This window comes from Streptomyces sp. NPDC053665, from assembly GCF_055585285.1.
This window is the reverse complement of the sequence record NZ_JBVJKK010000012.1, coordinates 1-57,671: the sequence shown is the minus strand read 5'-3', so window position 1 is coordinate 57,671 and position 57,671 is coordinate 1. Positions and strand designations below refer to the sequence as shown.

Genomic DNA, 57,671 nt, shown 5'->3' with positions numbered 1-57,671 from the left:
ACCTGCCGGGCCAGCTTGTCGTTCAGGTCGCCCTTGGCGACGAGCTCGGTGACCCGGGCCACCTGCTCCGGCGTGATCGCCAGCTCGTCGAGCGCCCTGCCCGACTCGTTGGCGCTGCGGGCCAGCTCGCCCATCCACCACTTGCGGGCGGACGCCGCGTCGGCACCGGCCTCGATGGTGGCGACGATCGGCTCCAGCGCACCGGCGTTGAGGATGGCCTGCATGTCGGTGCCGGAGACGCCCCACTCCTCGCGGAGCCGGTTGCGGCGGACCAGCGGCAGCTCGGGCAGCGCGGCCCGGATCTCCTCGACCCACTCACGGGACGGGGCCACCGGGACGAGGTCGGGCTCCGGGAAGTACCGGTAGTCCTCGGCCTCCTCCTTCACGCGGCCCGAGGTCGTCGACCCCGTGTCCTCGTGGAAGTGGCGGGTCTCCTGGATGATCGTGCCGCCCGAGGACAGCACGGCCGCGTGCCGCTGGATCTCGAAGCGGGCCGCGCGCTCCACGGACCGCAGCGAGTTGACGTTCTTGGTCTCCGAGCGCGTGCCGAACTTCTCGGTGCCGTGCGGGCGCAGCGACAGGTTCACGTCGCAGCGCATCTGGCCCATCTCCATGCGGGCCTCGGAGACGCCGAGCGCCTTGATGACCTCGCGCAGCTCACGGACGTACGCCCGCGCGACCTCGGGGGCCCGCTCGCCGGCGCCCTCGATCGGCTTGGTGACGATCTCGATGAGGGGGATGCCGGCGCGGTTGTAGTCCAGCAGGGAGTGGGACGCGCCGTGGATGCGGCCGGTGGCACCGCCGACGTGCGTCGACTTGCCGGTGTCCTCCTCCATGTGGGCGCGCTCGATCTCCACGCGGAAGGTCTCGCCGTCCTCCAGCTGCACGTCGAGGTAGCCGTCGAACGCGATCGGCTCGTCGTACTGGGAGGTCTGGAAGTTCTTCGGCATGTCCGGATAGAAGTAGTTCTTCCGGGCGAAGCGGCACCACTCGGCGATCTCGCAGTTCAGCGCGAGGCCGATCTTGATGGCGGACTCGACGCCGGTCGCGTTGACGACCGGGAGCGCGCCGGGCATGCCGAGGCAGACCGGGCAGGTCTGCGTGTTGGCGTCCTGGCCGAGGGCGGTCGAGCAACCGCAGAACATCTTGGTCTTGGTGCCGAGTTCGACATGGACCTCGAGGCCCATGACGGGGTCGTACGACGCGAGTGCGTCCTCGTACGACACCAGGTCGGTCGTGGTGGTCACGGTGGAAGTTCCCTCTCAGCCCAGCAGGACGTCGTCGTCGCCCAGCCGCTTCAGCTCGCGGTAGAGAATGGCCAGGTTGGTGACGACGGCCGCGCCGGTGACGACGGCGTCGAGCAGCCGCAGCGTGTCGTTGTCTCCGCGGGCCTTCTTGATCTGCTTGTAGACACCGACGGCGCCGAACGCCGACGTGGCCATCGAGACGTACAGACCGGACTTGGACTTCTTGAAGCCCTTGGCCTTGGACAGTGCGCTCACAGCGACGGAGCCTCCTCGATCAGCGGGTGGCCCCACTTTTCCACGAAGGCGGCCTCGACGGCGGCGCCCACCTTGTACAGGCGGTCGTCCTTCATGACGGGGGCGATGATCTGCAGACCGACCGGGAGGTTGTCCTCCGGGGCGAGGCCGCACGGCAGCGACATGGCCGCGTTGCCCGCCAGGTTGGTCGGGATGGTGCACAGGTCGGCGAGGTACATCGCCATCGGGTCGTCGGCGCGCTCGCCGATCGCGAAGGCGGTGGTCGGGGTCGTCGGGGAGACGATCACGTCGACCTGCTCGAACGCCGCGTCGAAGTCCTGCTTGATCAGCGTGCGGACCTTCTGGGCGCTGCCGTAGTAGGCGTCGTAGTAGCCGCTCGACAGGGCGTAGGTGCCGAGCATGATGCGGCGCTTGACCTCGGCGCCGAAGCCCGCCTCGCGGGTCAGCGAGGTGACCTCCTCGGCGGAGTGCGTGCCGTCGTCGCCGACGCGCCGGCCGTAGCGCAGGCCGTCGAAGCGGGCGAGGTTGGAGGAGCACTCGGAAGGCGCGATCAGGTAGTACGCCGACAGCGCCAGGTCGAAGGACGGGCAGTCCAGCTCGACGATCTCGGCGCCCAGTTCCTTGAGCAGCTCGACGGACTCGTCGAAGCGCTGGATGACGCCGGCCTGGTAGCCCTCGCCGCGGAACTGCTTGACGACGCCGACCCGCATGCCCCGCACGCTGCCGTTGCGCGCGGCCTCGACGACCGGCGGGACCGGCTCGTCGATGGACGTCGAGTCCATCGGGTCGTGCCCGGCGATGACCTCGTGCAGCAGGGCCGCGTCGAGGACGGTGCGGGCGCAGGGTCCGCCCTGGTCCAGGGAGGACGAGAAGGCGACCATGCCGTACCGCGACACCGCGCCGTAGGTCGGCTTGACGCCGACCGTGCCGGTGACGGCGGCGGGCTGGCGGATGGAGCCGCCGGTGTCGGTGCCGATGGCGAGGGGCGCCATGTGCGCGGCGAGCGCGGCGGAGGAGCCGCCGCCGGAGCCGCCGGGGATCTTCGTCAGGTCCCAGGGGTTGCCGGTCGGGCCGTAGGCGCTGTTCTCGGTGGAGGACCCCATGGCGAACTCGTCCATGTTGGTCTTGCCGAGGATGACGACGTCGGCGGCCTTCAGCCGCTTGGTGAGCGTCGCGTCGTACGGCGGGATCCAGCCTTCCAGGATCTTGGAGCCGACGGTGGTCGGGATGCCCTCGGTGGTGAAGATGTCCTTCAGCGCGAGGGGGACGCCGGCCAGCGGGCCGAGCTTCTCGCCGCGCTGCCGCTTCTCGTCGACGGCGCGGGCCTGGGCGAGGGCGCCTTCGCGGTCGACGTGCAGGAAGGCGTGCACCTTCTCGTCGACGGCCTCGATGCGCGCGAGGTGGGCCTCGGTGACCTCGACGGCCGTGAGCTCCCCGGAGGCGATCCTCGCGGCGGTCTCGGCGGCGGTGAGCTTGATGATGTCCGTCATGACTTCCTAGTCCTCCCCCAGGATCTGCGGCACCTTGAAACGCTGCTGCTCCTGGGCCGGGGCGCCGGAGAGCGCCTGCTCGGGGGTGAGCGACGGACGGACCTCGTCCGCCCGCATGACGTTCGTCAGCGGGAGCGGGTGCGAGGTCGGCGGTACGTCTTGGTCGGCGACCTCGCTGACGCGGGCGACCGCGCCGATGATGTCGTCGAGCTGGCCTGCGAAGTGGTCGAGCTCTTCGGGCTTCAGCTCCAGACGCGCCAGCCGGGCGAGGTGGGCGACCTCCTCGCGCGTGATGCCAGGCATGCAGCGATCCTCTGGGGTGAGTGAACGGGTTTGGCCCAATCCTATGGGTCCGGGGCCGGTGACCGTGAAACGGTTTGCCGTGCCCGGCACCGACGCGGGGGGCCGGGCCGCCCCTACTCGTCGGCCGTGGCCGCCGGCAGCGCGGCGCGCGGCCGCTGCCACCCCCGCGGTCCGCGCGCCCGCAGCCACGCCGTGGTCTCCTCGGGCGGCATCGCGGCCGCGACCAGCCACCCCTGCACGGCGTCGCAGCCGAGGTCGCGCAGGCGCTCCCAGGTCTCGTCGTCCTCGACGCCCTCGGCGACGACCAGCAGCCCGAGGGAGTGGGCCAGGTCGACCGTGCAGCGCACGATCTCGGCGTCCTCGGTGTCGATCGCGAGCCGGGCCACGAACGAGCGGTCGATCTTCAGTTCGCTGACCGGCAGCCGGCGCAGGTGCACCAGCGAGGAGTAGCCCGTGCCGAAGTCGTCCAGGGACATCTTCACGCCGTGCCCGGTCAGCGCGTTGAGGGTGTCGGCGGCGCGCTGCGGGTCCTCCAGCAGGACGTGCTCGGTGATCTCCAGTTGGAGCGCTCCCGCCGGGACGCCGTGCCGGGCCAGCCGGGCGGCGACGGAGCCGGCGAAACCGGGGGTGTGCACGTCGCGCGGGGAGACGTTCACCGCGACCGGCACGAACAGGCCCTGCTCGCGCCAGCGGGCGACCTGGCCGAGCGCGGTCTCCAGGACGTACTCGGTGAGGTGCGGCATGAGTCCGGAGGACTCGGCGATGGCTATGAACTCGTCCGGCGGGACCTTGCCCCGCTCCGGGTGCACCCAGCGGACCAGGGCCTCCAGGCCCGCCACCTGGCCGTCGAACCGGACCTTGGGCTGGTAGTGCAGGTGCACCTCGTGCGCGTCGAGCGCACGGCGCAGATCGCCCAGCAGACCGAGCCGGTCGGGGGTGTTGGAGTCGCGCTTGGACTCGTAGACCTCCACTCCCGTGCGGTCCCGCTTGGCCTGGTACATCGCCACGTCCGCGCGGCGCAGCAGTCCTTCGGCGTCCAGGGCGTGGTCGGGGAAGACGGCGACCCCGGCGCTGGCCTCCAGCACGAGGGTGAGGCCGTCGAGGTCGAGCGGGGAGCTGAGCGCGGCGACGAGGGTGCGGGCCACGCGCGTCGCGGAGGTGGTGGAGTCGGCGACCGGCAGTAACACGGCGAACTCGTCCCCGCCGAGCCGGGCGGCCTCGGCGCCGCGCGGCAGGGCCACCCGCAGCCGGTCGGCGATCTGGAGCAGCAGCCGGTCCCCCGCCAGATGACCGAGGGTGTCGTTGACCGACCGGAAACGGTCGAGGTCGATCAGCATCAGGGCGGCCCGGGCGTCGATCCGCTCCGCGTCGTCCAGCGCGGTCCAGATCCGTTCGAGCAGCCACTGCCGGTTGGGGAGCCCGGTCAGCGGGTCGCGCAACTGCTCCTCCGCCCGGGCCCGGGCTATCCACAGGGTGGAGTCCAGGGCGACGAGGGGGATGGCGAACAGCGGCAGCAGGATCGGTTTGGCCACGGCGACCACGCACACCAGCGGTGCGATGCCCAGCAGCGCGACGGCGACCAGGCCCTGCCTGACCAGGGCGGTGCGGGCGACGGTGGGCAGGCCGGGGCGCGGGGCGTGCAGGTACCACAGCAGGACACGGGTGACGGCCAGGTAGGCGACGGCGACCAGGGCGACCTGCGGCCCGGTGGCCGGCGTCCAGGAGGCGGGATCCGCCGGGGACTCGACGGAGGGCACCGTGCCGAAGGCGGCCAGCACCAGGGCCCCGGCGCCGATGCCGAGCAGGTCGACGGCGCCGTGCAGCACCCCCTGGCGCCAGCGGTTGCGCCGGGCGACCCCGACCAGGACGACGACGGTGAGGCTGACCATCCCGGCCGGGACCCAGCCGTACAGCAGCAGCACGGCGAGGGTGAGGGCGGCGCCCGAGCCGGTGCCGCCCCACCAGCGGGAGCGGCCGAGCATGACGAGATGGCCGACGACGATGCCGGTCAGCACGGCCAGCGACCAGCCGGCCGTGCCCGACGGGAAGAGGGCGTGGCCGCCGGTGAAGGCGCGCTGGAAGCCGGCGCCGAGGACGAGGCCGGCCGCCGCGACGACCGTGGTGGGCAGGGCGGGCCAGGAGGGGTGCCGGTCGGTGTCCGCCGCGCCGAGGGCGGGCCGGTCCTCGGCGCCCGGTCCCGGGGTCCCGCGGCCGTCCGGCCCGGCGGCTCGCTCCCCCGTGGTGTGCCCGTCCGCGGAGTACTGTCCGGCGGCGCGCATTCCCGCGCCCGGACATCCCGCCGGCCGGCCCGCTCCACGGACTGCACGCCACGCGACCGCCATGCGGCGCATGCGCAGCCGTGAGCCCGGCACGGCGCTCTCGGTCGGTTCCATTCCCGTCCCTCTCACAGCCGGCGGTGCCCACGCCACGCGGGCCGGTGCCCGACAACCTCAACGGCCCGCGCTGGAAAACCCTTCCCCGCGCCCCTGCCCGAGCACGAGGATGCCCCGACCGCAGCTGGGCACGGCAGGCGCACATCTCAACAGTAGGCCGCGGAAGGCTTCCTCGGGCGGCGGTCGCCGACGGTTGCCCGAATGCGCCCCGGCCACCCGTATGCATCTGGTATGCGCCGAACGGGTGGCCTTCAACCGCTACTCCTCGGACGAAAGCGCGACTTCGGCCGCCGCTTCGGGCCCTTGTTCCAGCAGGACGCCGAAGCCCTCCTCGTTCAGAACCGGAACCTTCAGCTGCATCGCCTTGTCGTACTTGGACCCGGGACTGTCACCCACGACCACGAACGACGTCTTCTTCGAGACAGAGCCGGTGACCTTCGCCCCGCGGCTCTGCAGCGCCTCCTTGGCGCCGTCCCGCGTGAACTTCTCCAGGGTGCCGGTTACGACCACGGTGAGTCCTTCGAGGGGGCGCGGGCCTTCGTCCTCGCCGCTGCCCTCCTCCTCCATGCGGACGCCGGCGGCCTTCCACTTGCGGATGATCTCCCGGTGCCAGTCCTCGGCGAACCACTGCTTCAGGGAGGCCGCGATGGTCGGGCCGACCCCGTCGGTGACGGCCAGCTCCTCCTCGCCTGCCTGGTCGATCCGCTCGATCGAGCGGAACTCGCGGGCCAGCGCCTCGGCCGCGACCGGCCCGACGTGACGGATCGACAGGCTGGTGAGGACGCGGGCCAGGGGGCGCTCCTTGGCCGCGGCGATGTTCTCCAGCATCGCGACCGCGTTCTTGCGGGGTTCGCCGTGCTGGTTGGCGAAGATCGTGGCGACCTTCTCCTCGCCGGTCTTCGGGTCGCGCTTGGGCAGACCGCTGTCCGGGTCGAGGACGTAGGCCTTGATGGGCAGCAGTTGCTCGATGGTGAGGTCGAACAGGTCGCCCTCGTCGACCAGCGGCGGCGTCCCGGGCTCCAGCGGGGCGGTCAGGGCGGCGGCGGCGACATAGCCGAAGTGCTCGATGTCCAGCGCCTTGCGTCCCGCGAGGTAGAACAGGCGCTCGCGCAACTGGGCGGGGCAGCTGCGCGCGTTGGGGCAGCGCAGGTCGACGTCGCCCTCCTTCATGGGCCGCAGCGGCGTGCCGCACTCGGGGCACTCGCTCGGCATGACGAACTCGCGCTCGCTGCCGTCGCGCAGGTCGGCGACGGGCCCGAGGATCTCCGGGATCACGTCACCGGCCTTGCGCAGCACCACCGTGTCGCCGATGAGGACGCCCTTGGCCTTGACCACGTCCTGGTTGTGCAGCGTGGCGAACTCGACCTCGGAGCCGGCGACCGTGACCGGCTCGACCTGGGCGTACGGGGTGACCCGGCCCGTACGGCCCACGCCCACACGGATGTTGACCAGCTTGGTGTTGACCTCCTCCGGGGCGTACTTGTACGCGATGGCCCAGCGCGGGGCGCGCGAGGTGGAGCCGAGACGGCCTTGGAGGGGGATCTCGTCGAGCTTGACGACCACGCCGTCGATCTCGTGCTCCACGGAGTGCCGGTTCTCGCCGTAGTGGGCGATGAACTCCCGTACGCCGTCGAGCCCGTCGACCACCCGGTTGTGCCGGGAAGTGGGCAGGCCCCAGGTCTTGAGCAGGTCGTAGGCCTGGGAGAGGCGGGTCAGTCCGGTGAAGCCCTCCAGGGCGCCGATGCCGTGGACGACCATGTGCAGGGGGCGGGTGGCGGTGACGCGCGGGTCCTTCTGGCGCAGCGAACCGGCCGCCGCGTTGCGCGGGTTGGCGAAGGGCTTGTCGCCTGCCTCGACGAGACGGGCGTTCAGCTCCTGGAACTTCTCCATCGGGAAGTAGACCTCGCCGCGGATCTCCACCAGGTCGGGGAGGTCGTCGCCGGCGAGGCGGTCCGGGATCTCGGCGATCGTGCGGACGTTGGGCGTGATGTCCTCGCCGGTGCGGCCGTCGCCGCGGGTCGCCGCGCGGGTCAGGCGGCCGTGCTCGTAGGTGAGGTTCACGGCGAGGCCGTCGACCTTCAGCTCGCACAGGAAGTGGTAGGTCTGCTCGCCCAGTTCGCGGGCGATCCGGTCGAACCAGGCGGCCAGGTCGTCGTCGTTGAACGTGTTGTCCAGGGAGAGCATCCGCTCACGGTGCGCGACCGCCGTGAACTCCGTCTCGTAGGACCCGGAGACCTTCTGGGTCGGCGAGTCCGCGGTGCGCAGCTCGGGATACTCCTCCTCCAGACCCTCCAAGGTCCGCAGGAGCTCGTCGAACTCCGCGTCGCTGACGACGGGAGCGTCCTTCACGTAGTAGCGGAAGCGGTGCTCCTCGATCTGCTCCGCGAGGCGCGCGTGCTTCTCCCGTGCCTCGGCGGGCACCGTCGTCGTCTCCGCTTGCTTGTCGCCGGCCACCGTGTCGTCCTCCCGTTACTCTGGGTTGTCCGCGAGGGATCTCGCCGCCCTGGCGCAGTGGGCGAGAGCCGTGCGCGCGTACCCCGGGGAGGCCCCCGCGAGCCCGCACGCCGGGGTGACCGTGACCGCCTCCGCGAGAAGCCCCGGAGACAGCCCCAGCCTGCGCCACAGCGTCCTGACACCCATGACGCTACCGGCAGGGTCTGACAATGGTCCCTCCGCGGACGGGACGACACCGGCGAAGAGCCGGGTGCCGCCCTCCACCGCCTCCCCGATCGCCTCGTCGTCACGCTCGGTGAGCAAGGAGAAGTCGAAGGAGACGGCCGCCGCGCCCGCCCGGCGGAGCAGGGCGAAGGGGACGTCCGGGGCGCAGGAGTGGACGGCGACCGGGCCGTCCGGATGCACCGCGACCAGGTCGCGCAGCGTCTGCTCGGCGACCTGCCGGTCCACGGCCCGGTGCGTGCGGTAACCGCTGGCGGTCTTCACCTGCCCGCGCAGCACGGCGGTGAGGGACGGCTCGTCGAGCTGGAGCACGAGCCGGGCGCCCGGCACGCGCCGCCGCACCTCGGCCAGGTGCTCCCGCAGCCCTTCGGCGAGCGAGGCGGCCAGGTCGCGGCAGGCGCCGGCGTCGGAGAGGGCGGCCTCGCCGCCGCGCAGCTCCAGGTTGGCCGCGAGGGTCCACGGCCCGACGGCCTGGACCTTCAGCGGCCCTCGGTAGTCCTGGGTGAACTCCTCCAGCGCGTCGAGGTCCTCGCCGAGCCAGGAGCGGGCCCGCCTGGTGTCCCGGCCCGGCCGGTCCCCCAGCCGCCAGCCGCTGGGCTCCACGCGCGCGTAGAGCTCGACGAGCATGCCGGCGGTCCGCCCGATCATGTCCGCGCCGGGGCCCCGGGCGGGCAGTTCGGGCAGGAAGGGGAAGTCCTCGAAGGTCCCGGTGACCGTCTTGGCGGCCTCGCGGGCGTCGCCGCCGGGCATGGAGCCCACGCCGGTGGCGGCACCGAACCTGAACTGGCTGTTTTCGCTCACCGCGACAGCCTAGTGAACGGGCCGCCGCGGTCAGGCGCCCGGCCGCACCGTCAGGTCGTTGACCTCGGCGTCCCGCGGCAGGTCCAGGGCCATCACGAGGGTGGTGGCGACCGACTCCGGGTCGATCCAGCGCGCGGCGTCGTACTCCTTGCCCTCCTGCTGGTGGACCTTGGCCTGCATGGGGCTGGCCGTGCGGCCCGGGTAGACGGAGGTGACCCGCACGCCGTTGCCGTGCTCCTCCTGGCGCAGGGAGTCGGCGAGGGCCTTCAGCCCGTGCTTGGAGGCGGCGTAGGCGGACCAGCCGGCGTGCGCGCTGAGGCCGGCGCCGGAGTTGACGAACAGCACGTGGCCGCGGGCGGCGCGCAGCTGCGGCAGGAAGTGGCGGGTCAGCTCGGCGGGGGCGACGAGGTTGACGTTGAGCTGGTGGCGCCAGGTCTTCGGGGTGAGCTCGCCGACCGGGCCGAGGTCGACGACCCCGGCGATGTGCAGCAGGGAGTCCACCCGGTCCGGCAGCGACTGGTGGGAGAAGGCCCAGGACAGCTTGTCGGGGTCGGCGAGGTCGCCGACCAGGGTCCTCGCCCCGGGGAACGCGGCGGCCAGTTCCTTGGCGCGGCCCGCGTCGCGCGCGTGCAGCACGAGTTCGTCCCCGCGCGCGTGCAGCCGGCGGGCCACGGCCGCGCCGATGCCGGAGCCGGCTCCGGTGATCACATGAGTAGCCATGGGCGCCATGCTCGCATCACCCGGGGCCGGCGCCGGGCAGCGGGCCGCGCCCCCTGCCCCGCGGGGCCCGGGTCAGTCGATGCCCTGGCTCTCCTCCAGGTAGGCCAGGGCGCCGACCGGTTCCTCCGCGAAGAACACCAGCTCGGTGAGCGGGCGGGGCAGGAAGCCCTCCGCCTCCATGCGGCGGAACTGCTCCTTCAGGCCGTCGTAGAAGCCGGCCGTGTTGAGCAGGACCACCGGCTTGTCGGTGTGCCCGTGCTTCTTCAGCTCCAGGATCTCGGTGGCCTCGTCGAGCGTGCCCGTGCCGCCGACCATGACGACCACGGCGTCGGCCTTCTCCAGCAGCAGCTTCTTGCGCTCGGCCAGGTCCTCGGCGATCACCATCTCGTCGACGCCCGGGCGGACCTTGGCCGCGAGGAAGCGCACGGAGACGCCGGCGAGCCGGCCGCCGGCCTCCTGCACCCCGTCGGCGACGACCTTCATCAGGCCGACGTCCGAGCCGCCCCACACGAGCGTGTGACCGCCCTTGCCCAGCAGTTCGGCGAACTCGCGGGCGGGCCGGGTGTAGCGCTCGTCGAGGTCGGCGGCGGAGAGGAAGACGCAGATGTTCATGCGCCCACGGTACGGGCCCGCCCGGACGCGACCGTCAGGCGCATCTTGGACTGCCGGTGCGGCAGCCGCTCCCAGTCGTCCATGAACCGGGCGTCGAGGCCGTGCCGCGCGGCGAGTTCGGTCAGGGTGCGGGTGCGGTAGTAGAAGTCCTCGTGCAGCACCTGGTGCTCCTCGCCCTCCGTGCGGTCGAAGGTGAAGTCGAAGAAGCCGCCGGGGGCCAGGACGCGGCCGACGTGGGTGAGGCACTCCTCGATGACGTCCGGCGGGGAGTGGGAGAAGACGCTGTGCGCGTGCACCACGTCGAAGTGGCCCTCGGGCAGGAACGCGAAGGTGAGGTCGGCGGCGAGGGTCAGGTGCGGCAGCTTGGCCTGGAGCCGGTCGGCCACCAGGGTGTCCTGGGCGGCGAGCAGGATGTGCGGCGAGATGTCGATGCCGTAGTAGTTGCCGGTGTCGAGGTGCTCGATGAACAGCCGCCCGGCGCGCAGGTTCCCGCAGCCGATGTCGAGCATCCGGTGGTGGGGCCGCAGGCCGTGGCCGACGAGGTAGTCGAACTGGAGGCGCCCGATGCGCTCCCACTGCTCGCGCGACGGGTTGTGCCCCACGGCGGCCTCGACGCTGCGGGCCGCGTCGGAGGCCATCACGGCCCGGTAGTAGGCGACGTGGTCGCGGTGGCGCAGCCGCAGCAGGGCGTCCCGCGCCGCGCGCCGGGCGTGGGCGGGGACGCGCTCGGGGTGGCGCAGGGCGTAGCGGACCTGGTGCAGCAGGCTGGAGCGGTTGCCGGACGGGTCGGTGGCACGCATGGGGCCTCCAGCGGAGGGGGAAGAACTCCGCTTCAGCGTGCGCTGTACACGGGGAGTCGGCTACCCGAGGAGGAGCGATCGTGACGACAGGACACCGCATCACCGTCGAGCGGAGCGACCGGCACGTGCGCGTGGTGCAGGGCGGGGACGTCCTCGCGGACAGCGACCGGGCGCTGGTGCTGCGCGAGACGGGCTGCCCGGAGCGCTACTACATCCCCCCGGAGGACGTGCGCCTGGATCTGCTGACGCCGTCGGACACGCAGACGTACTGCCCGTTCAAGGGCACCGCCGCCTACTGGTCGCGGCCGGGCGCGGACGACCTCGTCTGGGCGTATCCCGACCCGAAGCCGGATGTCGCCGGGATCAGGGATCACCTGTGCTTCTACGAGGTCGAAGTGGTGTGATCGGCTGACGCGCGGCTCGCCTCACCGATGAAGTCCGCGCGGTGCGGCAGTCTGCATGGGCATGGACAAGAAGACCCTTTCGCGCGACGGCACCCGCATCGCCTACGAGAGCACCGGGCAGGGCCCCGCGGTCGTGCTGGTGAGCGGCGCGATGTCGACGGGCGGCACCCTCGCGCCGCTGGCCGTGTCGCTCTCGGAGCGTTTCCAGGCCGTCGTGTACGACCGCCGGGGCCGCGGCGCCAGCGGTGACACCGCGCCCTACGCGGTGGAACGCGAGGTCGAGGACCTGGCGGCGGTGATCGAGGCGGTGGGCGGCGAGGCGTTCCTGTACGGCATCTCCTCGGGCGGGGCGCTGGCCCTGGAGGCGGCGGCCGCCGGGCTGCCGGTGCGCCGCGTCGCGGTGTACGAGACACCGTTCGCGATGTCCGAGGAGGGCGCCGGGGAACGCGCGGAGTACACCCGGCGGCTGACGGAGGCGCTCGGCGAGGGGCGGCGCGGGGACGCGGTGGAGCTGTTCCTGCGGCTGACCGGCCTGGCGGAGAACGTCATCCAGGGCGCCCGCCAGTCCCCCATGTGGGCCGGCATGGAGGCGATCGCCCCGAGCCTGGCCTACGACGACGCCGTGATGCGCGACGGCCGGGTCCCGCGCGACCGCCTGGGCAAGGTCGGGGTGCCGGTCCTGGCGGTCGCCGGCGAGGCAAGTCCGGGGTGGCTGCGCGAGGCGGCCCGGGCGATCGCGGACTGCGTGCCGCAGGGCGCCTACCGGGCCTTGCAGGGCCAGACGCACATGGTGGAGCCGAACGTGCTGGCACCGGCGCTGACGGAGTTCTTCGGACGGGACTGACCGGGCGCCACGCGTGCGTGGGCCCGGCCGGTCGCCGTCGGCGGGTCAGGCCACCCCGGCCGTGGCCCTCGTGGTCGACGCGATCGTCGCCGAGCCCACCACGCGCGTGCCGTCGTACAGCACGATCGCCTGGCCGGGGGCCACCCCGCGGACCGGCTCGGTGAAGGCGACCTCCAGGGTGCCGTCGACCAGTTCGGCGGTGACCTCGCTCTCGCCGCCGTGGGCGCGCAGCTGGGCCGTGTAGGTGCCGGGGCCGGTGGGGGCGGCGCCGCACCAGCGCGGCTTGATCGCCCGCAGCCCGGTGACGTCGAGGGCGCCGGCCGGGCCGACCGTCACCGTGTTGTCCACCGGGGAGATGTCGAGGACGTAGCGGGGCTTGCCGTCGGCGGCGGGCGTGCCGATGCGCAGTCCCTTGCGCTGGCCGATCGTGAATCCGTACGCGCCCTCGTGGGTGCCCAGCTTGTTGCCGGCCTCGTCGACGATGTCGCCCTCCGCCTTGCCCAGCCGCCGCGCCAGGAAGCCCTGGGTGTCGCCGTCGGCGATGAAGCAGATGTCGTGCGAGTCGGGCTTCTTGGCCACCGCCAGGCCGCGGCGCTCGGCCTCGGCGCGGATCTCGTCCTTGGTGGTGACGGTGTCGCCCAGCGGGAACAGGGCGTGGGCGAGCTGCCGGTCGTCGAGCACGCCGAGGACGTAGGACTGGTCCTTGGCCATGTCGGATGCGCGGTGCAGCTCCCGGGTGCCGTCCTCGCGGACGATCACCTTGGCGTAGTGGCCGGTGCAGACCGCGTCGAAGCCGAGGGCGAGCGCCTTGTCGAGAAGGGCGGCGAACTTGATCTTCTCGTTGCAGCGCAGGCAGGGGTTGGGCGTGCGGCCGGCCTCGTACTCGGCGACGAAGTCCTCGACGACGTCCTCGCGGAAGCGGTCGGCGAGGTCCCACACGTAGAAGGGGATGCCGATGACGTCGGCGGCGCGGCGGGCGTCGCGGGAGTCCTCGATGGTGCAGCAGCCCCGCGCGCCGGTCCGGAAGGACTGGGGGTTGGCGGAGAGCGCGAGGTGCACACCGGTCACGTCGTGGCCCGCTTCGGCCGCGCGGGCGGCGGCGACGGCGGAGTCGACGCCGCCGGACATGGCGGCCAGGACGCGGAGGGGGCGGGAGCGCTGCGGGGTCTCAGTCATAACCCCTCCAGGGTACGGGGGCGCGGGAACCGGGACCGCCGGGTATCCGTTGACGATCACATGGGACAGCGGAAGGCTTCGAAGGACGGCGACCGCAGGGTGGGCCGTCGCGCGCTGCTGATCGGCGGCACGGTGGCCGCGGCGGGCTCGGCCGTGCTGGCCCGTGACGAGCTGGCGCGGCTGTGGTGGCGCACCCCCGGGGTGGAGAAGCCCCGCAAGGAGGGCGAGGTCGACTTCGCGGGCGCGCGCTGGGTGGCCGCGTCGGAGGCGAACTGGCGCCGGGCGGACCGGCCCGACGACTACGGCATAGACATGGTGATCGTCCATGTGACGCAGGGCAGTTTCGACAGTGCCGTGAAGGCCTTCCAGGACCCGGGCCACAAGGCGGCCACGCACTACATCGTCCGCCAGGACGGGCACGTCACGCAGATGATCCGCGAGCTGGACGTGGCCTACCACGCGGGCAACCGCTCCTACAACGAGCGCAGTGTCGGCATCGAGCACGAGGGCTTCGTGGACCGCCCTCAGGACCTCACGGACGAGATGTACGCGGCCTCGGCCCGCCTCACCGCCCGGATATGCGCCCGCTACGGCATCCCCGTCGACCGCGAGCACATCATCGGCCATGTGGAGGTCCCGGGCACGGACCACACCGACCCGGGGCGGCACTGGGACTGGGACCGGTACATGCGGCTGGTGCGGCGGGCGCGCACGGCACCGGCGTGACCGGGCGGCCCGGCGCCGGACCTACGTGAGCCCCGCCGCCCGGGCCCGTTCCACGGCCGGGCCGATGGCCTTGGCCAGGGCCTCGACGTCGGCCTCGGTGGAGGTGTGGCCGAGGGAGAAGCGCAGGGTGCCGCGGGCCAGGTCCGGGTCGGTGCCGGTGGCCAGCAGGACGTGACTGGGCTGGGCGACGCCGGCGGTGCAGGCGGAGCCGGTGGAGCACTCGATGCCCTGGGCGTCGAGGAGCAGCAGCAGGGAGTCGCCCTCGCAGCCGGGGAAGGTGAAGTGCGCGTTGGCGGGCAGGCGTCCGGCCGGGTCCGGGTCGCCGCCGAGGACGGCGTCCGGGACGGCTCGGCGCACCGCGGTCACGAGGGCGTCGCGCAGGGCGCCGATCTCGCGGGCGAACCACGCGCGCTGCTCGGCGGCGAGCCGTCCGGCGACCGCGAAGGACGCGATGGCGGGCACGTCGAGGGTGCCGGAGCGCACGTGCCGCTCCTGGCCGCCGCCGTGCAGGACGGGCACGGGGGTGTGCTCGCGGCCGAGGAGGAGCGCGCCGATGCCGTACGGGCCGCCGATCTTGTGGCCGGACACGGTCATCGCGGCGAGGCCGGACGCGGCGAAGTCCACCGGGATCTGGCCGAAGGCCTGGACGGCGTCCGAGTGCAGCGGGACACCGAACTCGGCGGCGACATCGGCCAGTTCGCGGATCGGCAGGATCGTCCCGATCTCGTTGTTGGCCCACATCACGGTGGCGAGGGCCACGTCATCGGGGTTGCGGGCGATGGCCTCGCGCAGGGCGCCGGGGTGGACGCGGCCGTGCGCGTCGACGGGCAGGTACTCGACGGTGGCGCCCTCGTGTTCGCCGAGCCAGTGCACGGCGTCGAGGACCGCGTGGTGCTCGACGGGGCTGGCGAGGACGCGGGTGCGGGCCGGGTCGGCGTCCCGGCGTGACCAGTACAGGCCCTTCACGGCGAGGTTGTCGGCCTCCGTGCCGCCCGAGGTGAAGACGACCTCGCTGGGGCGGGCGCCGAGGGCCTCGGCGAGGGACTCGCGGGCCTCCTCGACGGTGCGGCGGGCCTGCCTGCCCGATGCGTGGAGGGACGACGCGTTGCCGGTGGCACCCAGCTGGGCGCTGAACGCCTCAACCGCCTCCGGGAGCATCGGGGTGGTCGCGGCGTGGTCGAGGTAAGCCATGGTGAGCCCGATTCTACGGCTCGCCCCGGCCGCCCCGGGGCGCGGAGGGCCCGCCGGCGGGGCTACAGGCTCCAGGAGATGGAGCTGTCGAACTGCATGAAGGTCGCGAGGACCACCAGGTCGGCGATGCCGAGACCCAGGCCGAGCAGCGCGCGGCCGCGGCGCTCGGTGCCGCGCCACAGGGCGACGCTCGCCAGCACGATGGCGATGGGGCCGAGCAGGAGGTTCAGCACGAGCAGGCCCAGCAGGCCGAGGACGAAGGACGCGACGGCCATGCCGTCGGTGTCGCGGAGACCGGTGCGGCGCGAGGCCGGAGCGGTGAGCTGCATGGTGATCGACTCCCGAGGTGCGTGCGGTCGTGCGGCGGTCGGCGGTCAGTGGGCCTGCGTGTGGCGGCGGCGGCCGCGCTCGCGCAGGGCGAAGACGGCGAGCCAGACGGCGATGACGATGCTCGCGCCGACGGAGAAGGTGAGCGGCGCGTGGGCGACGGTGCCCAGCAGGACACCCAGCAGCAGCAGCGCGGCGACGATGAACAGCACGGGAAACAGCTCCCTGAGTTTCGGTGAACGGTTGTAGTTACAGTTGTTCACTGACTTCCCAGTCTAGCGCCTCTCATGACTTTTCAATTCCAGAGAACAGTTGTTAACTGCATGGTATGAGTCACACCCTCGGGATCCGGCAGGCCCAGAAGCAGAAGACCCGGCAGGCGCTCCTGGACGCGGCCCTGGCGCTGCTGGAGGAGCAGAGCCTGAGCAGCCTCGGGCTGCGCGAGGTCACCCGCGCCGTCGGAGTGGCCCCGACCGCCTTCTACCGCCACTTCCGATCCACGGCGGATCTGGGCGTGGCCTTGGTCGAGGAGGCGCTGGGCAGCCTGCACCCGATGATCCGGACAACGGTGTCCACGACGGGTGACCACGAGGAACGCGTCACGCGCACCATCGAACTGATCGCCCGTCACGTCGACGGGTACCCCGCGCACGTCCGGTTCATCGCCCGGGAACGGCACGGCGGGGTCCAGCCGGTGCGCGAGGCCATACGCGAGCAACTGGACCGGTTCGCCCGGGAGGTGGGGGACGAGCTGGCCAAGGACCCGGTGTCGCAGGGCTGGAGCGGGGACGACCTGCTGATGCTGGCCCATCTCTACGTGGACCAGATGCTCAGCACGGCGTCGCTGTTCCTGGAGGTGCTGGAGAGTCCCGGCGAGGAGCGCGAGGAGCGCGAGCGGCAGGTCGCCCGGGTGGCGGCCCGGCAGATGCGGCTGATCGGCCTGGGCCGCCGGCATTGGCTGGATTGATGCGCCGCAGACGGCACGGGGGCGGCGCGCCCGTTCACGAGCGCGCCGCCCCTGTGGCGTGAAAGGCCGCCGGGTTTCAGCCCAACCGCACCCGCGCCAGCTGCCGGGACTGGGCCACCAGCCGGTCCGCGCTGTCCCAGACCTCGGCGTCCTCCTCCAGGAAGCCGCCGGCGAGGTTGCGCGTGGTGATCGACACCCGCAGCGGGCCGGGGGCCGGGCGGCACCGGACGTGCACGGTCAGCTCGACGGTCGGCACCCAGCCCTTCAGCCCCATCTCGAACGCGGTCGGCGGCAGGGCGTCCACCGCGAGCAGCAGCGAGAGCGGGTCGGGGTCGCGCCCGTCCTTCAGGCCGAACCAGGCCCGCATCTCGCCCTTGCCGGACGGCTGCCCGAGGGCCCAGCCCAGGGTGGAGGGGTCGAGCTTGAGCATCAGGCGCTCGGTGATCGCCGAACTGCCGTCCACGGGGGCCGGCCCGTCCTCGGGGCCGAAGCAGTGCTCCGGCGGCGGGATGGCGGGCGGCCGGGCCGTGGTGCGCACGTCGTCGGGCAGGGCGTCCAGGTCGCCGTAGGAGGCGAGGACGCGGATGCGCTCGACCTCGCGGCCCTCGTCGTCGTACTGGAAGAGCGAGGCCTGGCCCGTCGACAGCGTGCGGCCGGTGCGGACGACGTCCGTGCGGACGACGGCGGGGCCGGGCTGGGACGCGGTCAGGTAGTGCGCCGAGACGGTGAAGGGGTCGGCGTGCGGGAGGGCGTCCGCGAGGGCGCGGCCGAGGACGGCGAGCAGGTAGCCGCCGTTGACGGCGCTGATGATCGTCCAGCCGGCGGAGAGGTCGATGTCGTACACGCCGGGCGCGCGGCGGGTCAGCGCGGTGTCGCGGTCGAACTCGCTGTCGCCGATCGAGGCCCGGACGGCCGGGGCGGAGGCTGCTTCTGGCATGGCTGAACAGTACAAGAATCAGCTACTAAGCGGTAGCTTTTGTGCCGCGCTCCGCGCGAGGGGCGCTCCGGCCGTCACGGCAGCACGGGCTGCTCCTCCTCGCTCACCGTCGACCTGCGGTGCCAGGCCCGCGGGGCGCGCCAGTGGTAGCGCATCGCCAGCAGGCGCAGCACGAAGGCGGTGATCACCGCGAGGGAGCTGGTGAACGGGTTCAGGGCGTCGTAGCGGATGCACAGGGCGACCAGGGCGGCGCCGACGATCGCCGGGACCGCGTAGAGGTCGCGGTCCCAGCGCAGCAGGGAGGGCACCTCGTTGGCGAGGACGTCCCGCAGCACGCCCCCGCCCACCGCGGTGGTGAGCCCCAGGCCGGCGGAGGCGGTCAGGCCGAGCCCGTACTCGTACGCCTTGGTGGTGCCGGCGACGCAGAACAGGCCGAGGCCCGCCGCGTCGAAGACGTTCACGGCGACCTGGATGCGCTCCACCTGGGGGTGCAGGAAGAACACCAGGAGCGTGGCGAGCAGCGGGGTGAGGAAGTACCCCAGGTCCGTGAAGGCGGCGGGCGGGACGGCCCCGATGACCAGGTCGCGGAAGAGCCCGCCGCCCAGCGCGGTGACCTCGGCGAGGACGGCCATGCCGAAGACGTCGAAGTTCTTGCGCACGGCCAGCAGCGCGCCGGAGATCGCGAAGACGAAGATGCCGATCAGGTCGAGCGTGTGCTGGACGGACGGACTGAAGAGTTGCTGGAGCACCCGTGCATTTTCCCCCACGGGTGAGCCCCCGCCCCGGGGTACGGGTGCGGGGGCTCGGGCGGAGTCACTTCTGCACGGCGGTGGCGGTGCTCTCCGCGGTCACTTCCTTGGCCGAGGACAGCAGCTCGGTGTCCTGCGGCTGCTGGTCCTCGAAGTTCTCCGGGTGGTGGCAGGCCACGCGCTGACCGGCCCGCAGCTCCACCAGCGGCGGCTCGGTCGTCTTGCAGATCTGCGTCGCCTTCCAGCACCGGGTGTGGAAGCGGCAGCCACTCGGCGGTGCGATCGGCGAGGGCACGTCGCCCTTGAGCAGGATGCGCTCGCTCTTGACGCCCCGGCGCTTGGGATCCGGTATCGGCACGGCCGACAGCAGGGCCTTGGAGTACGGGTGCATCGGCGACTTGTAGAGCTTGTCGCGGTCGGCCAGCTCGACGATCTTGCCGAGGTACATCACCGCGATCCGGTCCGAGACGTGCCGGACGACCGACAGGTCGTGCGCGATGATCACGTACGTCAGGCCGAGTTCCTCCTGGAGGTCGTCCAGCAGGTTCACCACCTGCGCCTGGATCGACACGTCCAGCGCGGAGACCGGCTCGTCGGCCACCACCAGCTTGGGGTTGAGCGCGAGGGCCCGGGCGATGCCGATGCGCTGGCGCTGGCCGCCGGAGAACTCGTGCGGGTAGCGGTTGTAGTGCTCGGGGTTGAGGCCGACCACCGACAGCAGCCGCTGGACCTCCTTCTTGACCCCGCCCTCGGGCTCGACGCCCTGCAGCCGGAAGGGGGCGCCGACGATCGTGCCGATCGTGTGCCGCGGGTTCAGCGAGGAGTACGGGTCCTGGAAGATCATCTGCACGTCGCGGCGCATGGGGCGCAGCTCGCCGGTCTTCAGGTGCGTGATGTCCTTGCCCTCGAACTCGACCGAGCCGCCGGTCGGTTCGAGCAGCCGGGTGATCAGCCGGCCCATGGTGGACTTGCCGCAGCCCGACTCGCCGACGACGCCGAGCGTCTCGCCCTTGCGGACCTCGAAGTCGATGCCGTCGACGGCGCGGACCGCGCCGGTCTGCCGCTGGAGCAGGCCCTTGCGGATCGGGAAGTGCTTCTCCAGACCGCTCACCTTCAGCAGGATCTCGCCGTCGGCGGTGTCCTTGGTGAGGGTGGGTGCGCTGGTGTCCGGTGCGCTCACCGTCTTGTCGTCGCTCACAGCTTCGGCGCAATCTCTTCGGTCCAGATACGCTCCCGCTGCTCCTGGGTCATGTGGCAGGCGGCCCAGTGCGAGCCGCCGACCTCGGTCAGCTCGGGACGGACCGTGCGGGTGACGTTGTCCTTCGGGATGTCCGCGTACGGGCAGCGCGGGTGGAAGGCGCAGCCGGACGGGAGGTTGATGAGGGAGGGCGGCGAGCCCTTGATCGGGATGAGCCGGTCGGTCTCGTCCCGGTCCAGACGCGGCATCGAGCCGAGCAGGCCCCAGGTGTAGGGGTGCCGGGGCGCGGAGAACACGTCCTCGGCGGGGCCGCGCTCCACGCACCGGCCGCCGTACATGACCAGCAGGTCGTCGGCCATCTCGGCGACGACGCCCAGGTCGTGGGTGATCATGATGACCGCGGAGCCGAACTCCTTCTGCAGGTCCCGGATCAGGTCCAGGATCTGCGCCTGGACGGTGACGTCCAGGGCGGTGGTCGGCTCGTCGGCGATCAGCAGCTCGGGGTTGTTCACCAGGGCCATGGCGATCATGGCGCGCTGGCGCATACCGCCGGAGAACTCGTGCGGGTAGCTGTCGACGCGCTTGCCGGGCTCGGGGATGCCGACCCGGTCGAGCATGTCCACCGCCCGCTGCTTGGCGGCCTTCTTGCTGACGTCGTGGTGGACGCGGTACGCCTCCACGATCTGGTGCCCGACGGTGTAGTACGGGTGCATCGCGGACAGCGGGTCCTGGAAGATCATGGCCATCTTCCGCCCGCGCAGCCGCCGTACGGCGTCGGGGTCGGCCGCGATCAGCTCCTGGCCGTCCAGCCAGACCTCGCCGGTGACCTTGGCGCGCGCCGAGCGGTGCAGGCCCATCACGCCGAGCGAGGTGACGGACTTGCCGGAGCCGGACTCGCCCACGATGCCCAGGGTCTGACCCTTGCGCACGTCGAAGCTGACGCCGTCGACGGACTTGACCAGGCCGTCGTCGGTGTCGAAGTGGATGCGCAGGTCGCGGACGGACAGGAACGCGTCGTCCGGGGCGGACGGGGCGGTGGTGTCGTCCGGTTCGCCGAGCGCGGCTTTGTCGAGCTTGCTCACGAGTACCTCACCCGGGGGTCGATGGCGGCGTACACCAGGTCGACGATCAAGTTGCAGAAGACGATGAAGAACGCGGCGACCAGGGTCACGCCCATCACGATGGGCAGGTCGTTGTCCTTGATGGCCTGGACCGAGTATGCGCCGATGCCCTGGAGGGAGAACACCGTCTCGGTGAGCACCGCGGTGCCGACCAGGGTGCCGAAGTCCATGCCGAAGATGGTGACGATCGGGGTGAGCGCGGAGCGCAGGCCGTGCTTGGCGACGACCGTGGACTCCGTCAGGCCCTTGGCCCGCGCGGTGCGGATGTAGTCCTCGCTCATCGTCTCCAGCATGCCCGCCCGGGTGAGCCGGGCGTACAGCGCGGAGAACAGGAAGGCGAGGCTGACCCAGGGGAGCACCAGGTGCCAGGCCCACTCGGCCGGGTTCTCGGTGAACGGCACGTAGTCGATGCTGTCCCAGATGGGGATCTCGTAGACGAAGAGGGCCAGCAGGATCTGGCCGGTGAAGAAGATCGGCAGGGAGACGCCGGCCAGGGCGATGAACATCGAGATGCGGTCGATCGGCTTGCCCTTGCGCAGGGCGGAGATGACACCGGTCGTCACACCCGAGACCAGCCAGATCACCGCGGCACCGATGGCCAGCGAGAAGGACACCGGGATCCGCTGCTCCAACTGGGGCCACACTTCGATGTGGCTCTTGAAGGAGTAGCCGAAGCAGGGTGCGCTGCAGTGCGTCGCGTCAGGGCCGAACTTGTAGTCGGCGCCCACCACGAGGCCCTTGATGAAGTCCCAGTACTGGACGTAGACCGGCTGGTCCAGTCCCAGGTTCTGCTTGATCGCGGCGACGGAGGCGGGGTTCGCGTCCTTGCCGACGTACTGGGTGGCCAACTGGTCGGCCGTCTGCCCCCCGAGGCGGGGAACGAGGAAGAAGATGGCGAAGGTGACTGCGCTGACCACCAGCAGCAACAGCACCGCGCCCATGACGCGTCGGAGGATGTACGCAGCCACAGCTGTACGGCCCCGGGTGGCCGCGGCGGGATCGTCCGCCGCGGCCACCCGTTGCCTTCACCTGCCTTTCGAAAGGATCCGGCCTGCTGAGTTACTTCGAGGAGCTCATCAGCAGGTAGTCGTACATGCCCAGGTAGGCCTGCGTGACCGTGACGTTGCTGGCGGACACCGGCCGGAGCAGCAGGTTCTTGCGGTAGACCAGCGGGACGACCGAGGCGTTGTCGAGCACCATCTTGTCGATGTCACCCCAGGCCTTGGTGCGGGCCGCGTCGTCGGTGTTGGCGATCGCGTCCGTCAGGGCCTTGTTGATCTTCGGGTCGTCCAGCTCCATCAGGTTGTTGCCGCCGGAGGGCTTGATGGCGGCACCGTTGATGATCTGGTCGAGGAAGCCGTAGCCGGTCGGCCAGTCGGCACCCCAGGCCATCGAGAGCATGCCGAGCTTGTTGTCGTGCACGTAGCTCGGGACACCGGCGAAGTTCGAGAAGTACTTGCCGGAGGGGAACTGCTTGATCTCGATGTTGACGCCGATGTTCTTCAGCGACGCCTGGATGGCGGTCGCGGCCGCGACCTCCGCCGGACGGTCCGAACGAGCGGTCAGGATCGTGTTGAAGCCGTTCGGCTTGCCGCACTCCTTCAGCTCGGCCTTGGCCTTGGCCACGTCACCCTTGTGACCCTCGGTCGCGTAGGTGTCGAACTTGGTGTAGCCGTTGACCGACGGCGGCAGCAGCGTGGTCGCCACGTCGCCCTTCGGGGAGCCGCCCATCGCGTCCAGGACGGACTGCTTGTTCAGGCCCCACTGGACGGCCTTGCGGCAGTGCTCGTTGTCGAACGGCTTCACGTTGACGTTGAGCGCGATGTACTGCGTGGCACCCGCGTAGGAGCTGTCGGTCTGGTTGGCGTACTTGCCGCGCAGCACCTTCGGCTGGGTCTGCGGCTGCACACCGGTGCCGGCCGCGTCAGCCGTGATCTTGTCGGACAGCAGGTTGTTGTCGACCGTGACCGGGTTGACCTTGAACTTGATCGTGATCTTGTCCGGCAGGGCCTTGCGGATCGGGTCCGTCTTGGCGTCCCACTGCTTGTTCCGCACGAGGGTGGCGCCGCGGCCCTCCTCGTAGGACTGGAACTGGTACGGGCCGGAGGACTGGATGGCCTGGACGTACTTCGCGCCGGTGTCCTTCGCCTGCGGCACGGGGGCCGTCTGGGAGAAGGTCGCCAGGTAGTCGAAGTCCGCGAACGGCTGCTTCAGCTTGAAGACGATCGTCCGGTCGTCCGGCGTCTCGATGGACTTGATGCCGTCGGCGGACTTGTCCTTGTAGGGACCCTTGTACTTGTCGCCGCCCTCGAGGTAGGCCTTGAAGTACGTCGGGCCGTTCGACAGGGCCTCGGGCGCGAAGTTGGAGCGCTCGATGGCGTACTTGACGTCCTTGGACGTCACCGGGGTGCCGTCCTGGAACTTCACACCCGCACGCAGCTTGTACGTCCAGGTCTTGGCGTCCGGGCTGGACTTGCCGAGGGACTCGGCGAGGTCCGGCACGACCTCCAGGCCTTCCTTGCCCGCGGCCGGCTTGAACGTGGTGAGCGTCCTGCCGTAGAGCCGCGAGAAGTTCTGGACCCAGCCGTAGTACGTGTTGCCCGGGTCGAGGGAGTCCGGCACGTCCGAGTGCTCGTACGCGACCGTCCCTCCCTTCTTGTCGGACGCGTTGACGATCGAGTTCAGCGCGGCGTCCTTCTTGCCGCTGCCTCCCCCGTCGTTGTCGTCGCCTCCGCCGCCGCACGCGGCAGCACCGAGCGACAGTGCCAGGACCGACGCAACGCCGGCGGTCACCCTTCTCGTCTTCACCTGAGGAAGCCCCCTCATTCGATGGATCACTTGCTGCGAGGGTCGAGGGCGTCACGCAGCCCGTCACCCAGCAGGTTGAAGGCCAGGACGGTGATGAAGATCGCCAGTCCGGGCACGAACATGTACTGCGGATCAGCCGTGTAGAGATCCACAGCGTTGCTGAGCATGCCGCCCCAGGAGGCCTGCGGCGGAGCGATACCGACGCCGAGGAAGCTCAGCGCGGCCTCGAACAGGATGTTCGTCGGGATGATCAGCGTCGCGTAGACGAGGATCGGCGCGACGAGGTTCGGGAGCAGCTCGCGGAACAGGATGTACGGGCCGCGCGCCCCGAGGCTCGTGGAGGCCTCGATGAACTCCCGCTTGCGCAGGGTCATGGTCTGGGCCCGCACGATGCGGCCGATGTACGGCCAGCTGAAGAAGCCGATGACGAAGATCAGCACGCTGATGCGCAGGGACAGGCCGTCGAGACCGAAGAACCCGTCCTGCACGGAGGCGGAGATCGAGATGGCGAACAGCAGCAGCGGGAAGGCCAGGAAGGTGTCCATCAGCCTGCTGATGACGCTGTCGATCCAGCCGCCGTAGTACCCGGCGACGACACCGAGCACGGTGCCGATGCAGACGGACAGCAGCGTGGCGCCGCCCGCGACCAGCAGGGAGACCCAGGAGCCGTCGATGATGCGCGCGAGCATGTCACGGCCGTACTGGGGGTCCACGCCCAGCGGGTGGTCCCAACTCATGCCGCCCCAGCCGCCCTTGGGCGCGAGCAGCGCCGGGTCGATGAGGTCCTGGTTGAACTTGTTGGGATCGAGGCCGAAGACCCACTGGATCGGCTTCGAGAGGATCGCCATCAGCACGAGCAGGATGACGACGACGCCTCCCGCCATCGCCACCTTGTCCCGCTTGAAGCGCATCCAGGCGATCTGGGTGAGCGAACGCCCCTCGATCTGGCTCTTCTTGACCCCGGAGAGCACGGCCTCGGGCTGTGCTCCGGCTTCCGCCCCGGTGGTCTCGATCGGTGCGGTCACGGTGCGATTGACCCCTCTCGGGCCGGCGATCGCCGACCCCCTGGCTGCCGCTGTAGCGGTGTTGTTTGTCTCGTACACGCGACCGACCGGTCCGTGTCTTGCCGGGAGTCTTCAACGCTTTGGCGATCTGTTGCCAGACTTGGCGGTGAATGGATGCGTAAACGTGATGCTGTCTGGGGGGTTCCGTTATCCGGACAGCGGGTAGCGGGGGTCGGACGCGGCGTAGTAGGGGGATTTTAGGGCGAACCCACCCGTACTGCTCTCATCTACGCGCGGAGAGGTGAGCTTCCTTCACCTTCTGAACGGGGTCGGCGGCAGGCCCGCCGGGGCCTCAGAACCTGCCCTGCGCGGGAGGGTAGCCGTAGCCGGACGCGGGGGCCTGGACGGGGGCGGTGGCGTGCGCCTCGCGGTCGTAGAAGGGGCGCGCCTTGGCCCGCAGCCACATGGCGACCGGGTCGTGCTCGTCCGACATGGCGACCGTCGAGACGGGCAGCCCGTCCGGCACGGCGCCGAGGGACTGCTGCATCATCGCGCGTACGGCGTCCACGGCCGGCGGCGAGGTGTCGTACACGTCCAGCCCGATGGCGAGGTACGGCGCGCCGAGCGCGGGCTGCACCCAGGCGCGGCGCAGGGAGCGGACGGCCGGGGTGCGGTGGGCGTTCTGCGCGAGCAGGGCGTAGAACTGGGGGATCTCGATGGCCGGTTCCGACAGCCGCAGCGGACCGGCCGGCTGGCGGTCCAGGCCCGTGGCGATCCGGCGCAGGTCGAGCCAGGGGATGCCGAGGCCGCCGCCGGGGGCGTGCGGGTTGAGCCAGAGGCCGTAGTGGTCGGGGTAGAGGGCACGGGCCACGTCGAGCCCGTCGATCACCTCGTAGGAGCGGTTCCAGCCGCTGGCGGACAGCTCCTGGGCGGAGGTGACGCACGGCGCGTAGCCGTGGCCGTCGACCTCCATCTTCCCGTACTGGGCGTCCGGGGAGCCGGCCTGGCCGTGCCACAGGAGCATCCAGATCTGGCCGGTGTGCGGGGTCGCGAGCGCGCGCAGGAGTGCCTCGTAGGCGTCGTAGCGCCCGGGCGTGACCTGGCGCAGCATGTGCTCGACCTGTCCGGCCGCGGCCGTGCCGCTCGCGCTCACCTTTACCGCCCCTTCGTACAACGCCTCGACCGTGACCTAGCTTAAGCCCGCCCACCGGCTCGGGACTTGCCCGCGCGCGGCGGTACGGGCGCGGGCGGTGGTCCGCCGGGCCGCCGTGCCGGCCGCTACCGCTGGTAGAAGGGCCGGACCCGCTCCCTCATCCAGGTGCCCACCGGGTCCTCCGTGACGTCCAGGAGCACCAGGTTGACCGGCCAGGGGGTGGGGACGGCGGTGACGGCCCGGGTGAGCGCCTCCAGGGGCAGGGCGCGCAGGTCGCCCTCCCACGAGGAGAGTTCGACGCCCACGAACATCACGGGGTCGGCGGTCTCGATCGCGGCGAGGCAGCGGCGGGCGGTGACGACGACACCGACGGCCTCGAACTCGGCCGAGGCGGCGGCGAGGAAGTCCACCGGGTCGTCCTGCCAGTCGGGTTCGAAGAGGCGGACGCGGCCGCCGCCCGCGGGCCCGTCGAGCGGGGTGCGCCCGGCCCGGCACAGCTCGGCGACGGCGGGGGGCGGCAGGGGTATGCCGACCACGCCGCCGGGGTTGATCACGAGGCCGGCGTGCGGGGGCAGTCCGCGGGCGAACTCCACGGCGGGGGCGATCGTGTACGACATGTGCGCGCCGGCGGCGAGGCGGAACTGCTCCTCCGAGCTGAACACGGGCACGTACGCCTGGCCGTCGATCTCGACGGCCGGCAGGTCGAGGGGGCCGCTGTGCGGGCCGCCGCCGTTGGGCAGCGGGACCCAGACGAAGCTCCGCCCGAGCACCTCGACGATCCGGCCGCCGGCCGCGGGTCCGGCGCCCAGGGAGGCCGAGAGGACCTCCTCCAGCTCGTTGCCGGGCCATCCTCCGGTCGGATGGGTCTGCGTGTGCGCCGGGAAGCCGGCTGGGAACTCCGCCGGAACGTCCATGTCCTACCGCCTGCCTCGAGCCACTGCCAGTGCCGTCAGCAGGCTAACGGTTTGGGGGATCTCCGTGCGGGGCCCTCCGGGGGTGGGGCGGTTGGGGGTGGGTGTGTGCCCCGGGGGGGGCAAGAGCGCGGGGGTGACCGGGGTCGGTTGTCCCACCCGGGGGGACGGGCCGGGTCGGGGTGGGTCGGGTGACCGTGCGTGCGGGCAGGCTCGGTGGTCGGCTGCGGGTTGTCGGGGGCTGGTCGCGCAGTTCCCCGCGCCCCTAGAGGGCCAGGGCCGGTGGGTGGGTGCGGGTTGTCGGGGGCTGGTCGCGCCGTTCCCCGCGCCCCTGGAGGGCCAGGGCCGGTGGGTGGGTGCGGGTTGTCGGGGGCTGGTCGCGCCGTTCCCCGCGCCCCTGGAAGGCGGGGGCCGGTGGGTGGGTGCGGGTTGTCGGGGGTTGCTCGTGCAGTTCCCCGCGCCCCTGAAGGGCGGGAGGGGGCTGGGGGTCAGGGGGTGAAGGTGATGCGGTGGAGGGTTGCCGCTGTGGTGCGGTCGGTCAGGGTGGCCGAGGCGCAGCCTCGTGGGAGGCGGCCGTGCTCCACCGCGCGCAGCAGGCGGTCCGTGGCCGCGCGGTGGCGGCGGAAGGCGTAGCGGGAGACGCCGCGGCCCCGGTCGCGCTGGCCGGCCAGGGCCTGCTGCGGCGTGACGTCGAGGAGGAGCAGGTGCAGGGCGCCGCCCCGGCGGCGTGCCTCGCGGGCGATCCAGCGGCGCACCCACGCCTGGGTGCCGCAGTCGTGCACCACGAGTCCTTCGCCGGTGCGCAGGGCGCGGCGCAGCCCGGCGTAGTGGGAGAGGCGGACCAGCGGGCGGTAGACCCCGTAGGGCAGGAAGCGGGGCACGCGGCGCTCCCAGCGGTCGCGGGCGTCCTGGGAGTCGACGCGCCGGCCCGGGACGGCGCGCCGCATCAGCGTGGACTTGCCGCTGCCGGGCAGCCCGGTGACCACGACGACGTCGCGGGAGCCGAACACCAGCGTGCGGGGACCGCGCCCGGCGCGCTCGCGCAGGTCACGGACGGTGGGCGCCGGCACCGGGCCCCGGGCCGCCCGGGCCGGCACCGCCGGCTGCCCGGGCAACGCGATGCCCGTGGTCGCGGCGTACGCCCTGGTCCTGTTCACCGTGATCGTCCTCCCCTGGAGCCAGGTACGCCGGTACCGTCCCCGCCGAGTGTAAAGAGAAGGTAATGCCGCAGGCCTCTCATTTCGGTCCGGTTCCTGCAACAGGGCTGCCACAGCTCTCCGGGCCCGGCGCGCGGGACGGCGCACTTGCTGAGAAAGGTCCCCCTGCCGCGCCGGAAGGATGCGTGCAATGATGTGCGCGCCAACTGCATACCGGCCGTTTGAATCCGCGCGGGAGAGTTCCCAGCACCGCTGACGCTGGGGCGCCGAAGGAGCAAGTCCCTCCCTTGAATCTCTCAGGCCCCGTTACCGCGCGGGCGAGGCACATCTGAAAAGCGGGCCGCTGCCAGGGCGGTCCCACCCAAGGTGCAAGCCATGGACCGGCGCGGTCATGGCGAACCTCTCAGGTTCCGATGACAGATGGGGAGGAACGACCTCGCCCCCGTCATCGCCTTGGGAGACGACCGACCGTGAGCAGTACAGGAGAACTCCGTCACACCGCGCTCGATGCCCTGCATCGTTCGCTCGGCGCGACGATGACCGACTTCGCCGGCTGGGACATGCCCCTGCGCTACGGCTCCGAGCGCGACGAGCACCTCGCCGTGCGCACCAGGGCCGGGCTGTTCGACCTCTCCCACATGGGCGAGATCACCGTCACCGGCCCGCAGGCCGCCGCCCTCCTCGACCACGCCCTGGTGGGCAACATCGGCGGTGTGAAGCCGGGCCGCGCCCGCTACACGATGATCTGCCGGGCCGACGGCGGCATCCTCGACGACCTGATCGTCTACCGGCTGGGCGAGACCGAGTTCATGGTCGTCGCCAACGCCTCGAACGCCCAGGCCGTCCTGGACGCGCTGACCGAGCGCGCCGCCGGCTTCGACGCCGAGGTGCGCGACGACCGGGACGCCTACGCGCTGATCGCCGTCCAGGGCCCTGAGTCCCCCGGGATCCTGAAGTCCCTGACCGACGCGGACCTCGACGGGCTGAAGTACTACGCCGGTCTGCCGGGCACCGTCGCCGGGGTCCCCGCCCTGATCGCCCGCACCGGCTACACCGGCGAGGACGGCTTCGAGCTGTTCGTGAAGCCGGAGCACGCCGTCGAGCTGTGGCAGGCGCTGACCGAGGCCGGCGAGGGCGCTGGCCTGGTCCCCTGCGGCCTGTCCTGCCGTGACACGCTCCGCCTGGAGGCGGGCATGCCGCTGTACGGGCACGAGCTGACCACCTCCCTGACGCCCTTCGACGCCGGTCTCGGCCGCGTGGTGAAGTTCGAGAAGGAGGGCGACTTCGTGGGCCGCGAGGCCCTGCGCGAGGCCGCCGCCCGGGCCGAGCAGAACCCGCCGCGCGTGCTCGTCGGCCTGGTCGCCGAGGGCCGCCGCGTCCCCCGCGCCGGATACGCCGTGGTCGCGGGCGGCGAGGTGATCGGCGAGGTCACCTCCGGCGCCCCCTCCCCCACCCTGGGCAAGCCGATCGCCATGGCCTACGTCGACGCCGCGCACGCCGCGCCCGGCACGCCCGGCGTGGGTGTGGACATCCGGGGCAGTCACGAGCCGTACGAGGTCGTGGCGCTGCCGTTCTACAAGCGGCAGAAGTAGACACTGGCCGTGGGCCGCCTGTGCGGCCCGGCCACCGTCACCCGGTTCACCAGCAGTCTCCCGTCCCCCTTTTTCACAGCACTCCCGCGCGTACAGGAGAATTCAGGCCATGAGCAACCCCCAGCAGCTGCGCTACAGCAAGGAGCACGAGTGGCTGTCGGCCGCCGAGGACGGCGTGTCGACGGTCGGCATCACGGAGCACGCGGCCAACGCGCTCGGCGACGTGGTCTTCGTCCAGCTCCCCGAGGTCGGTGACACGGTGTCCGCGGGCGAGACCTGCGGCGAACTGGAGTCGACCAAGTCGGTGTCCGACCTGTACTCGCCGGTCTCCGGTGAGATCACCGAGGTCAACGAGGACGTCGTGAACGACCCCTCGCTGGTGAACTCGGCCCCCTTCGAGGGCGGCTGGCTGTTCAAGGTGCGCGTCACGGACGAGCCGGGCGACCTGCTCTCCGCCGACGAGTACACCGCGTTCTCCGCCGGCTGAGGAGTCGTAGCCGTATGTCCGTCCTGAACACCCCCCTGCACGAGCTCGACCCGGCCGTGGCCGCCGCGGTCGACGCCGAGCTGCACCGTCAGCAGTCCACGCTCGAGATGATCGCCTCGGAGAACTTCGCCCCGGTCGCGGTCATGGAGGCGCAGGGCTCGGTCCTGACCAACAAGTACGCCGAGGGCTACCCGGGCCGCCGCTACTACGGCGGCTGCGAGCACGTCGACGTGGTCGAGCAGATCGCGATCGACCGCGTGAAGGAGCTGTTCGGCGCCGAGCACGCCAACGTGCAGCCGCACTCCGGCGCCCAGGCCAACGCGGCCGCCATGTTCGCGCTGCTCAAGCCGGGCGACACCATCATGGGCCTGAACCTCGCCCACGGCGGTCACCTGACCCACGGCATGAAGATCAACTTCTCCGGCAAGCTCTACGACGTCGTCGCCTACCACGTGGGCGACGACGGCCGGGTCGACATGGCCGAGGTCGAGCGGCTGGCCAAGGAGTCCCGGCCGAAGCTGATCGTGGCCGGCTGGTCGGCCTACCCGCGCCGGCTGGACTTCGCCGAGTTCCGCCGGATCGCGGACGAGGTCGGCGCGTACCTGATGGTCGACATGGCGCACTTCGCCGGGCTGGTCGCGGCCGGGCTGCACCCCAACCCGGTGCCGCACGCGCACGTGGTCACCACCACGACGCACAAGACCCTCGGCGGCCCGCGCGGCGGTGTGATCCTCTCCACGGCCGAGCTGGCCAAGAAGATCAACTCCGCCGTCTTCCCCGGTCAGCAGGGTGGCCCCCTGGAGCACGTGGTCGCCGCCAAGGCCGTCGCCTTCAAGGTCGCCGCCTCGGACGACTTCAAGGAGCGCCAGCGCCGTACGCTGGAGGGTGCCCGCATCCTGGCCGAGCGTCTGGTGAAGGACGACGTCCGGGCCGTGGGCGTGGACGTCCTGTCCGGCGGCACGGACGTGCACCTGGTCCTGGTCGACCTGCGCGACTCCGAGCTGGACGGGCAGCAGGCCGAGGACCGGCTCCACGAGATCGGCATCACCGTCAACCGCAACGCGATCCCGAACGACCCGCGTCCGCCGATGGTGACGTCCGGTCTGCGGATCGGCACCCCGGCCCTGGCCACCCGCGGCTTCGACGCCGAGGCCTTCACCGAGGTCGCCGACGTCATCGCCGAGGCGCTGAAGCCGTCGTACGACGCGGAGGCCCTCAAGGCCCGGGTGAAGGCCCTGGCCGACCGGCACCCGCTGTACCCGGGTCTGAACAAGTAACGAAGAAACCTTTCGGGCGCCGCGCCGGCCACAAGCGGGCGCGGCGCCCACCCCCTTGGCACCACCCCCGTAGTCAGGAGTTCCCCCGTGGCCATCTCGGTCTTCGACCTGTTCTCGATCGGCATCGGCCCGTCCAGCTCGCACACCGTCGGCCCGATGCGCGCGGCCGGCCTGTTCGTCCGGCGGCTGCGCAACGAGGAGCTCCTCGAGTCCGTGACCTCGGTCCGCGCGGAGCTGTACGGCTCGCTCGGCGCCACCGGCCACGGCCACGGCACGCCCAAGGCGGTCCTGCTCGGCCTGGAGGGCGACTCCCCGCGCACGGTGGACGTGGAGACCGCCGACGAGCGGGTGGAGGCGATCAGGACCGGCGGCCGGCTGAACCTGCTCGGCGAGCACGAGATCGCCTTCTCCTTCGACGACGACATGGTCCTGCACCGCCGCAAGGCCCTGCCGTACCACGCCAACGGCATGACGCTGTGGGCGTACGACGCCTCGGGCGCGGAGCTGCTGACGAAGACGTACTACTCGGTGGGCGGCGGGTTCGTCGTCGACGAGGACGCCGTCGGCGCGGACCGCATCAAGCTCGACGACACCGTGCTGAAGTACCCCTTCCGCACCGGTGACGAGCTGCTGCGCCTCACCGAGGAGACCGGCCTGTCCATCTCCGCGCTGATGCTGGAGAACGAGCGGGCCTGGCGCACCGAGGAGGAGATCCGCGCGGGACTGCTGGAGATCTGGCGCGTGATGCAGGCGTGCGTGGCGCGCGGCATGTCGCGTGAGGGCATCCTGCCCGGCGGTCTGAAGGTGCGCCGCCGGGCCGCCAACACCGCCCGCAAGCTGCGCTCCGAGGGCGACCCGCAGGCCCTGGCCATGGAGTGGATCACCCTCTACGCGATGGCCGTGAACGAGGAGAACGCGGCCGGCGGCCGGGTCGTCACGGCCCCCACGAACGGCGCGGCCGGCATCATCCCGGCGGTGCTGCACTACTACGTGAACTTCGTGCCGGGCGCCGACGAGGAGGGCGTGGTCCGCTTCCTGCTCGCCGCGGGCGCGATCGGCATGCTGTTCAAGGAGAACGCCTCGATCTCCGGCGCCGAGGTCGGCTGCCAGGGCGAGGTCGGCTCCGCCTGCTCGATGGCCGCGGGAGCCCTCGCGGAGGTCCTCGGCGGCTCGCCCGAGCAGGTCGAGAACGCGGCGGAGATCGGCATGGAGCACAATCTCGGGCTCACCTGCGACCCGGTCGGCGGGCTGGTCCAGATCCCGTGCATCGAGCGCAACGGCATGGCGGCGGTCAAGGCCGTCACCGCCGCGCGCATGGCGATGCGCGGCGACGGCTCCCACAAGGTGTCCCTGGACAAGGTCATCAAGACGATGAAGGACACCGGCGCCGACATGTCGGTCAAGTACAAGGAGACGGCCCGGGGCGGGCTGGCGGTGAACATCATCGAGTGCTGAGCGGGCCGGAGGGCACGGCCCGACCGCGTCTCACATCGCGAGAGGGCCGTACCGCGCAACAAGATGGCTGACATCGTTGTACGTGCCATGTTTCGCGCGTGAAAGACCGATCGATGTCCGCTCCTGCCTCCGGTTCAGCCCCGGCACCCGTCAACCCGCGCTCGCGCGTCCTCGTCGCCAGCCTCATCGGCACGACGATCGAGTTCTACGACTTCTACATCTACGCGACGGCCGCGGTGCTCGTCTTCCCGCAGCTGTTCTTCCCGAGCAGCGACCCGACCACCGCGCTGCTGTCGTCCTTCGCGGTCTTCGGCGCCGCGATGGTCGCCCGGCCGGTCGGGGCCGTCGTCTTCGGGCACCTCGGTGACCGTCTCGGCCGCAAGAAGACCCTCGTCGCCTCGCTGCTGACCATGGGCATCGCCACGTTCCTCATCGGCGTGCTGCCCACCTACGCCCAGGCCGGCTGGGTGGCCACCGCGCTGCTGGTGCTGATGCGGCTCGCGCAGGGCTTCGCGCTCGGCGGCGAGTGGAGCGGCGCGGCCCTGGTCGCCACCGAGAACGCCCCGCGCGGCAAGCGGGCCCTGTACGGCACCTTCCCGCAACTGGGCGCCCCGTTCGGCTTCATCATCGGCAACGGGCTGTTCCTGGCCATGGGCGCGCTGCTGCCGTCCGCGGCGGGCGCCGACCCCTCGCAGCCCTCGGACGCCTTCGTCAGCTGGGGCTGGCGGGTGCCGTTCCTCTTCTCCGCCGTGATGGTCGCCATCGGGCTGTGGGTGCGCTCGCGGCTCGTCGAGTCGGCGGTGTTCACCAGGACCCGCGCCACGGGCGGGGTGCGGCGGCTGCCGCTGGCCACGGTGGTGCGCAGCCACGGCAGGCAGCTGGTCCTCGGCACGTTCATCATGCTGGCGACCTACGTGCTCTTCTACCTGATGACGACGTTCTCGCTGAGCTACGGCCGCACCCCCGAGGACGCCGCCGTGCCCGGACTGGGCTACGACTACACCACGTTCGTCCTCATGATGATCTTCGGTGTGCTGTTCTTCGCCGCGTTCACCCTGGTCTCCGGCCCCCTCGCGGACCGCTACGGGCGGCGCACCACCCTCGTCTGGATCACCGCCGCGATCGTCGTGTTCGGGCTGGTCTGGGTGCCGCTGATCGGCCTGGGCACGCCGGGCGTGGTGCTGTGGCTCGTGCTGGGCTTCACCCTGATGGGCCTCACCTTCGGTCCGATGGGCGCGCTGCTGCCCGAGCTGTTCCCGACCAGCGTCCGCTACACCGGGTCGGGCATCTCGTACAACGTCAGTTCGATCCTGGGGGCGGCGGTCGCCCCGTTCATCGCCGTGGCGCTCTGGGAGACCGGGGACGGCTCGCCGTGGCTGGTGGGCGTCTACCTGTCCGGGATGGCGCTGCTCACGCTGGCGGCGCTCCTGCTCGGTAAGGAGACCAGGCACGTCTCCCTGGACGACGGGGAGCCCGGTCCGGCCCCGTCGCAGAGCCCGGCACCCGCCGCCTCCGCCGCTCCCTGAGTCCGTCCGGCGCTCACCTCCGCCGGGCCGCGCGCCTCCGCGCGCCCGGCGTACGGCCGTCGGCGGCGGGCATACAACAACCCTCCACCCGAGTGCACTTCCGCCCCACCGGAACCCGAGGGAGCCCCCCATGCTGCGCGGAATCGACGTGAGCGCCTACCAGTCCTCGTCCTACTCCACGGAGGGCCTGTCCTTCGTCTTCGTCAAGGCGACCGAGGGCCGCTCCTACGTCAACCCGAGACTGGCCGCGCAGACGAAGCGGGCGCGGGACGCCGGACTGGTCGTCGGCTTCTACCACTTCCTGTGGCCCGGCAACCTCACCGACCAGGCCGAGTACTTCCTCGGCAAGGCACCGGACCGGGCGGGCGACGTGCTCGCCGTCGACTGGGAGAGGACCGGCGACGGGACGCGCGCGAGCAACGCCGAGAAGGACCGCTTCCTGCGCAAACTGAAGGAACTGCGCCCGGACAACCGCGTGGTGCTCTACTGCAACCGCGACTTCTGGCTCAACGTCGACACGAGCTCCTACGCGGGCGACGGTCTGTGGATCGCCGACTACGTGAGCGCGGGCAAGCCCCGGATCAAGGCGAAGTGGCGCTTCCACCAGTACACCGACGACCCCCTGGACAGGAACGTCGCCGCCTTCGAGAGCAGGGCGGCCCTGCGCGAGTGGGCCGAGGGCGCGTGAACGGGCCCTAGCCGCGGAAGTCCGCGGTGCGCTCCGGGGACGCCTCCGCGAGCGCCTTGGCGACCTCGTCCGTGCCGGCGCGCAGTCCGTACACCGGGGTGCCGGGCTGCTGGCGCCAGGAGTCGTCGAGGCCGCCCGCGTCGACGGTGTCGAAGCCCAGCTCGTCGATGAGGGCCCGCACCGTGCGCTTGGCCCGCTCGTCGTCGCCGGCCACCGGCAGGGCCATGCGCCCGGGATCGCCGGCCGGGCGGTGGCGGTCCAGGATGTCCTGGGCGTAGGTGCCGTTGAACGCCTTGATCACGGGGTGGCCGAGCTGCCGCTCGGTCCAGCGGCTCTCGGTGAGGCCCTCGTCCTCGATCCCGGCGATCCGGCCGTCGCGCTGCCGGGGGTAGTAGTTGCCGGTGTCGACGACGGCCGCGCCCTCGGCGGCGCCGTCGAGCACACCGGAGGGCAGGTCGGGGACGGCCTTCAGCGGGATGGTCACCACGACCACCTCCGCGCCCCGGGCCGCCTCCTCGACGGGCACGGGCCTCGCGCCGGTCTCCTCGGCCAGGGCCGTCAGCGTGTGCGGTCCGCGGGAGTTGGCGACGGACACGTCGTGACCGAGTGCGGTGAGCCGCCGGGTCAGGTTGCCGCCGATGTTGCCCGCTCCGATGATGCCGATCTTCATGTCCTCGCCTCGCCCTTCCGGGGGTCGGTAACGCCGGCCAAAGGTCTGCGACCGGCGACAACCTCGGCGGCGGGCCGGCTATTCCGCTCCTCGCCCGGACGGCCGAAGACCTCCCCCGGGCACGCCGAAGGGCCCGGTCCGGGCATGGACCGGGCCCCTGGGACGGCGTGCGCCGCGGCGGCCCTACTTGTTCAGGTAGGCCCAGAACTCGTCGAAGCTGAGCTGCTTGTCGCCGTCCAGGTCGCGGGTCTTGATGACGACCTCGGCGACCGACTCGGTGACGTTCCAGTCGCCCGACTGCGCCAGGGCGGTCTTGAACTCGGCAGCGGTGATGTAGCCGTCACCGTCCGTATCGATCCGCTCGAACTGCTTGCGTGCTTCCTCGATGTCCGCCACCGATCCGCCCCTCTTCTCGTGCTGCGCGTCCTCGTGACGCGGGTATGACGGAGGTCAGGTTATCCGCCCGCCGGGAACGCCGGCGCGGCGACCACCGCCGGACCTGGCACGCCTCACCGGAGGACGACGCGCCTCACCGGAAGACGCCGGTGTGGCCGAGGGAGTAGCGGCCGGGCTGCGGGTAGACGGCGAGGCCGTGCGGGCCGCTGCCGACCGCGATGCGGGCGAGCCGGGCCCCGGTGCGGGTGTCGAGGGCGTAGACCTCGGCGTCGTAGCGGCCGGACAGCCACAGCACCTTGCCGTCGGCGGAGACACCGCCCATGTCGGGGCTGCCGCCGCCGGGCAGTTTCCACTTCTTGGTCAGCTCGTTCCGGTGGAAGTCGAAGACGGAGATCGTGCCCTCGCCGCGGTTGGACACGTACATCTCGCGCGAGTCCCGGCTGACGTACAGGCCGTGGGTGCCCTTGCCGGTGGGCAGCAGGGTGGGTTCGGTGAACCGGTCGCCGTCGAGGACCCACATGCCGTCGGCCTTCATGTCCGCGATGTAGAACCGCTTGCCGTCGGGCGAGAGCTTCACGTCCTGCGGCATGGCGCCCTCGAACGGCAGCCGCTGCTGTGCGACGACCTCCCTCCTTGCGGTGTCGACCTTGAGGAGTTCGCCGCTGAACTCGCAGGAGACGATGAAGTAGCGGCCGTCGAGGGAGAAGTCGGCGTGGTTGACGCCGTAGCAGGAGACCGGGACGGTCTTCTCGATCCGCATGGTGTGCGGGTCGCGGAAGACCAGTTCGCGGTCGAGGGAGGCCATCACGACGGCGTACTTGCCGTCGGGGGTGAAGTAGAGGTTGTAGGGGTCGTGGACGTCGACCTCCTTGCCGGCCCTGCCCGTCCTCGGGTCGATCGGGGTGAGGGTGTGGCCCCGGTTGTTGTTGACCCACAGCGTCTTGAGGTCCCAGGAGGGCACGACGTGCTGGGGCTGCCGTCCCACCTTGATCGTGTCGACGATCTCGTAGGTCCCCGGGTCGATGACGGACACCGTGTCGGACTCGGTGTTGGGGACGTACACCCGGGAGGGGAAGTCCTTCACCACGGGCGACAGCTGGCCGGGGCGGTCGGCCGCGTACACGTCCCGGGGGTCGAGCACGGGCGGCATGCCGGGCAGGCCGTCGACGGGCCTCTTCTCGGGCGGGGCGGGCACGGCGGCCCGGGTGCCGCGGGTCTCGGCGGCCCGTTCCCCGCTGGGGGCGCCGCAGGCGGCGAGGACGGCGGCGACGGCGCCCGCGACGAGGGCGCTCTTGGCGAGATGGCGGTGCATCGGTCCATTCAAGGGCCTGATGCCCCGGAAACGGGCGATTCGTCCGTACGGCGGCCGGGTGAGGCATGCCCCCGGGGCCTGCGGCGTCAGCGCTCGGCGACCCGCATCTCGAACCAGGTGGTCTTGCCCCGCGGCAGCAGGTCGACGCCCCAGCGGTCGGCCAGCTTGTCGACGAGGAACAGGCCCCGGCCGCTGAGGTCCAGGTCCTGGACCGGCATCAGGCAGGGCAGCCCCCGGGACGGGTCGCGCACCTCGACCCGGATCCAGCCCCGGCGCCGGTGCATGCGGAGCCCGAAGACGCGGGCGCCGGTGTGGCGGACGGCGTTGCCGACCAGTTCGGAGACGAGCAGCACGGCGTCCTCCGTGGTCCGGGGGGTGAGCCCCCACTGGCGCAGGATCACGACCTGGGCGAGGCGCCGGGCGGTGGCCGCGGACTCGGGGCGGGACGGCAGCGGGACCTCCGCCTCCGTCGGGTTGCCGTACAACTCCAGTGCGCGCGTCGCGTGTTCGTCCTCGACCGCCGGCGACCAGCGTGCCGCGGCCGCATGAGCGTGTCCCCGCGGCTGTTCCGTACCCTCCAGCCCCGCCATGCCCCCATCATGGCCGCCGGGCAGGGCCGAGGAGGCCGTTCCCGGGCAACGCACTCCGGGGGACGGCCCCCCGCCAGGTGGTCCCCCGGCATGTGCCCGAGGCACGTCGGGGTCGTCAGCGCCCCCTCCGACCTGCTGGAACGTCCCTTTGCGGGGCAATCGACGGGCTCCCTCGGCCAGACGGGCTTAAGGCTGCGCTAAGGCTGCCATAAACCGCCCCTTCGAGGGACCCCGGATCAGACATCGTGTCAATTGCAAGCCCCTGGACGGATGTTCAGAGGAACTTCGCCTTGCCCGGTCCCTCCTCGACGAAGCTGCGCATACCGCGCTCGCGGTCCTCGGTGGCGAACAGGCCGGCGAACCAGTTCCGTTCCACCGCCAGGCCGGTGTCGATGTCCGTCTCCAGCCCGGTGTCGACCGACTCCTTGGCCGCGCGCAGCGCCAGGGCGGGACCCTGCGCCAGCCGGGCCGCCCAGGCGTGGGCCTGCGTGTACACCTCGTCGGCCGGCACGACCCGGTCGACCAGGCCGATCCGCTCGGCCTCGTCGGCCTTGACCATCCGGCCCGTGAAGATGAGGTCCTTGGCCTTGGACGGGCCGACCAGGCGGGCCAGGCGCTGGGTGCCGCCCGCGCCGGGGATCAGGCCGAGCAGGATCTCCGGCTGGCCGAGCTTGGCGTTCTCCCCGGCGATGCGGAAGTCCGCGCACAGGGCGAGCTCGCAGCCGCCGCCCAGCGCGTAGCCGGTGACGGCCGCGACGACCGGCTTGGGGATCCGGGCCACCGCGGTGAACGCGTCCTGGAGGGCGCGGGCGCGCAGGACCATCGCGGTGTGGTCCATCGCCTGCATCTCCTTGATGTCCGCGCCGGCCGCGAACACCTTCTCGCCGCCGTAGATCACCACGGCGCGCACGTCCTCGCGGCGCGTGGCCTCCTCGGCGAGTTCCTTGAGCCGGTCCTGCGTGGCGATGTCCAGCGCGTTCATGGGCGGTCGGTCCAGCCGGAGCGTGCCGACGCCTTCGGCGACTTCGAGAGAGACGGTCATGGGCAGCAGGTTAACGGGGATTAACGGGCGGGGCCCCGGTGCGGTCCGTCACACCGGGGCCCTGCCGTCAGCTGCGGGGTGCTACTTCTTCCACTTCTCCCACGACATGTTCCAGCCGTTGAGTCCGTTGTCCGGGTCCACGGTGCGGTCCTCGGAGTTCTTGACGACCACGACGTCGCCGACCATCGAGTTGTCGAAGAACCACGCGGCGGGCACCTTCTTGTCCCAGCCGCCGCGCACGTCGCGCAGTCCGATGCAGCCGTGGCTCGCGTTGTACTCGCCGAAGGCGCCGCTCGCCCAGTAGTTGCCGTGCAGGAAGGTGCCGGAGGTGGTCAGGCGCACGGCGTGCGGGACGTCCTTGATGTCGTACTCGCCGCCGTAGCCGACGGTCTCGCCGTTCATCCGGGTCACCTTCAGCATCTCGCTGACGACCATCTGGCCGTTCCAGGTCTCCATGCCGGGCTTGCCGGTGGTGACCGGGATCGTCTTGACGGTCCGGCCGTCGCGGGTGACCTTCATCGTGAGCTTCTTGGCGTCGACGACGGAGACCTGGTTGCGGCCGATGGTGAACTCGACCTTCTTGTCCTGCTCGCCGTAGACGCCGGGCCGGCCCTCGACGCCGTCGAGGCCGAAGTCGACGGTCACCTTGGTACCGGGCTTCCAGTACTTCTCGGGGCGGAAGTCGAGGCGGTCGTTGCCGAACCAGTGGCCCTCCACCTCGACGGCGGGCTCGGTCCGGATGCGGATGGCCCGCTCGACGGCGTCGGGGTGGGTGATGCCCCGCGAGAAGCGGACCGAGAACGGCATCCCGACCCCGACCTTCGAACCGTCCTCCGGGGTGAAGGTGCCGATGAAGGTGTTCTGCGGGGTCAGCGTGGTGAAGTCGGCGTCCTCCGCGGCCGTGCGGCCCGCGGAGTCCTTGGCGACCGCGTGGACGGTGTACTTGGTCGCGCCGGCCAGGTGCGTGGACGGCGTCCAGGTGGCGCCGTCGGCGGATATCTTCCCGTCGATCCTCTCGCCCTCGGAGTCCTTGACCAGGACCTCGGTCAGCTTGCCCTTGGCGGCGGTGACCTTCAGCGCGCCGCTGGTGTCGACGGACTTCGCGCCGTCCTTCGGGGTGATGCCGACGACGGCCTCGGACTGCTTGCTCTGCGCGCTGCCCGAGTCCTTGCCCTCGCCGCCGCCCGAGCCGGAGCCCGAGTTCGTGTCCCCGCCTCCGCACGCCGTCACGGCGAACAGCAGCGCGCCCACGGCCAGTGCGAGACGTCCCCTCCTGCGCCCAACCGACGCCCCCGATATCGGTCGCCCGTTCACGTGGTTCTCCCCTCCCAGGGCCTGACCAGGCCCGCTCCCCGGCGCGTGACCCCCGCGCACCGGCGAATAGTAACCACTGGTCGCCCGGCCCCGGCGGCCCGCGATTGTCACTGTTCGGTCCCAACGGACCGCCGGGTCAACCCGCCCCCGTGTCGGGCTACTTCACCGCACTGCCCGCCTTCCATGCATTCCAGCCCATATTCCATCCCCCGAGCCCGTTGTCGGGAGCGACCTTTTTGTCATTGCTGTTGACGACCTCGATGACGTCCCCGACGAGGCTGCGGTCGAAGAACCAGCCGGCCGGGGTGTCCGAGCCGCCGCCCTTCACGTCGCGCAGTCCGATGCAGCCGTGGCTGACGTTGGTGCGCCCGAAGACCGAGCGGTGGGCCCAGTAGTTGCCGTGCAGGAACGTGCCCGAGTCGGTCAGGCGCATGGCGTGCGGGACGTCCGGGATGTCGTACTCGCCCTTGCCGTCGCGCTTCTTGAAGCCGACCGTGGCGCCGTTCATCCGGGTGACGTCGAGCATCTCGGTCACCACCATCTTGCCGTTGTAGGTGGTCGTCCTCGGGGCCCCCGCCGTCACGGGCACGGTGGCCAGCGGCTCGCCGTCGCGCCGCACCTCCATGGAGTGGGCGGCGGCGTCGACGACCGAGACCTGGCTGCGGCCGACCGTGAACGCGAACGCCTTGTGCTGCAGGCCGTAGACGCCGGGTGCGCCCTCGACGTCCCGCAGGCGCAGCGAGACGGTGACCTTGGTGCCCGGCTTCCAGTAGTGCTCGGGGCGGAAGTCGAGGCGGGTGCGGCCGAACCAGTGCGGACGGACCTCGACGGGCGGGCGGGCGGTCACGGTCACCGCGCGCTCCACGGCGGCCCGGTCCGAGATCGCCCGGTTGAACGCCAGCGAGACGATCATCCCGGTGCCGACCGTGGCGCGGTGCTCCGGGGCGACGTAGCCGATGAAGCGCTCACCCGGGACGTAGGTGGTGAAGGTGGTGTGCCGGGCCGAGCGGCGCCCGCCGGCGTCCACGGCCACCGCGTCGACCGTGTACTTGGCGGCCAGCGCCAGCCGGTCCTCTCGCGGCTCCCAGCTCAGGCCGTCGGCGGAGATCCGCCCGGGCACCGGCGTGTCCTGGGCGTCCTGGGAGCGGACGGCCTTCACCGACTCCAGCCGCCCCTCGGACACACGCACCCGCAGCTTCCTGCCGGGGCGCACACCCCTGCTCCCGTCGCCGGGCGAGACCTCGATGACGTCCCCGGGCGCCCGGGGCGCACCGAAGGCACCGGCGATGCCGCCGCCGTCGTCCGAGGTACAGCCGGTGGCCCCGGCGAGGAGCCCTGCCCATGTCACTACGGCGGCCAGCGCGGCCCTCGCGCGCCGCGCGCGCCCTTGTACGTGCCTCACGGGGTGCCCAACGACCGGCCGCGCCCCCGGGAAACGACCATGCCCGCCTCCGGGGAAACGTGAGTGCGACCCATGCTCTGGGCAGAACAGTGGGGAGGACGGCGCGCAGGGGAGCCGCGACCCGGGCCGCAGCACCAGGGCCGCACCCCCCTGTTCCCCGTCGTTCCACGAGCCGCGGGAGGCTGACAGGTGTCCAGCGCAGCCGAGCAGGAGGCGGTGGCCGGTCGTCGGGCCACCGAGGAGGGGCGCCAGGCCTCCGTGAACGGGGCGCGGAGGGCCGCGCCGCCGCCCGTCGTGCCCGCCCGGCCGGGCGCGCCGACACCGCTGGGCGCCCGGTTCCGGGCCGGCCCGGCAGGAGTGGCCGGGACCAACTTCGCGTTGTGGGCGGGCGGGGCCGAGGGGGTGGAGCTGTGCCTGTTCGACGAGGCGGGCAAGGAGTCCCGGGTGCGGCTGGCCGAACTGACCCACGGGATATGGCACGGCTTCGTGCCGGGCGTCCTGCCCGGCCAGCGCTACGGCTACCGGGTGCAGGGGCGCTGGGACCCGTGGACCGGTGCCCGCTGGAACCCCGCGAAGCTGCTCCTGGATCCGTACGCCCGGGCGGTCGACGGCGACTTCGGGCTGCCGCCCGAGGTGTACGGGCACGTCCGTGACTGGCCGCAGCAGCACGTCGCCGACACCGTGCGCGACGACCGGGACTCGGCGCCGCACGTGCCGAAGGGCGTCGTCGTGCACGACGACGACGACTGGGCGGACGACCGGCGTCCCAAGACGCCGTGGGCGGACTCGGTGATCTACGAGCTGCACGTCAAGGGCTTCACACAGCTGCACCCGGACATCCCCGGGGAGCTGCGCGGCACCTACGCCGGCCTCGCCCACCCGGCCGCGATCGAGCACCTGGTGAAGCTCGGCGTGACCGCGGTGGAGCTGCTGCCGGTGCACCAGTTCGCGCACGAGGACCACCTGCTGCGCCGCAGCCTGCGCAACTACTGGGGCTACAACTCCGTCGGCTACTTCGCCCCGCACGCCGCCTACGCCGCCTCCGGCACCCGGGGCCAGCAGGTCGGCGAGTTCAAGCGGATGGTGCGCGCCCTGCACGCGGCCGGCATCGAGGTCATCCTGGACGTGGTCTACAACCACACCGCGGAGGCCGGCGAGCTGGGCCCGACGCTGTCGCTGAAGGGCATCGACAACCGCGGCTACTACCGCCTCCAGGACGACGCCCGCCGCTACGCCGACTACACCGGCTGCGGCAACACCCTGCACGTGGTCCAGCCGCACGTGCTGCGCCTGATCACGGACTCGCTGCGCTACTGGGTCACCGAGATGGGCGTCGACGGCTTCCGCTTCGACCTGGCGGCGGCGCTGGCCCGCTCGATGCACGACGTCGACATGCTCTCCCCGTTCCTGGCGGTGATCGCCCAGGACCCGGTGCTGCGCCGGGTGAAGCTGATCGCCGAGCCCTGGGACGTGGGGTCGGGCGGCTACCAGGTGGGCGCGTTCCCGCCGCTGTGGACGGAGTGGAACGACCGGTACCGCAACGCCGTGCGGGACTTCTGGCGGCACGCGCTGCCGGACGTCCGCGAGATGGGCTACCGCCTGTCCGGCTCCAGCGACCTGTACGCCTGGGGCGGGCGCCGGCCCTACGCGTCGGTCAACTTCATCACCGCGCACGACGGGTTCACGCTGCGCGACCTGGTCTCCTACGAGCGCAAGCACAACGAGGCCAACGGCGAGGGCAACCGCGACGGCACGGACGACAACCGGGCCTGGAACTGCGGCGCGGAGGGCGAGACCGGCGACGAGGACGTCCTCGCCCTGCGCCGCCGGCAGCTGCGCAACCTGCTCACCACGCTGCTGCTGTCCACGGGCGTGCCCATGCTGGTCGCCGGCGACGAACTGGGCCGCACCCAGCGCGGGAACAACAACGCCTACTGCCAGGACAACGAGATCAGCTGGCTGGACTGGGGGCTGCTCGACGAACCCGGCTGGCAGGCCCTGTTCCAGCTGACCTCCCGGCTGATCGCGCTGCGCCACCGCCACCCCGTGCTGCGCCGCCGGGCGTTCTTCTCCGGCCGGGCGCACTCCGCCGACGGGTTGCGCGACCTGGCCTGGTTCACCTCCCGGGGCACGGAGATGACCGAGCAGGACTGGTACGCGCCGGCGGCCACACTCGGGATGTACCTGTCCGGCCGGGACATCCCGGGCCGGGACGAGCACGGGGACCAGGTCCTCGACGACAGCTTCCTGGCCGTGCTGCACGCGGGCGAGGGCCCGGTGAGCTTCGTGCTGCCGGGGCCGCCGTGGGCGGAGCGGTACGAGGTGGTCGTGGACACGAGCCTGGAGGAGCAGGGGCGGGCGCCGGGCGTCGAGCACCCGGCCGGGGCGGAGATCACGATGCCGGCCCGGGCGGTGCTGCTGCTGCGCGTGGCGGGATGACACCCTCCGGCCGCTGCCCTTCGGCCGCTGCCCTCCAGCCGCTGCCCTCCGGACGCCCCGGTCCGGCCGCTCGAACCGGCAGGTCGTAGGACCGGGGACCGAGGCGGACCGGGCGGAAATCCGGTGGGCAGCGTCAGTGGTGAACCGTAGGCTCGCTGCTGATGTCCACGACACCCGCCCCCGCCCCCGACCGCTCCGCCGTGCGTTCGCTGCTGCGCCTGTGGCCGTACGTGCGCCCCGTGCGGGTGCGGCTGTTCACGGCCGCGTTCGTCGCGATACTGGCCTCCTGCGTGGGGCTGGTCATCCCGCTCGTGCTGAAGTGGATGGTGGACGGGCCGATCGCCGGCCGGGACCCGGCCGGCGTGTGGCTCGGCGCCCTGTACCTGCTGCTCCTCGGGTTCGCGGAGGCCCTGCTGTTCGGGCTGCGGCGGTGGCTGGTGGCGCGCCCGCTGTCCCGGGTCGAGGCGTCGATGCGGGCGGATCTCTACCGCCACCTCCAGCGGCTGCCGGTGGCCTTCCACGACCGGTGGGCCTCGGGGCAGTTGCTGTCCCGGGGGACGACGGACCTGATGCTGCTGCGCATGTTCCTCGCCTTCCCGTTGACGTTCCTGCTGGTCAACGGCGTGACGATTCTGGTCGGCGTGGTCATCATGCTGCTCCAGGACGCCACACTCGGGCTGGTAGTCCTCGGGCCCGCGGTGCCCGTCGTCGTCATGTGCGTGATCTTCGAGAAGCGCTACGCGGCGGTGGCCCGGCGCGCCCAGGACCAGGTCGGCGACCTGACGACGGTCGTCGAGGAGAGCGTGCTCGGCATCCGCATCATCAAGGGTTTCGGCCGCCACCGCAGTCAGGCCACGGCGTTCCGGGACCTGTCGCGCACGCTGCGCGGCACGGAGCTGCGCAAGGCGCGGCTGCTGGCGGCCATCTGGGGCGTGATCGTCACGCTGCCCGAGGTGGCGATCGGCGCCGCGCTGGTGGTGGGTGTCGTGCAGGTCGCCGACGGGGCGCTGTCCGCGGGGACGCTGGTGGCGTTCCTGTCGACGGCGCTGGCACTGCGCTGGCCGGTGGAGTCGATCGGCTTCCTGCTGGCGATGAGCCAGGAGGCCGCGACCGCCACCGAGCGGTACTTCGAGGTGATGGACGAGAAGGCCGAGGGAACCGCGTCCGCCGCGCTCCCTGCGCGTCCCGCCCCCGCCGGACCGGTCCCCGCGGACAAGGGCCTGCGCTTCCACGGCGTCACCTTCCGCTACCCCGACGCCCCACCCGGCTCCCCGCCGGTCCTGCGCGACATCGACCTGCACATCCGCCCTGGCGAGTCCATGGCCCTGGTCGGCACCACCGGCAGCGGCAAGACCACCCTCACGGCTCTCGTGCCGCGGCTCTACGAGGTCACCTCGGGGCGCATCACCCTCGACGGCACCGACATCACCGAGCTGTCGAGGGACGCCCTGCGGGCGAAGGTCGCGGTGGCGTTCGAGGAGCCCACGCTGTTCTCGACCTCGGTGGGCGAGAACGTCCTGATGGGCGCCGGTGACACCGCCTCGTCGGCCGACCTGGAGCGCGCCCTGGCCGTGGCGCAGGCCGACTTCGTGCACGCGCTGCCGCAGGGCGCGGACACCCGGGTCGGCGAGCAGGGCCTGAGCCTGTCCGGCGGGCAGCGCCAGCGCCTGGCCCTGGCCCGGGCGGTCGTCGGGCAGCCGGAGTTCCTCGTCCTGGACGATCCGCTGTCGGCCCTGGACGTGCACACGGAGGCCGCCGTGGAGGCGGCCCTGCGGCAGGTGCTCGCGGACACCACGGCCCTGATCGTGGCGCACCGCCCGTCGACCGTGCTGCTCGCCGACCGTGTCGCCCTGCTGTCCGGCGGCCGGATCACCGCGGTCGGCACCCACCACGAACTGCTGCGCACCAGCGCCGAGTACGCGCATCTGATGGCCGGGGACCCGGCGGGGGAAGAGGGGGACGGACGATGACGGCGGCCACGACCGCACCGGCCGACCGGCGGCCCGGGGACCCGGCGGCCGCCGGTGACCCCTTCGACCAGGACCTCCTGCCCACGCCGCCGGGCGCGACCGCCGCGCTGCTGCGTTCCCTGCTCGCGCCGCTGAGGGCCCGGGTCGTGGTGACGACGCTGCTGCTGCTGGTGCAGCAGGCGGTCGTGCAGGCGGGTCCGCTGCTCGTGGCGTACGCCATCGACCGGGCCGTTCCGGCCTTCCGGGCGCAGGACCACGGGCCGCTGATCGCGGTGGCCGCCGGGTACCTGGCCTGTGCGCTGGCGGCGGGCGGGCTGCAGTTCGCCTTCGTCGCCGCGGCGGCCCGGGTCAGCCAGGACGTGCTGCTGGACCTGCGGGGCCGGATCTTCCGGCACGCGCAGGCGCTGAGTGTGGACTTCCACGAGCGCTACACCTCGGGCCGGCTCATCTCGCGCGCCACGACGGACGTGGAGTCGTTGCGCGAGCTGCTGGACGAGGGCCTGCAGGAGCTGGTGACGGTCGTCCTGTCGTTCGTCTACATCTCGGCGATGCTGCTGTGGCTGGATCTCGGCCTCGGGGGCGTGGCGGTGGCCTCGCTGGTGCCGCTGTACGCGCTCGTGCGGCTGTACCAGCGGCGGGCGGGGCGGGTGTACCGTGCGCGCTCGACCGCCATCGCCGCCGTCATCGTCCGGTTCGTCGAGACGATGAACGGCATCCGGCCGGTGCGCGCCTTCCGCCGCGAGGCCGTCAACGACGCCGAGTTCGGCGTGCTGAACCGGCGGCACGAGCGGACCAACGGCGACGCGCTGCTGGAGATGGCCCGCTACGTCACCGGCTCGCGTCTGATCGCGAACACGGCGGTGGCGGCGATCGTGCTGTGGGGCGCGCACCGGGTCGCGGACGGCACGCTCGCCCTCGGCGTGCTGGCGGCTGCGGTGCTGTACCTGCGGCGGCTGTACGACCCGATCGACCGGCTCGGGATGTTCCTCAACTCGTACCAGTCGGCGGCGGCGTCCCTGGAGAAGATCGCGGGCCTGCTGGCGCAGACCCCTTCCGTGCCCGAGCCGGCGCACCCGCGGCAGCTGCCGCCGCTGCCGGGCGAGCACCCGGGCCGCGAGGTCGTCTTCGACGGCGTGCGCTTCGCCTACCGCACGGGTGGCGAGATCCTGCCCCGCTTCGACCTGACGATCCCGGCCGGCCAGACGGTCGCGGTCGTGGGCTCCACGGGCGCGGGCAAGTCGACCCTGGCCAAGCTCCTGGCCCGGTTCTACGACCCCTCCGAGGGCCGGGTGCTGCTCGACGGCGTCGATCTGCGCGACCTGGCCGTGCCCGAACTGCGGCGCGGGGTGGTCATGGTGACGCAGGAGGCCTTCCTGTTCTCGGGCACGGTCGCCGACAACATCGCGATCGGCCGCCCCGACGCGACCCGCGCGGAGATGGAGCAGGCGGCGAAGGCCATCGGTGCGCACGACTTCATCGCCGCGCTGCCCGACGGCTACGACACCGACGTCCGCAAGCGGGGTGGGCGCATCTCGGCCGGGCAGCGGCAACTGGTGGCGTTCGCACGGGCGTTGCTCGCCGATCCGGCGGTGCTGATCCTCGACGAGGCGACCAGCTCGCTGGACGTCCCGGGCGAGCGCGCGGTGCAGCGGGCGATGGCGACGGTGCTGAAGGGCCGTACGGCGGTGGTGATCGCGCACCGGCTGTCCACGGTCGAGATCGCGGACCGTGTCCTGGTGATGGAGCGGGGCGCGCTCGTCGAGGACGGCACCCCGGCCGAACTCGTCGGCGGCACGGGCAGGTTCGCGGACCTGCACCGGGCCTGGCGGGACAGCCTGGCGTAGAGGGCGCGGGCCCCCGGCGGCCCGCGCCCCCCGGGGCCCGCGCCCCCGGGGGCCCGTTCCCGTCGGGCTCCCGCGACGGGGTCGACACCCGTCCCGGACCGAGGGAAACTCCTCGCGATGACGCGACGAACCGATACGCCTCCCACCTGGGACGAGCGCACGCAGCTGGCCACCTTCCTGGACTACGCCCGTGACACCGCGCGCGCCAAGTGCGAGGGCGTGTCCGCCGAGGACGCCCGCAGGGCCCCGCTCCCGGGTTCACCGCTGATGACGTTGTGCGGGCTGATCAGCCATCTGCGGTGGGTCGAGTACTACTGGTTCCAGGTGATGTTCCTGGGCGAGGAGCTCGCCGGGCCGCTCGCCGAGGCGGGCGACGACGACCCCGACCCCGAGATGCGGACAGCGGTCGACGTCCCGTTGCCCCGGCTTCTCGCCGAGTACGAGGAGCAGAGCTCCCGCTACCGTCGCCTGGTGTCCGACCACGACCTGGACGCGACGGCCAGGCGTCCCATCAGTGACGGCCGCCACGTCGACCTGCGGTGGGTGATCCTGCACCTCATCGAGGAGACGTCCCGCCACAACGGCCACCTCGACGTCGTGCGCGAACTCGTCGACGGGCAGACCGGCGCCTGAGACCCGTCGTGCGGGTCGCGGGCGGAGCCGCAGCCGACCGCTGCCGTGATGACCGTGCGTGAGTCACAGGGGCGAAGCGTTCGTATAGCGAACATGAACTTCCGGTCAACGAACCGTTTCCGGCCATAGTGTTGACGCGCTCCTGACAGAAAGCGCGGTCCCCTGCCACGCTTCCGTGGCGACTGCTCCACAGCAACCCCACAGCAACACCTCCACCTCCCCAGGCCGGGCGACCCCCGGTCCCGCAGAAGGAGTCCGTGTTGAGAAGCAGTTCCTCGCGCAGAGCCACCTCCCACAGACCCGCTGCCCGCACCCGCCGCACCGCGGCCGTGGCCCTGGCCGGCGTCGCCGCGCTGATCGCCGCGGCCGTCCAGAGCGGCAGCGCCGTCGCGGCACCGGCGAAGGCACCGTCGGCCGCGAGCAAGGCGAACCCCGGCTCCGAGTCGGTCAAGCTGACCCCCGCCCAGCGCGCCGCGCTGATACGGGACGCCGACGCCGCCAAGGCGAAGACGGCGAAGCAGCTGGGCCTCGGCGCCAAGGAGAAGCTGGTCGTCCGGGACGTGGTCAAGGACCGCGACGGCACGGTCCACACCCGCTACGAGCGCACCTACGACGGACTGCCCGTCCTCGGCGGGGACCTGGTGGTCGAGACGGCGAAGTCCGGTGCGACCAGGGACGTCGTCAAGGCGACCCGGGCCGCCGTGAAGCCGGCCACCACCACGGCCGCACTGCCCGCCGCCAAGGCGCAGAAGCAGGCGCTGGCGGCCGCGAAGGCCGACGACACCAGGAGCGCGGACGTCGACAGGGCGCCGCGCAAGGTGGTCTGGGCCGCGAGCGGCAAGCCGGTCCTCGCCTACGAGACCGTCGTCGGCGGCCTCCAGAAGGACGGCACCCCGAACGAGCTGCACGTGATCACCGACGCGGCCACCGGCGAGAAGCTCTACGAGTACCAGGGCATCGAGACCGGCACGGGCAACACCATGTACAGCGGCACGGTGACGCTCGGCACCACCCAGTCGGGGTCGACGTACAACCTGACCGACGGCGCGCGCGGCGGGCACAAGACGTACAACCTCAACCGGGGCACCTCCGGCACCGGCACGCTCTTCTCCGGGCCCGACGACGTCTGGGGCAACGGCAGCCCCTCCAACGCGGAGACCGCGGGCGCCGACGCCCACTACGGGGCCGCGCTGACGTGGGACTACTACAAGAACGTGCACGGACGCAGCGGCATCCGGGGTGACGGCGTGGGCGCCTACTCCCGCGTCCACTACGGCAACAACTACGTCAACGCCTTCTGGTCCGACAGCTGCTTCTGCATGACCTACGGCGACGGCTCGGGCAACACGCACCCGCTGACGTCGATCGACGTGGCCGCCCACGAGATGACGCACGGCGTCACCTCCAACACCGCGGGCCTGGTCTACAGCGGCGAGTCCGGCGGCCTGAACGAGGCCACCAGCGACATCTTCGGCTCGACCGTCGAGTTCTACGCCAACAACTCCTCCGACACCGGTGACTACCTCATCGGCGAGGAGATCGACATCAACGGCGACGGCAGCCCGCTGCGCTACATGGACAAGCCCAGCAAGGACGGGGCCTCCAAGGACGCCTGGTACTCGGGCATCGGCTCGATCGACGTGCACTACTCGTCGGGCCCCGCCAACCACTTCTTCTACCTGCTGAGCGAGGGCAGCGGCACCAAGACGATCAACGGTGTCACGTACAACTCGCCCACCTCGGACGGCCTTCCGGTCACCGGCATCGGCCGCGACAAGGCCGAGAAGATCTGGTTCCGCGCGCTCACCACGAAGTTCACCTCGAACACCAACTACGCGGCCGCCCGCACCGGCACCCTCGCGGCCACCGGTGAGCTGTACGGCGCGGACAGCGCCGAGTACAAGGCGGTCCAGGACGCCTGGGCCGGCGTCAACGTCGGCACCCGCTCCGGCGGCGGAGGCGGCGGGGGCACCTCGTTCGAGAACACCGCCGACGTGGCGATCCCGGACCGCGGCTCCGCGGTCACGTCCTCGATCACCGTCTCCGGACGGACGGGCAACGCGCCGTCCAACCTCCAGGTCGCCGTGGACATCGTCCACACCTACATCGGCGACCTCAAGGTGGAGTTGGTCGCCCCCGACGGCTCGGCCTACACCCTCAAGGCCTACGGCACCGGCGGGAGCGCGGACAACATCAACACCACGTACACGGTGAACGCCTCCTCCGAGGTGGCCAACGGCGTCTGGAAGCTGCGGGTCCAGGACAACGCGGCCGCCGACACCGGCTACATCAACAGCTGGAAGCTGACCTTCCCGTAGACCGGCAGGTCGCAGGCACCGAGTCAGGGCGTCGCCCCGGTGGGTTCGAATCCCCCGGGGCGGCGCCCGTTTCGTGTGGAGAGGGCAAGCATGCGCCGTCGATTTCCGGCCAACATCACTCGTCACTCCTGACATGTACGCGTCTTCGGTGCCACTCTTCCCCCACCCACCGCACAGCACCGCAGCTTCCCCCACACCTAGGAGCCTGTGTGTCCACCCCTCGCTACACCCGCCGCAAGCGCGCCACGCTGGCCATCGCCACCGCCGTCGCCTCCGGCGCCCTCCTCACCACCGGCCTCGCCTCGGGCAGCAGCGTCGCCGCCGACTCGGCGAGCACCCCGGCCGCCGCGCCCGTGCGGCTCTCCGCACCCGCCCGCACCGCGCTCATCCAGGACCAGCAGGCCGGCGCCGCCCGGACCGCCGACGCGATAGGCCTCGGCGCCCAGGAGGAACTCGTCGTCAAGGACGTCGTCAAGGACGCCGACGGCACGGTCCACACCCGCTACGAGCGCACCTACGCGGGCCTGCCGGTCCTCGGTGGCGACCTCGTGGTGCACACCTCGAAGTCCGGGGCCGCCAAGGGCGTCACGAGAGCGACCAGGGCCGCGATCAAGGTCGCCTCGCTCAAGCCCGCGATCGCCGCCGCCAAGGCCGAGAAGCAGGCCCTGACCCTGGCCGAGGCGGCCGGCTCGGCGAAGACCGAGGCCACGTCCGAGCCCCGCAAGGTGATCTGGGCCGCGAGCGGCAAGCCGGTCCTCGCCTACGAGACCGTCGTCGGCGGACTCCAGGAGGACGGCACCCCGAACGAGCTGCACGTGATCACCGACGCGGCCACCGGCAAGAAGCTGTACGAGCACCAGGCCATCGAGACCGGCACCGGCAACACCACCTACAGCGGCCAGGTCACCCTGACCACCACCAAGTCGGGCACCTCGTACAACCTCACGGACGCCTCCCGCGGCGGGCACAAGACGTACAACCTCAACCGCGGCACCTCCGGCACCGGAACGCTCTTCTCCGGCGCCGACGACGTCTGGGGCAACGGCAGCCCCTCCAACGCGGAGACCGCCGGCGCCGACGCCCACTACGGGGCCCAGGTCACCTGGGACTTCTACAAGAGCGCCTTCGGCCGCAGCGGCATCCGGGGCGACGGCAGGGCGGCCTACTCCCGCGTCCACTACGGCAACAACTACGTCAACGCCTTCTGGTCCGACAGCTGCTTCTGCATGACCTACGGCGACGGCTCGGGCAACGCCAACCCGCTGACCTCGCTCGACGTGGCGGCCCACGAGATGAGCCACGGCCTGACCTCGGCCACCGCGGGCCTGGTCTACAGCGGCGAGTCCGGCGGCCTGAACGAGGCCACCAGCGACATCCTCGGCGCGGGGGCGGAGTTCTTCGCCAACAACTCCTCCGACACCGGTGACTACCTCATCGGCGAGGAGATCGACATCAACGGCGACGGCACCCCGCTGCGCTACATGGACAAGCCCAGCAAGGACGGGGCCTCCAAGGACGCCTGGTCCTCCGGTCTGGGCGGCGTGGACGTGCACTACTCGTCCGGCCCCGCCAACCACTTCTTCTACCTGCTGTCCGAGGGCAGCGGCGCGAAGACCATCAACGGCGTGTCCTACAACTCCCCCACGTCCAACGGCTCCACGGTCACCGGCATCGGCCGCACCAAGGCGCTGCAGATCTGGTACAAGGCGCTGACGACGTACATGACGTCGACGACGAAGTACGCGCAGGCCCGCACGGCGACCCTGAACGCCGCGTCGGCCCTGTACGGCGCGTCCAGCACCGAGTACAAGGCGGTCGCGGCCGCCTGGTCCGCCGTGAACGTCGGCTGACCGAAGCACGACCCCGGGGCGGTACCCGGACCGAACGCCGGTCCGGGTACCGCCCTAGTCTTGGTGACCATGTCTTCCGAGGACTTCAGCTACGCCGATGTCGGCGCCACCCGTGACGAGGGCTTCTGCCCGCCGGGCTTCCGTACCCTGCACGTGCGAACCCGGCTGGGCGAGGGCGAGGAGGTCTTCCGCCGGGCCTCGGAAGCCGTCCTGACCTGGGAGATGCACCGGGCCATGGGGGTGGGCCTGGACGCGAGCGCGGACCGGGCGGCCCCCGGCGTGGACGTCACCGTCACCCTGGCCGGGATGATCAAGGCCCCCTGCCGCGTGGTGTGGACCGTGGAGGAGCCCCGCCGCGCCGGCTGGGCGTACGGCACGCTGCCCGGCCACCCGGAGCGCGGCGAGGAGTCCTTCGTGGTGGACCGCACGGGGGACGGCACGGTGTGGCTGACGGTGCACGCCTTCAGCCGCGCCGCCAAGTGGTACGCGAAGGCGGGCGGCCCCGCGACGCGGGGCTTCCAGCACGCGTACGCCCGCAGGTGCGGCACCGTCCTGCGCGACCTCGCGACGCAGGGTGGTGAGTCGCCCTGAGGGGCGCGGGGAACTGCACGAGCAATCCCCACGCGCCCGCACCGGCACTCAACGCATCAACAACCCCGCAGCCGCCACCAGCTCCTCGGACGGCCCGGCGACCAAGCCCAACTCCGCGCTCGATGCCAACAGCCGATGCGCGGGCAGGATCCGCACCGTGTACCCGAAAGGCCCGGTGCGATCCAGCGACAGGGGCCCTTCGTAGACCCAGCGCCCGTCCTGGTCGGCAGACCCCGCCGGCTTCAGCGGCACGACCGTCGCGTCGCCGATCCGGTCCTGCTCGTCCACCCGTCCCGAGACCACCTGGACCTCCACGTCGTCGGGCCCGAGCTCACCGAGCCCGACCCGCACCCGCAGCCCCAGCGTCGTGCCCAGCTCGGCCAGGGCCTCGGAGGCCGACGTCTCCACGTGGTCGACGGTGACGCCGGGCCAGGCCGCGCGCACCCGGGCCTTCCACTCGGCGAGCTCCCGTGCCGTGTCCGGGCCCAGGGCGCGGTGGGCGACGGCCGCCGGCGCGTAGAGACGCTCGACGTACTCCCGGACCATCCGCCCGGCCAGCACCTTCGGCCCGAGCGAACCCAGCGTGTGCCGGACCATCTCGATCCAGCGGTCGGGCAGGCCGCTGCGCCCGCGCTCGTAGAAGCGGGGCGTCACCCGCTGCTCCAGCAGGTCGTACAGCGCCGCGGCCTCTATGTCGTCGCGGTGGTCCGGGTCGGTCCCGGCGCCGTCGGCCGTGGGGATGGCCCAGCCGAAGTCCGGCTGGAACCACTCGTCCCACCAGCCGTCCAGGACGGACAGGTTGAGGCAGCCGTTGAGCGCGGCCTTCATGCCCGAGGTGCCGCAGGCCTCCAGTGGCCTGAGCGGGTTGTTCAGCCAGATGTCGCAGCCCGGGTAGAGCTTCTGCGCCATCGCCATGCCGTAGTCGGGCAGGAACACGATCCGGTGGCGCACCCGCGGGTCGTCCGTGAACCGCACCAGCTCCTGCACCAGCCGCTTGCCGCCGTCGTCGGCGGGGTGCGCCTTGCCCGCGACGACGATCTGGATCGGCCGCTCGGGGTGCAGCAGCAGGTCCATCAGCCGGTCCCGGTCGCGCAGCATCAGCGTCAGGCGCTTGTACGACGGCACGCGCCGGGCGAAGCCGATGGTCAGCACGTCCGGGTCGAGCACACCGTCGATCCAGCCCAGTTCGGCCGTACCGGCGCCGCGCTGCCGCCACGAGGCCCGCAGCCGCTCGCGGACCTCCTCGACGAGCTGCTCGCGCAGCACCCGCCGCAGGTCCCAGATGTCCTGGTCGGGGATGTCGGCCACCGAGTCCCAGCGCTCCGAGCCGCCGACCGTCAGGGCGTCCTCGGCGCGCTGGACACCGATCTGCCGGGCGCCGAGCCGGAACACCTCGGGGGCGACCCAGGTGGGGGCGTGCACCCCGTTGGTGACGGAGGTGATCGGCACCTCGTCGGCGTCGAACCCGGGCCACAGGCCGGAGAACATCTCGCGGCTGACGTTGCCGTGCAGCAGCGACACGCCGTTGGCGCGCTGGGCCAGGCGCAGGCCCATCACGGCCATGTTGAACAGGTTGGGCTCCCCGCCCGGGTAGGACTCCATGCCCAGCCGCAGGACGCGGTCGACGTCGATGCGGGGCAGTTCGGCGTCGGGGCCGAAGTGCCGGGCGACCAGCTCCCGGTCGAAGCGGTCGATGCCGGCCGGCACGGGCGTGTGGGTGGTGAAGACGGTCCCGGCCCGGACCGCCTCCAGCGCCGAGTCGAAGTCGGAACCGTCGTCGCACAGTTCGGCGATGCGCTCCAGGCCGAGGAACCCGGCGTGCCCCTCGTTGGTGTGGAACACCTCCGGCTCGGGGTGGCCGGTCAGCCGGCAGTACGTCCGTACTGCCCGGACCCCTCCTATGCCGAGGAGCATCTCCTGAAGCAGCCGGTGCTCGCTGCCGCCGCCGTAGAGGCGGTCGGTCACGCCGCGCTCGCCGAGGTCGTTCTCCTCGACGTCGGAGTCGAGCAGGAGCAGCGGGACCCGGCCGACCTGCGCGAGCCAGATCCGGGCGTGCAGCTGCCGGCCTCCGGGCAGCGCCAGGGCGACCTGGGCGGGGGTGCCGTCGGGCTCCTCGAGCTGGGCGACGGGCAGTTCGTTGGGGTCGAGGACCGGGTAGTGCTCCTGCTGCCAGCCGTCCCGGGAGAGGGTCTGGCGGAAGTAGCCGTGCCGGTAGAGCAGGCCGACGCCGATCAGCGGGACGCCGAGGTCGCTGGCCGCCTTCAGATGGTCGCCGGCCAGGATGCCGAGTCCGCCGGAGTACTGCGGCAGGGCGGCCGTGATGCCGAACTCGGGTGAGAAATAGGCGATGGCGGCGGGCAGGGGCTCGGTCTGCGCCTGGTACCAGCGGTCGCCGGTGGTGTAGTCGTGCAGGTCGCCCGCGGCCGCGGCGAGGCGGCGCAGGAAGCGGCGGTCCCCGGCCAGCTCGGCGAGGCGCGCGGGCGGCACGCTCCCCAGCAGGCGGACCGGGTCGCCCCCCGAGGCGGACCAGCGCCCGGGGTCGACGGACTGGAACAGGTCACGGGTCTCGGCATGCCACGACCAGCGCAGGTTGCGGGCGAGATCGCTGAGCGGCCTGAGGGGTTCGGGGAGCACGGGTCGGACGGTGAACCGACGGATCGCCTTCACTTTCCACCTCGTCACGCTGGGCTTCGACACAGGGCTTATCGACGTCGTCTACGACACTACCGGCGTCGGCGCCGCGTCCGCTGAGGCTCTGCGGCCGGACCCCCGATCGGCCCGAACGACACCGTCCGCGGGCGTGGCCGGAACCGTTCGCCGGGCCGTTCCCCCGGTGGTGCACGCGCCACGGGAGGCGGCTGCCGTCGCACCGGCTCCCCTCCGCCGCGCGCGCCGCCCCGCGTCGGTCGTGCGCCGGAGCGGCCGGGGGGGCGCGAACACGGGGGCGACCGGCTGCGAGGGGTACGAAACCGGACTTCTGCGCGAGGGGTCCGACGCCGGCCCCGGCGGTCCGGAGGGCGTCGCGGGCACGTCCCCGTCCGCCGCAAGGGAGCAGCTCGGCCGAGTACCGCGCCGGCGCCGGTTCATGCCGTGAGGACGGTCGCACATCCGCCGGCGAACTCGTCGAGGCCGGCTCCGGTGCAGGTCGGCGGGGGTGCGGCCGCCGCGACGTCGACCGCGGGGAACCTGCTCGCCGACGGACGTTGATCGGACAAGTTACTGCGCGGAGGACGGGGGTAGGGCGAAGGAGCGGCCACTCGGAAGGCCGGTCCCGTGTGCCCCGGAGGAGGCCGGTCTTGTGTGTCGACATACGCGTGAGTAGTTAACAAAGTGCCGGATTGCCCACCCGAACAGGGTGGGAAGGCTCCAGCGGGTACTCCTCTCGGGAACACCACGCAGGACCCACCTCCCCACAGTCATCCGCCCACCCACGTTGACGCGGACAGGAGCGGTCATGCCCGCCAAGCACCACTCGCCAGCACCCCCGAACCGCCGCACCACCGGGGCGCGCGCGCCCGGCGGTGACACACGCCCCGCGCGCCCGGCGGACGCCGGTCCCCCGGCCCCGCCACCGCCGTCCGGGAGCGGGGAGACGGCGGTCGGGCGCATACCCGTCCTCGACGTCCACCCCGTCGTGCTGGGCGGGCGCCGTCCGGCGAAGGCCGTCACCGGCGAGAGCTTCGAGGTCTCGGCGACCGTGTTCCGGGAGGGGCACGACGCGGTCGCGGCCAATGTCGTCCTGAAGGACCCGGAGGGCCGCCCGGGCCCGTGGACGCCGATGCGGGAGCTGGCGCCCGGGACGGACCGGTGGGGTGCGACCGTCACCGCCGGGGAACCCGGACTGTGGACCTTCACGGTGGAGGCGTGGGGAGACCCCGTCAGCACCTGGCGCCACCACGCCCGGATCAAGATCCCGGCGGGCATCGACACGGACGTCGTCCTGGAGGAGGGCGCGCGCCTGTACGAGCGAGCGGCCGCCGGGGTGCCCGCACAGGAGGGATCGCGCGACGTGATCACGGCCGCTGCCGCCGCCCTGCGGGACGAGACGCGTCCCGCGGCGTCGCGGCTGGCGGCGGCGCTGACACCCGAGGTGGACGAGGTCCTGGCCCGGTACCCGCTGCGCGACCCCGTCACGAGCAGCGATTCGATGCCGCTGCTGGTGGAGCGGGAGCGGGCGCTGTACGGGGCGTGGTACGAGTTCTTCCCGCGTTCGGAGGGCACGGCCGAGCGGCCGCACGGCACGTTCCGCACGGCGGCGCGGCGGTTGCCGGCGATCGCGGCGATGGGGTTCGACGTGGTCTACCT

Annotated in this window: 49 protein-coding genes, 1 pseudogene and 2 riboswitches (1 of these 52 running past the window's edge); of the genes and pseudogenes, 18 read left to right on the top strand and 32 right to left on the bottom strand. The window is 71.9% G+C overall.

The genetic code is table 11. The features are described from left to right. The 10 genes from gatB to ACZ6ZN_RS32495 all read right to left on the bottom strand — a co-directional run. Positions 1-1,247, bottom strand: the 5' portion of a protein-coding gene (gene gatB, locus ACZ6ZN_RS32540; protein WP_398106435.1) for an Asp-tRNA(Asn)/Glu-tRNA(Gln) amidotransferase subunit GatB. The gene continues 268 nt to the left of window position 1, outside the view; only the first 1,247 of its 1,515 coding nucleotides appear in the window; it begins with the start codon at positions 1,245-1,247; its stop codon lies beyond the left edge, outside the window. Between the two features lie 15 nt (positions 1,248-1,262). Then, positions 1,263-1,502 (bottom strand): hypothetical protein, encoded by a 240-nt coding sequence (locus tag ACZ6ZN_RS32535; protein ID WP_019329755.1) that lies wholly within the window; start codon positions 1,500-1,502, stop codon positions 1,263-1,265. Beyond that, on the bottom strand, positions 1,499-2,992 hold the full coding sequence (gatA, locus tag ACZ6ZN_RS32530) for an Asp-tRNA(Asn)/Glu-tRNA(Gln) amidotransferase subunit GatA (RefSeq protein ID WP_398106436.1): 1,494 nt from the start codon (positions 2,990-2,992) through the stop codon (positions 1,499-1,501). Before gatA ends, ACZ6ZN_RS32535 begins: the two co-directional genes overlap by 4 nt. Positions 2,993-2,998: 6 nt before the next feature. Continuing rightward, a complete protein-coding gene (gene gatC / locus ACZ6ZN_RS32525) occupies positions 2,999-3,295 on the bottom strand; it encodes an Asp-tRNA(Asn)/Glu-tRNA(Gln) amidotransferase subunit GatC (protein WP_018531282.1) in 297 nt (98 codons plus the stop codon). Between the two features lie 113 nt (positions 3,296-3,408). After that, positions 3,409-5,688, bottom strand: coding sequence for a putative bifunctional diguanylate cyclase/phosphodiesterase (locus tag ACZ6ZN_RS32520; protein WP_469651750.1), 2,280 nt, complete (start codon positions 5,686-5,688; stop codon positions 3,409-3,411). Between the two features lie 258 nt (positions 5,689-5,946). Continuing rightward, positions 5,947-8,142 (bottom strand): NAD-dependent DNA ligase LigA, encoded by a 2,196-nt coding sequence (gene ligA, locus ACZ6ZN_RS32515; RefSeq protein ID WP_469651748.1) that lies wholly within the window; start codon positions 8,140-8,142, stop codon positions 5,947-5,949. A 15-nt stretch (positions 8,143-8,157) separates the two neighbouring features. Continuing rightward, positions 8,158-9,165, bottom strand: a complete 1,008-nt coding sequence (locus ACZ6ZN_RS32510) for a methionine synthase (RefSeq protein WP_451879110.1) — start codon at positions 9,163-9,165, stop codon at positions 8,158-8,160. A 30-nt stretch (positions 9,166-9,195) separates the two neighbouring features. Beyond that, on the bottom strand, positions 9,196-9,894 hold the full coding sequence (locus tag ACZ6ZN_RS32505; protein WP_398106440.1) for an SDR family oxidoreductase: 699 nt from the start codon (positions 9,892-9,894) through the stop codon (positions 9,196-9,198). 63 nt (positions 9,895-9,957) lie between these two features. After that, positions 9,958-10,497: an LOG family protein gene (locus ACZ6ZN_RS32500; protein ID WP_451879109.1), complete on the bottom strand. Its 540-nt coding sequence runs from the start codon at positions 10,495-10,497 to the stop codon at positions 9,958-9,960. Beyond that, complete coding sequence (locus ACZ6ZN_RS32495) at positions 10,494-11,297, bottom strand: class I SAM-dependent methyltransferase (protein WP_398106442.1); 804 nt, start codon at positions 11,295-11,297, stop codon at positions 10,494-10,496. The genes ACZ6ZN_RS32500 and ACZ6ZN_RS32495 overlap by 4 nt, the downstream gene beginning before the upstream one ends. An 80-nt stretch (positions 11,298-11,377) precedes the next feature. Between ACZ6ZN_RS32495 and ACZ6ZN_RS32490 the strand changes: the two genes are divergently transcribed. Then, positions 11,378-11,701 carry a DUF427 domain-containing protein gene (locus ACZ6ZN_RS32490; protein WP_398106443.1) on the top strand — a complete coding sequence of 108 codons (324 nt, stop codon included), beginning with the start codon at positions 11,378-11,380 and terminating at the stop codon, positions 11,699-11,701. A 61-nt stretch (positions 11,702-11,762) separates the two neighbouring features. Then, on the top strand, positions 11,763-12,545 hold the full coding sequence (locus ACZ6ZN_RS32485; protein ID WP_398106444.1) for an alpha/beta fold hydrolase: 783 nt from the start codon (positions 11,763-11,765) through the stop codon (positions 12,543-12,545). 45 nt (positions 12,546-12,590) lie between these two features. Here ACZ6ZN_RS32485 and mnmA read toward each other — a convergent pair whose 3' ends face one another. Then, positions 12,591-13,721: a tRNA 2-thiouridine(34) synthase MnmA gene (mnmA, locus tag ACZ6ZN_RS32480; RefSeq protein ID WP_469651744.1), complete on the bottom strand. Its 1,131-nt coding sequence runs from the start codon at positions 13,719-13,721 to the stop codon at positions 12,591-12,593. 60 nt (positions 13,722-13,781) lie between these two features. Between mnmA and ACZ6ZN_RS32475 the strand changes: the two genes are divergently transcribed. Continuing rightward, positions 13,782-14,447, top strand: coding sequence for an N-acetylmuramoyl-L-alanine amidase (locus ACZ6ZN_RS32475; protein WP_398106446.1), 666 nt, complete (start codon positions 13,782-13,784; stop codon positions 14,445-14,447). A 21-nt stretch (positions 14,448-14,468) separates the two neighbouring features. Here ACZ6ZN_RS32475 and ACZ6ZN_RS32470 read toward each other — a convergent pair whose 3' ends face one another. From ACZ6ZN_RS32470 to ACZ6ZN_RS32460, 3 genes are all read right to left on the bottom strand, one after another. After that, positions 14,469-15,638 carry a cysteine desulfurase family protein gene (locus ACZ6ZN_RS32470; protein WP_469651741.1) on the bottom strand — a complete coding sequence of 390 codons (1,170 nt, stop codon included), beginning with the start codon at positions 15,636-15,638 and terminating at the stop codon, positions 14,469-14,471. 62 nt (positions 15,639-15,700) lie between these two features. Beyond that, positions 15,701-15,967, bottom strand: a complete 267-nt coding sequence (locus tag ACZ6ZN_RS32465) for a DUF4190 domain-containing protein (protein WP_369193605.1) — start codon at positions 15,965-15,967, stop codon at positions 15,701-15,703. Positions 15,968-16,012: 45 nt separating this feature from the next. Beyond that, positions 16,013-16,177, bottom strand: a complete 165-nt coding sequence (locus tag ACZ6ZN_RS32460; protein WP_469651739.1) for a hypothetical protein — start codon at positions 16,175-16,177, stop codon at positions 16,013-16,015. Positions 16,178-16,293: 116 nt separating this feature from the next. Here ACZ6ZN_RS32460 and ACZ6ZN_RS32455 point away from each other — a divergent pair, with 116 nt between their 5' ends. After that, positions 16,294-16,932: a TetR family transcriptional regulator gene (locus ACZ6ZN_RS32455; protein ID WP_451879106.1), complete on the top strand. Its 639-nt coding sequence runs from the start codon at positions 16,294-16,296 to the stop codon at positions 16,930-16,932. Between the two features lie 76 nt (positions 16,933-17,008). On the opposite strand, the gene ACZ6ZN_RS32450 is transcribed toward ACZ6ZN_RS32455, so the two are convergent. From ACZ6ZN_RS32450 to ACZ6ZN_RS32405, 10 genes are all read right to left on the bottom strand, one after another. Continuing rightward, positions 17,009-17,869, bottom strand: coding sequence for a thioesterase family protein (locus ACZ6ZN_RS32450; RefSeq protein ID WP_398106451.1), 861 nt, complete (start codon positions 17,867-17,869; stop codon positions 17,009-17,011). Positions 17,870-17,943: 74 nt separating this feature from the next. Next, positions 17,944-18,618: a trimeric intracellular cation channel family protein gene (locus tag ACZ6ZN_RS32445; protein WP_333933847.1), complete on the bottom strand. Its 675-nt coding sequence runs from the start codon at positions 18,616-18,618 to the stop codon at positions 17,944-17,946. A 64-nt stretch (positions 18,619-18,682) separates the two neighbouring features. After that, the gene (locus ACZ6ZN_RS32440) at positions 18,683-19,816 is read right to left on the bottom strand and encodes an ABC transporter ATP-binding protein (protein ID WP_469651736.1); all 1,134 of its coding nucleotides are present in this window, start codon (positions 19,814-19,816) and stop codon (positions 18,683-18,685) included. Beyond that, positions 19,813-20,898: an ABC transporter ATP-binding protein gene (locus ACZ6ZN_RS32435; RefSeq protein WP_398106453.1), complete on the bottom strand. Its 1,086-nt coding sequence runs from the start codon at positions 20,896-20,898 to the stop codon at positions 19,813-19,815. The genes ACZ6ZN_RS32440 and ACZ6ZN_RS32435 overlap by 4 nt, the downstream gene beginning before the upstream one ends. Next, positions 20,895-21,905: an ABC transporter permease gene (locus ACZ6ZN_RS32430; RefSeq protein WP_333933850.1), complete on the bottom strand. Its 1,011-nt coding sequence runs from the start codon at positions 21,903-21,905 to the stop codon at positions 20,895-20,897. Before ACZ6ZN_RS32430 ends, ACZ6ZN_RS32435 begins: the two co-directional genes overlap by 4 nt. A 91-nt stretch (positions 21,906-21,996) precedes the next feature. Next, entirely contained in the window at positions 21,997-23,763 is a 1,767-nt protein-coding gene (locus ACZ6ZN_RS32425; RefSeq protein ID WP_398106454.1) for an ABC transporter substrate-binding protein, read from the bottom strand. 8 nt (positions 23,764-23,771) lie between these two features. Next, positions 23,772-24,770, bottom strand: coding sequence for an ABC transporter permease (locus ACZ6ZN_RS32420; protein ID WP_398106455.1), 999 nt, complete (start codon positions 24,768-24,770; stop codon positions 23,772-23,774). A 331-nt stretch (positions 24,771-25,101) separates the two neighbouring features. Next, positions 25,102-25,902 carry an enhanced serine sensitivity protein SseB C-terminal domain-containing protein gene (locus ACZ6ZN_RS32415; protein WP_369193614.1) on the bottom strand — a complete coding sequence of 267 codons (801 nt, stop codon included), beginning with the start codon at positions 25,900-25,902 and terminating at the stop codon, positions 25,102-25,104. A 125-nt stretch (positions 25,903-26,027) separates the two neighbouring features. Then, positions 26,028-26,816, bottom strand: a complete 789-nt coding sequence (locus ACZ6ZN_RS32410) for an enhanced serine sensitivity protein SseB (RefSeq protein WP_469651733.1) — start codon at positions 26,814-26,816, stop codon at positions 26,028-26,030. Between the two features lie 485 nt (positions 26,817-27,301). After that, positions 27,302-27,970 carry an AAA family ATPase gene (locus tag ACZ6ZN_RS32405; protein ID WP_451879104.1) on the bottom strand — a complete coding sequence of 223 codons (669 nt, stop codon included), beginning with the start codon at positions 27,968-27,970 and terminating at the stop codon, positions 27,302-27,304. A gap of 222 nt (positions 27,971-28,192) precedes the next feature. Beyond that, a riboswitch (glycine riboswitch) is annotated at positions 28,193-28,292 on the top strand. Further along, positions 28,293-28,400: riboswitch (glycine riboswitch) on the top strand. Between the two features lie 40 nt (positions 28,401-28,440). Between ACZ6ZN_RS32405 and gcvT the strand changes: the two genes are divergently transcribed. The 6 genes from gcvT to ACZ6ZN_RS32375 all read left to right on the top strand — a co-directional run bounded on the left by gcvT (position 28,441) and on the right by ACZ6ZN_RS32375 (position 34,995). Next, a complete protein-coding gene (gene gcvT, locus ACZ6ZN_RS32400; protein ID WP_469651731.1) occupies positions 28,441-29,562 on the top strand; it encodes a glycine cleavage system aminomethyltransferase GcvT in 1,122 nt (373 codons plus the stop codon). 109 nt (positions 29,563-29,671) lie between these two features. Continuing rightward, entirely contained in the window at positions 29,672-30,049 is a 378-nt protein-coding gene (gene gcvH / locus ACZ6ZN_RS32395) for a glycine cleavage system protein GcvH (protein ID WP_469651729.1), read from the top strand. Positions 30,050-30,063: 14 nt separating this feature from the next. After that, a complete protein-coding gene (glyA, locus tag ACZ6ZN_RS32390) occupies positions 30,064-31,326 on the top strand; it encodes a serine hydroxymethyltransferase (RefSeq protein WP_398106460.1) in 1,263 nt (420 codons plus the stop codon). A gap of 87 nt (positions 31,327-31,413) precedes the next feature. Further along, positions 31,414-32,781, top strand: coding sequence for an L-serine ammonia-lyase (locus ACZ6ZN_RS32385; RefSeq protein WP_451879102.1), 1,368 nt, complete (start codon positions 31,414-31,416; stop codon positions 32,779-32,781). 113 nt (positions 32,782-32,894) lie between these two features. Continuing rightward, positions 32,895-34,307 (top strand): MFS transporter, encoded by a 1,413-nt coding sequence (locus ACZ6ZN_RS32380; RefSeq protein ID WP_469651727.1) that lies wholly within the window; start codon positions 32,895-32,897, stop codon positions 34,305-34,307. A 130-nt stretch (positions 34,308-34,437) separates the two neighbouring features. Continuing rightward, complete coding sequence (locus tag ACZ6ZN_RS32375; RefSeq protein WP_398106464.1) at positions 34,438-34,995, top strand: glycoside hydrolase family 25 protein; 558 nt, start codon at positions 34,438-34,440, stop codon at positions 34,993-34,995. A gap of 7 nt (positions 34,996-35,002) precedes the next feature. Here the strand turns inward: ACZ6ZN_RS32375 and ACZ6ZN_RS32370 are convergent. From ACZ6ZN_RS32370 to ACZ6ZN_RS32340, 7 genes and pseudogenes are all read right to left on the bottom strand, one after another. Further along, positions 35,003-35,674, bottom strand: a pseudogene (locus ACZ6ZN_RS32370) (NADPH-dependent F420 reductase); the annotation flags it as partial. A 174-nt stretch (positions 35,675-35,848) separates the two neighbouring features. Then, a complete protein-coding gene (locus ACZ6ZN_RS32365) occupies positions 35,849-36,061 on the bottom strand; it encodes an EF-hand domain-containing protein (RefSeq protein ID WP_190201287.1) in 213 nt (70 codons plus the stop codon). A gap of 133 nt (positions 36,062-36,194) precedes the next feature. After that, positions 36,195-37,373 carry a YVTN family beta-propeller repeat protein gene (locus ACZ6ZN_RS32360; protein ID WP_469651724.1) on the bottom strand — a complete coding sequence of 393 codons (1,179 nt, stop codon included), beginning with the start codon at positions 37,371-37,373 and terminating at the stop codon, positions 36,195-36,197. An 86-nt stretch (positions 37,374-37,459) separates the two neighbouring features. Continuing rightward, positions 37,460-37,963, bottom strand: a complete 504-nt coding sequence (locus ACZ6ZN_RS32355; protein ID WP_451879099.1) for an ATP-binding protein — start codon at positions 37,961-37,963, stop codon at positions 37,460-37,462. A 274-nt stretch (positions 37,964-38,237) separates the two neighbouring features. Continuing rightward, positions 38,238-39,005, bottom strand: a complete 768-nt coding sequence (locus ACZ6ZN_RS32350; protein WP_398106467.1) for an enoyl-CoA hydratase/isomerase family protein — start codon at positions 39,003-39,005, stop codon at positions 38,238-38,240. Between the two features lie 81 nt (positions 39,006-39,086). Continuing rightward, positions 39,087-40,319 (bottom strand): L,D-transpeptidase, encoded by a 1,233-nt coding sequence (locus tag ACZ6ZN_RS32345; protein WP_451879098.1) that lies wholly within the window; start codon positions 40,317-40,319, stop codon positions 39,087-39,089. 157 nt (positions 40,320-40,476) lie between these two features. Next, complete coding sequence (locus ACZ6ZN_RS32340) at positions 40,477-41,721, bottom strand: L,D-transpeptidase (protein WP_398106469.1); 1,245 nt, start codon at positions 41,719-41,721, stop codon at positions 40,477-40,479. A 189-nt stretch (positions 41,722-41,910) separates the two neighbouring features. Between ACZ6ZN_RS32340 and glgX the strand changes: the two genes are divergently transcribed. The 7 genes from glgX to ACZ6ZN_RS32305 all read left to right on the top strand — a co-directional run bounded on the left by glgX (position 41,911) and on the right by ACZ6ZN_RS32305 (position 53,366). Continuing rightward, the gene (glgX, locus tag ACZ6ZN_RS32335; RefSeq protein ID WP_469651721.1) at positions 41,911-44,160 is read left to right on the top strand and encodes a glycogen debranching protein GlgX; all 2,250 of its coding nucleotides are present in this window, start codon (positions 41,911-41,913) and stop codon (positions 44,158-44,160) included. 161 nt (positions 44,161-44,321) lie between these two features. Continuing rightward, positions 44,322-46,130, top strand: a complete 1,809-nt coding sequence (locus tag ACZ6ZN_RS32330) for an ABC transporter ATP-binding protein (protein WP_469651719.1) — start codon at positions 44,322-44,324, stop codon at positions 46,128-46,130. Next, positions 46,127-47,974: an ABC transporter ATP-binding protein gene (locus ACZ6ZN_RS32325; RefSeq protein ID WP_469651718.1), complete on the top strand. Its 1,848-nt coding sequence runs from the start codon at positions 46,127-46,129 to the stop codon at positions 47,972-47,974. The genes ACZ6ZN_RS32330 and ACZ6ZN_RS32325 overlap by 4 nt, the downstream gene beginning before the upstream one ends. 117 nt (positions 47,975-48,091) lie before the next feature. Beyond that, positions 48,092-48,607, top strand: a complete 516-nt coding sequence (locus tag ACZ6ZN_RS32320; RefSeq protein ID WP_469651716.1) for a DinB family protein — start codon at positions 48,092-48,094, stop codon at positions 48,605-48,607. A 260-nt stretch (positions 48,608-48,867) separates the two neighbouring features. Beyond that, positions 48,868-50,925, top strand: a complete 2,058-nt coding sequence (locus tag ACZ6ZN_RS32315) for a M4 family metallopeptidase (protein ID WP_469651714.1) — start codon at positions 48,868-48,870, stop codon at positions 50,923-50,925. Positions 50,926-51,134: 209 nt separating this feature from the next. After that, entirely contained in the window at positions 51,135-52,775 is a 1,641-nt protein-coding gene (locus ACZ6ZN_RS32310; RefSeq protein WP_469651712.1) for a M4 family metallopeptidase, read from the top strand. 69 nt (positions 52,776-52,844) lie between these two features. Beyond that, positions 52,845-53,366, top strand: coding sequence for a DUF1990 domain-containing protein (locus ACZ6ZN_RS32305; protein ID WP_398106478.1), 522 nt, complete (start codon positions 52,845-52,847; stop codon positions 53,364-53,366). A 48-nt stretch (positions 53,367-53,414) separates the two neighbouring features. Here the strand turns inward: ACZ6ZN_RS32305 and ACZ6ZN_RS32300 are convergent, their stop codons facing one another. Continuing rightward, positions 53,415-56,033 (bottom strand): glycosyltransferase family 1 protein, encoded by a 2,619-nt coding sequence (locus tag ACZ6ZN_RS32300; protein WP_469651710.1) that lies wholly within the window; start codon positions 56,031-56,033, stop codon positions 53,415-53,417. A 787-nt stretch (positions 56,034-56,820) separates the two neighbouring features. Here ACZ6ZN_RS32300 and ACZ6ZN_RS32295 point away from each other — a divergent pair. Next, the coding region (locus ACZ6ZN_RS32295) for a maltotransferase domain-containing protein (protein ID WP_469651708.1) at positions 56,821-57,671 on the top strand (851 nt) is incomplete at its 3' end.

Coding starts and splice junctions, on each gene's coding strand:
- gatA (WP_398106436.1), bottom strand. CDS start 2,992: ATGACGGACATCATCAAGCTCACCGCCGCCGAGACCGCCGCGAGGATC.
- gatC (WP_018531282.1), bottom strand. CDS start 3,295: ATGCCTGGCATCACGCGCGAGGAGGTCGCCCACCTCGCCCGGCTGGCG.
- ACZ6ZN_RS32520 (WP_469651750.1), bottom strand. CDS start 5,688: ATGGAACCGACCGAGAGCGCCGTGCCGGGCTCACGGCTGCGCATGCGC.
- ACZ6ZN_RS32505 (WP_398106440.1), bottom strand. CDS start 9,894: ATGGCGCCCATGGCTACTCATGTGATCACCGGAGCCGGCTCCGGCATC.
- ACZ6ZN_RS32500 (WP_451879109.1), bottom strand. CDS start 10,497: ATGAACATCTGCGTCTTCCTCTCCGCCGCCGACCTCGACGAGCGCTAC.
- ACZ6ZN_RS32495 (WP_398106442.1), bottom strand. CDS start 11,297: ATGCGTGCCACCGACCCGTCCGGCAACCGCTCCAGCCTGCTGCACCAG.
- ACZ6ZN_RS32485 (WP_398106444.1), top strand. CDS start 11,763: ATGGACAAGAAGACCCTTTCGCGCGACGGCACCCGCATCGCCTACGAG.
- mnmA (WP_469651744.1), bottom strand. CDS start 13,721: ATGACTGAGACCCCGCAGCGCTCCCGCCCCCTCCGCGTCCTGGCCGCC.
- ACZ6ZN_RS32475 (WP_398106446.1), top strand. CDS start 13,782: ATGGGACAGCGGAAGGCTTCGAAGGACGGCGACCGCAGGGTGGGCCGT.
- ACZ6ZN_RS32470 (WP_469651741.1), bottom strand. CDS start 15,638: ATGGCTTACCTCGACCACGCCGCGACCACCCCGATGCTCCCGGAGGCG.
- ACZ6ZN_RS32465 (WP_369193605.1), bottom strand. CDS start 15,967: ATGCAGCTCACCGCTCCGGCCTCGCGCCGCACCGGTCTCCGCGACACC.
- ACZ6ZN_RS32455 (WP_451879106.1), top strand. CDS start 16,294: ATGAGTCACACCCTCGGGATCCGGCAGGCCCAGAAGCAGAAGACCCGG.
- ACZ6ZN_RS32450 (WP_398106451.1), bottom strand. CDS start 17,869: ATGCCAGAAGCAGCCTCCGCCCCGGCCGTCCGGGCCTCGATCGGCGAC.
- ACZ6ZN_RS32425 (WP_398106454.1), bottom strand. CDS start 23,763: ATGAGGGGGCTTCCTCAGGTGAAGACGAGAAGGGTGACCGCCGGCGTT.
- ACZ6ZN_RS32410 (WP_469651733.1), bottom strand. CDS start 26,816: ATGGACGTTCCGGCGGAGTTCCCAGCCGGCTTCCCGGCGCACACGCAG.
- gcvH (WP_469651729.1), top strand. CDS start 29,672: ATGAGCAACCCCCAGCAGCTGCGCTACAGCAAGGAGCACGAGTGGCTG.
- glyA (WP_398106460.1), top strand. CDS start 30,064: ATGTCCGTCCTGAACACCCCCCTGCACGAGCTCGACCCGGCCGTGGCC.
- ACZ6ZN_RS32380 (WP_469651727.1), top strand. CDS start 32,895: ATGTCCGCTCCTGCCTCCGGTTCAGCCCCGGCACCCGTCAACCCGCGC.
- ACZ6ZN_RS32375 (WP_398106464.1), top strand. CDS start 34,438: ATGCTGCGCGGAATCGACGTGAGCGCCTACCAGTCCTCGTCCTACTCC.
- ACZ6ZN_RS32360 (WP_469651724.1), bottom strand. CDS start 37,373: ATGCACCGCCATCTCGCCAAGAGCGCCCTCGTCGCGGGCGCCGTCGCC.
- ACZ6ZN_RS32355 (WP_451879099.1), bottom strand. CDS start 37,963: ATGGCGGGGCTGGAGGGTACGGAACAGCCGCGGGGACACGCTCATGCG.
- ACZ6ZN_RS32350 (WP_398106467.1), bottom strand. CDS start 39,005: ATGACCGTCTCTCTCGAAGTCGCCGAAGGCGTCGGCACGCTCCGGCTG.
- ACZ6ZN_RS32330 (WP_469651719.1), top strand. CDS start 44,322: ATGTCCACGACACCCGCCCCCGCCCCCGACCGCTCCGCCGTGCGTTCG.
- ACZ6ZN_RS32325 (WP_469651718.1), top strand. CDS start 46,127: ATGACGGCGGCCACGACCGCACCGGCCGACCGGCGGCCCGGGGACCCG.
- ACZ6ZN_RS32320 (WP_469651716.1), top strand. CDS start 48,092: ATGACGCGACGAACCGATACGCCTCCCACCTGGGACGAGCGCACGCAG.
- ACZ6ZN_RS32305 (WP_398106478.1), top strand. CDS start 52,845: ATGTCTTCCGAGGACTTCAGCTACGCCGATGTCGGCGCCACCCGTGAC.